Genomic DNA, 56,691 nt, shown 5'->3' on the forward strand with positions numbered 1-56,691 from the left:
CTGCCTCGTCTCGAGCTCGGCGCGCGTCCTGCTGTCCTCGCGCAGGAAAGTGGACAGCGTCCGCAGGAGACGACCCAGGTCGCTGCCGCCCACCTCCCGCGCGATCCGCAGGGACTCGACGAGGCGGTCACCCACCGGGTCGCTCAGCCGCTCCTTGAGGTCGTCGAGGCACTCGTGGAACCTCCCGGTCGCGCGGTAGTCCTCGGCGAACGCCTGGAACGCGGGACGCAGCTCCTCGGGTCCCCGGCGGCCCAGCTGCACCAAGGCCTCGGGCAGCGCCAGCCCGGCGCGGACGGCGGAGGCGATGTTGTCCACCGCGTCCGGCCACAGCTCACGCAGGCTGGCCCGCCGCCTTCGGGCGCGCATGCGGACAAGGGCCACGGGCGCGTACCCGGCCATCGCAGCGAAGCACAGGGCCACCGGGGCGACGCCGGTGGTCGCGTAGACGGTCAGCAGCACCATGGAGAACGCGATAGCACAGGCCGTCAGCAGCGTCCGCGGACCCATCGACGCGTACCCCGCCTGAACGAGCTCGTCGGTCAACCGGTCACCGAACGAGGGACGACGGGAGGCGGGGCGCGAGCCCGTGGGGACCCAGGCCGACCACCAGATGCAGAACACGCCGCAGCCCAGCAGCAACCCGAGGAGGCTGCCCGTCGCGTGGAGCTCGACCACGGGGTTCACGCCAATCACTCCGGCGCCAGCAAGGAGGCCACGTCGTACCCCGCCCTGCGGAAGCGCTCGGGGTGCGGCGGGAACCCGTCGGCACGGCGCAGTACGCCGTCGCGCTGGACGAACAGGTCCGCGGTCTCGACGACGTCACCCTCGACTCGCCCGGGCACCGCGACGACCTCACGCACCCGCCGTACCCCGTCGTGCTCGAGCGCGGCGTGGACCACGATGTCGATCGAGCCCGCCACCGTCGGGACCACGAACCGGCTCCCGACGTTCTCCCCGGCCAGCAACGGCAACGTGCACATCTTCGTGATCGCCTCACGAGCGCTGTTGGCGTGGATGGTGCACATCCCGGGCAAGCCGCTGTTGAGGGCGATGAGCAGGTCGAGGCTCTCGGCCTGCCGCACCTCGCCGACGATGATCCGCGAGGGCCGCATACGGAGCGCCTCCTTCACCAGCCGTCGCAACGGGATCTCCCCGGTGCCCTCGAGGCTGGGCTGGCGACACTGCATGGAGGCGACGTCACGCAGGGGGATCTTGAGCTCGAACACCTCCTCGCACGTGACCACGCGCTCACGCGCGGGGATGGCCGAGCTCAAGCAGTTGAGGAGGGTCGTCTTGCCGGCCTGCGTGCCGCCGGCGACGAGGATGTTCAGGCCCGAGGCGACCGCCGCGCCGAGGAAGGTCGCCGCCTGCGCGGTGAGGGTGCCTAGCTCGACCAGGTCGTCGAGGTGGGAGGCACGCACGACGAACTTGCGGATGTTGACGACCCAGTGGGCACGCGTGATGTCGGGGATGACCACGTGCAGTCGCGACCCGTCGGGGAGCACCGCGTCGACGAACGGGCTCGAGAGGTCGACCCGGCGCCCGCTGCTCTTGAGCATCCGCTCCACGAGGTCGCGCACCCCGTCGGCGGTGAGGAAGGTGGTCGTCAGCTCGGCCACACCGCCGCGCGCCACGAAGACCTTGGTCGGCTCGTTGATCCAGATCTCCTCGACCTCGGGGTCGTCGAAGTACTGCTGCAACGGACCGAAGCCGGCGACCGCGTCGACCACCGACTTCACGGCCTCCTCGATGTCGGGCAGCGTCGGCAGGCCGCCGTGCAGCGACCGCTCGTCGTAGTCCGCCACCGCGTCACGCACGAGCCGGTCGAGCTGGCGCACATCGCGCACCGGGTCGAGACCTGACCTCCTGATCAGCTCCCGCACCTCGGACTCCACGGTCATGACCGCGTCAGTCATCGTCCCTTCCCCCTGTGCCACTGAGCTCCGACGGCGCCTGGCCGTCGTCCCCGAACTCGGATGTCAGCGGCATACTAGGGCGAATCACCCCACTGCGCCCGCGGTGATCCACAGGTGTGGATCACGCCCCGCATGCCGCTCCCGGGCTCCGTACGGTCGCGGCATGCGACTGCACCTGACCGTGGCGTACCGCGTCGGCGCGCCGTCGTGGTCCGCCGACGGTCACGTCGGCGCGGTCCACGAGGTCGAGGCCGAGGTCCCCGAGGGCACCACTGCCGGCGGCCTGGCGCGAGCCCTCGTGGCCCCCGAGGCGCTGCCTGCCGAACCCGTCCTCGCGGTGGCCGGGGTCGTCGTGGACGAGACGGCCCCAGTGGGGCTGCCGCCGCTGGTCGACGGGGCGGCGCTGGTGCTGACGACCGCCGACGACCCGACCCTGAATGCGCCCGGTGGCTCGCCCCTCCCACGACCGCGCACACCCGTCACCGTCGCCGTGACGCACGGGCCCGACGCCGGCCACGTGCGTGAGGTCCCCGCCGGTCGCCACGTCGTGGGCCGCTCCCCCGCTGCAGACCTGTGCCTCGACGACGACGGGTTGTCCCGGCTGCACGTCGAGATCGAGGTCGGGCCCGACGGGGTCACGGTGCGCGACCTCGGCTCCACCAACGGGTCGCTGCTCGACGGCCTCGAGCTCGGCGGGACCCCCACCCCGTTCACCGTCGGCTCGACGCTGCGTGTGGGCGCGAGCGCCCTCGCCCTCGGCCCGCGGTCGAACGTCCCCGCCTCCACCGTGCGGGCAGCTGACGGGACGCGCAGGGTCAACCGGCGCCCCCGGCTCCGGGAGGCGGCGGCCGCGTCCGCCATCGCACTGCCGACCCCGCCGACCCCGCCACGTCGGGCCCGATTGCCCTGGGTCGCCGTGCTGCTGCCCGTCCCGGTGGCCGCCGTCATGGCCGTCTTCCTGGGTCCGCCGATGCTCGCCTTCGCCCTGATGGGACCGGTGGTCATGGTCGGCTCCGCCCTGAGCGACCGCTGGGGTGCGCGGCGGACGTATGCCGCGGACCTGCGGACCCACGAGGCCCTGCTCGCGGAGGCGCAGGCGCGCGTCGACGCCGCGTGCGCCGCCGAGTCCCGGGCAGCGAGCCTGGCCCATCCGGACCCGGCTGCACTCCTCGCCCTCACCTCGTCCCCTGGAGACCGGTTGTGGGAGCGAGGCGCCACCGACGCTGACCTGCTCACGGTGACGGTCGGGCGGTGCACCCGCGCCGCGGCGGTGCGCGTCATCCGGCCGCCGGGAGACACCGGCCCCGAGCACCCCCTGCTCCACGAGGCGCCCTGCACCGTGCCCCTCGACACCGTCGGGGTCCTCGGCGTGGCCGGCGACGCGGCGTCCTGCCGATCCGTCGCCCGGCACCTGGTCGGCCAGCTCGTGTCGCTGGTGTCACCGCACGACCTCGAGGTGGTGGTGGTCGCGGCTGACGATGGAGCCACCGAGGCGTGGGACTGGTTGCTGCGCCTCCCCCACCTGCGGACCGCCGACGGCAGCAGGCGGCCGGGGTCGTCGGGCACGGTGTCCGCCACCCCCGGGCCGCAGGACTCCGCGAGGTCCTGCCTCGCCGCGCTGGCCGACACGGTGCACACGCGGCAGGAGCACCGGGCTGCGGCCGCGGGGCCGTCCCGACCGTGGACGGGGCCGCGCACCCTGCTCGTCGTCGACGGCATCTCGCGGCTCCGCGGGCTCCCGGAGCTCGGGACGGTTCTCGCCGACGGACCTGCGGTCGGGGTGGTGACGGTGGCGCTCGACCGCGACCGCACCAGGCTGCCCTCGGAGACCCGTGCGGTGCTCACGACTGGCACGCATGACCCGACCCTCGACCTGGCCGGTCACGGCCACCGGCACCTCGTCCTCGACGCCGTGGGTTCCTGGTGGAGCGACCGGCTGAGCCGTTCGCTGGCGGGGTTGCGCGACGCCAGCCCTGCCGGGACCGCCGTGTCCCTGCCGTCGTCGACGGGCCTGCTCACCCTGTGCGACCTCGCGGCGGTGCCGCCGGCTCCTCTGGCCGAGCCGAGTACCGCTGCGCCGGGTGCAGGGTGGCTGGACCCGAGCCTCCTCGTGGCGCGGTGGCAGCACAGGCCCCACCGCACGGATGTCCCCGTGGGTGTCGTGGCCGGTGAGACCCTGCGCGTCGACCTCGCCACCGACGGCCCCCACGTGCTCGTCGCAGGCACCACCGGAGCCGGCAAGTCCGAGCTGCTGCGGACCCTCGTCGCCACCCTGGCGCTGCACCACCGACCAGAGCACCTGTCCCTGGTGCTGGTCGACTACAAGGGAGGCGCGGCGTTCCGCGAGTGCGCGGAGCTGCCGCACGTGGCCGGCGTCGTCACGGACCTCGACGGCTCCCTCGCCGACCGCGCCCTGCGGTCGCTCACGGCCGAGCTCACCCGCCGCGAGCGCATCCTCGGCGACGCGGGGGCTTCCGACTTCGTCGAGTACCAGGACAGCGATGCCGGACGGAAGGCGCCGTTGGCAAGGCTCGTGGTGGTGATCGACGAGTTCCGTGCGCTCGCGGAGGAGCTGCCCGCCTTCGTCGACGGGCTGGTCCGGATCGCCGCCCTGGGTCGGTCACTGGGCGTCCACCTCGTCCTCGCCACCCAGCGCCCCGCCGGCGTCGTCACGGCTGACATCAAGGCCAACGTCAACCTCCGCATCGCCCTGCGGGTGCGTGACCGGGCCGACTCCGACGACGTCATCGACGCCCCGGACGCCGCAGCGCTCGACCAGTCCCTCCCGGGGCGCGCTTTCGCCAGGGTGGGCGGCGGCACCCTCGTGCGCTTCCAGGCGGCGCACGTCGGCCGACCCGTGGCGCACCTGTCCCCGGTCGGCCCACGGTGCCGCGAGGTCGCGCTCGGCACCCCACCTGCCGCGTGGCCGGACCGGGACGAGGAGGCACCGACCGAGCTCGCGGCGATCGTCGACGCAGTACGCCGTGCCACCGCCCTGGTCGGTGCGGCGGCCCCACCAGCTGCCTGGCTGCCACCCCTGCCCGACCGGTTGGGACCCGATGACCTGGGACCGGTCGAGCCCGACCTCCGGGAGGGCGGAAGTGGGGTCGGGTGGACCGCACCGCTGGGACTCGTCGACCGGCCCGACACCCAGGCACAGGAGCGGCTCGAGCTGGACCTGCGGCGTCCGGGCCACTGGGCCTTCATCGGGTCGACGGGCAGCGGGCGCACGACCGCGCTGCTCGCCGCTGCGCGAGGCCTGGCCGCGCGACGCAGCCCCACCGCGCTGCACCTGTACGCCGTGAGCGGCGGCAGCCTGTCGGCGCTGTCCTCGTTGCCGCACCTCGGTGCGCACGTCGAGTGGAGCGACACGGCAAGGCTCGAACGGCTCGTGGACCGGCTCACGACCGAGGTCGCGCAGCGCCGAGATGCGCTGGCCGCACAGGGCTTTGGCTCGATGACGGAGTGGTGGGAGGACGGCGACACCACCGGGGCGCCAGCACCACTGGTCCTGCTGGTCGACGACTGGGACCTCCTCGTGCACCACTCGGACTCCACCGTTCTGGGCAGCGGGCTCGCCCCGGGCACGGCGGTGGACCGCCTGCTCGCGGTGCTGCGGGAGGGTGCCGGGGCGGGGCTGACCGCGCTCATCTCGGGCGACCGGTCGCTCCTGCTCGGACGTGTCGCCGCGGCGACAACCCACCGGGTGGTCCTCCGGCTTGCGGACCGTGGGGACGTGGCCCTCGCCGGGCTACCCGACACCGTGACACGCGCGTCCACGCCGCCGGGCCGGGGATGGCTGTCCGACCGGTGCGAGGTCCAGCTGGCGCTCCCCCCGACCGAACCGCCGCTGCGCAAGGCCACGACGGGAGGCCGCCTGCCGTGGCGGGTCGACCCCCTCCCCACCCGGGTCGGTGCCGACGACCTCAGCCGCGACCACCTACGTGGTGACGTCGCCGCCGTCGGCGCGGGCGGGGACGAGAGCCGGACGCTGGCACTGTGCCCGGCGACGGACGGACGCCGGTGGCTGGTCGCCGGCAGCCGGGGCGCAGGGGTGTCGACGAGCCTCCTGCACCTCGCGCAGGAGCTGCTGCGCCGCGAACACCCGATGGCCGTGGTCTCGCCGCGTCCCGGTCCGCTCGACGTCCTGCGCGACGACGACCGCGTCGCCTGGTGCGGCACCGACGCCGACGCCCTCGTCCGGGCCCGTAGGTGCACCCCCGCCCTCGCAGTCGTCGTCGACGCGGGCGACGAGCTGCTCGACCACCCCGTCGAGCAGGTGCTGCGCGAGGTCCTCCACCTGGTCGACCGGGACGAGGGACTGGTGGTGCTCGGCGCGGATGCCGCGGCCCTGTCAGCCATGTACCGGGGCATTGCCGTCGAGGTCGCCCGACACCGGACGGGGATCGTCCTCGGGCCGGCCTCGACGGCGCAGGCCGACCTCCTGGGGGTCCGGGTGCCCGTCGACCGCGGCGCACGACCCGGTCGCGGACACCTCGTCGTGAACGGCGGGGCCACCCCGGTGCAGGTCGCCCTCCCGGCCGTCGGCGCACCAGGGGCGCGCCGCGTCACCTCCGGGTAGCGTCGCCTGCGTGCCCACCGACGTGACCCTGGACGACCTGGCCGACGAGAAGTTCGTGTCGCTGACGACCTTCCGCAAGAACGGGATCGGGGTCCCCACCCCCGTCTGGGTCGGGCGCGACCGCGACGCACTCGTGGTGACGACGCCCGTGGGCAGCGGCAAGGTGAAGCGGCTGCGCAACAACCCAACGGTAGAGCTCCGACCGTGCAGCCGACGGGGCACCGTCGACGACGGCGCCCCCACGGTCACCGCCAGGGCCGAGGTCGTCGAAGGACCCGACGCGATGCGCCGCCTCGACGAGGTGTTCCGGCCGAAGTACTCGCTCGAGTACCGCATCGTCATGGGCATCGAGCGGCTCCTCCGCCGGGGCAGCCCCCAACGGGTCATGCTCCGGATCACTCCGGCCTGAGCGGCTCCTCGCTCGTGTCGGCCCTGACCGCCGCGACGATGCCGACGACCGCGACGCCACCGACGAGCAGCGCCACCAGGGCCCGACCCGCCTGGAAGAGGCTCCACGCCACCGGAAGCAGGAGCAGGTCCCACACGATGGTCGGCGTGTTCGGCCAGTTGGCACCCCGCCACCAGCCGCGCGCGAGCGCCCCGATGCCGACCGCGAAGACGAGGATCAGCAGCGCTGACATGACCACCCGGGTGGGGTCGTCGCCGGCGCCCTGGACCAGCTCCACGAGGTAGAAGACGACGAAGCCCACCAGCGACAGGGCCTGCACCGCACACACCGCGGCGGCGACGTCCCGCGCGGTGTCGCGCCCGCGGCGTACCGAGCGTCCCTCGCCGTGGCCCCCGGAGGAGCCGGAGGGGACGTGGGGCGCGGCGGGCTCGTCGTTCACCTGCGCAAGGCTAGTTGGCCCGTCGGGCGGCCGGACCGCCCACTGGCCGAGATCCGGAGCCAAGGACCTAGGTCCCGGGACATCGGTGACAAACCGGGCAGGGCCCCGACCGGGCAGGGGGCAATCGGGGGCAATGTGACCAAAACCTCACCGTCACGCCATGTTTACTTCCGCCAAGGGGTCCCCAAACGCGTCCGGGTCTGTGAGGGTGGAACAGAAACATGAGACGGGCCGTTGGCAGAACTGTGTCCAGCCCCCCAGAATGACTAGTCACACATGTTTCACCCTGGCGAAAACGGGTCGGCTAGGCTAGCCGGTCGGCCCTGCGCCCACCCGAAGTCCCCTGCACACCCCGCAATGACGCGCCGTGCCCCGAGGCCCGTCATCCCTGGGCCCTGAGCCGGCGCAATCCCCTGCACACCAAGGAGCACGATCCATGGACTGGCGCGACCGCGCTGCCTGCCTCGAAGAGGACCCTGAGCTGTTCTTCCCGATCGGGAACACCGGCCCAGCGATCCTGCAGATCGAGGAGGCCAAGGCTGTTTGCCGACGCTGTGAGGTCGTCGACACGTGCCTGAAGTGGGCCATCGAGTCCGGACAGGACGCCGGTGTCTGGGGCGGCATGTCCGAGGACGAGCGCCGCGCCCTCAAGCGCCGCAACGCCCGCGCCCGCCGCGCCGGCTGAGGCCCAACCAACCCCACACTCTCGAGTGCCCCGGGACGCGGACCCCGCGACCTGGGGCACAGTCCTGCCCGCCCGGCCCCGCTCAGGAGCCGTCGCGCCCCAGGGGTCGTAGCCGCGCCACGAACCGGGCGCGCGTCCCGTGCGGCTCGGCCTTCTCCCAGGCGATCCGCCCACGCAGGTCCTGCACGAGCGACTCCACGATCTGGGTGCCCAGCCCTGAGGTGCCGGGCCGGAAGTCGGCCGGCAGGCCCACCCCGTCGTCGCTGATCGTCACCGAGAGCAGCTCGTCGCCGAGGTCGTCGGCCGAGCGTTGTGCCTCCACGCAGATTGTGCCCTCGGCCGACCCGGTGAAGCCGTGCTCGACGGCGTTCTGAACGAGCTCGGAGAGGATCATCGCCATGGCCGTGGCGTCCTCGGCCCGCAGCTTGCCGAACGAGCCGACCACCTTCGTCGAGATCGGGTGCTCGACCTTGGCCACCTCGGTGATGGCCTGCAGACCGCGCACCGCGATGTCGTCGAACTCCACCACCTCGTCGAAACCCTGGCTCAGCGTCTCGTGCACCAGGGCGATCACCCCGACCCGGCGCACCGCCTCCTCCAGCGCCACCCGGCCGGCCTCGCCCTCGGGCAGCCGCCGGGCCTGCAGCCGCAGCAGCGCGGCCACGGTCTGCAGGTTGTTCTTCACCCGGTGGTGGATCTCGCGGATCGTCGCGTCCTTGGTGATGAGCTCCTGCTCCCGCCGGCGCAGCTCCGACACGTCGCGCAGCAGCAGCAGGGCGCCGACGCGCTGACCACCCTCGGTGAGGGGTATGGCGCGCATCGAGACGCTCGACCCGCGCGAGCTCACCTCGGTGCGCCACGGAGCGCGCCCGGTGACCACGACCGCGAGCGACTCGTCGACCGGCGACTCGTCGCGCAGCAGGTCGGCGATGACCTTGGCCAGCAGCTCGCCGATGACGTCGCCGACGTGGCCCAGGCGGTGGATCGCCGACAGGGCGTTGGGGCTGGCGTAGGAGACGACGCCGTTGACGTCGAGGCGGATGACGCCGTCGCCGACCCGCGGTGCACCCCGCCGCTGCCCGGTGGGGGCGGACACGTTGGGGAACTCCCCCGCCGCGATCATCCGGGCCAGGGCGTCGGCGAGCGCCTGGTAGGTCAGCTCGAGGCGGCTGGGGGTGCGCATGGCGGCGAGGTTGGTGTGCCGGGTGATCACGGCGAGCGCGCGTCCCGCCTTGACCACGGGGATGGCCTCCTCGCGGACCGGCATGTCCTCGCGGAAGATCGGGTCGCGCTCACGCACGATCCGCCGGTCCGCGTACGCCTGGTCGAGCAGCGACTGGCGCCCGCGGTGGGTTCGCCGGCCCACGACGTCCTCGAAGAACACCATCTGGCCGGTGGTCGGGCGCACGTGCGCCACCGCGAGCCAGCCCTCGAGGCCGCCCGGCACCCAGAGCACCAGGTCGGCGAAGGACAGGTCGGAGATGAGCTGCCAGTCGCCGACGAGCAGCTGCAACCACTCCACCTCGCCCGGGGCGAGGTCGGTGGACGCGTGGAGCACCTCGTTCAACGTGGGCACTCCGGAAGCCTAGGTCAGGGCAGCGTCACCGCGTCGCCGAGGGCCACCAGTCCGGGGGTGAGGACCTCGGCGTAGACGCCGGCCAGCAGGTCGTGCTGGTCGGAGACCACGCGCAGCATCCCGTCACGCGGCTCCAGCCCGACCTGCGCGACCCCCACCATGCGGCAGCGCTGGGTCGGCTCGGTGACCCGCAGCCGCACCCCGCCCACGGTGAGCTCGCGTCCTGCCCACGAGTCCTCGGCGTACGGCTCGTCGGTCTCGAGGACGATGTTGGCGCGCAGGTGACGCGGGTCGAGGACGCGGCCGTCACCCTCGTGCCGGCCGAGCTCGGCGAGGGTGGCCGTGCCCACCAGGGAGACCGCGGCCGCGTCCTGGTGGGGTACGCGGTCCTCCCGGCCGAGCCGGACCGGCTCGCCGAAGTGGGCCGACAGGGCGTCGTCCGTGCCCGGTCGGCCGGCCACGTGCTCCGTGCCGTCCGGCAGGGTGAGGACCACGTCCTCCTCGCCCTCGGGGCGGGCCACCAGGTCGAAGACGGGGTCCATGCGGCGGAACCGGCGCGTGTGCTTGCCGCTCGCGAGCTTGCCCGCGGCGTCGTACACGGCCCACTCCCGGTCGCCGACGACGCCGTCCGCAGCCACGTCGAGACGGGTCGCTGCGATGCCGCCCATGGACTTCACGGGGAAGCAGTGCAGCGCCACCACACGAGCCTGCGGGAGGGCGCCCTCAGGTGGCGTCGTCACGACGTGGCGGCTCCCGAGCGGATGACCGAGCGCAGGGTGCGCAGGGCCACCGAGAGCGCGGCGATGTTGGGCTTGTCGAGCCGCTCGATGCCCGAGAGCGCCGTGGTGGCCCGCGTCAGCGACTCGGCGTTGGCACGCGCCCACTCCTGGTAGCGCGCCGTCGGCGCTGCCCCCGACGTCGAGGCGTCCATGACCGAGCGCACCAGGCTCTCGAGCACGGCGTACAGGTCGTCGCGCAGGGCACCGCGCGCGAGGGCGTCCCACCGGTCGTCGCGAGGGAGGTTGGTGACGCGGGTGAGCATGGCATCGATCCCGAACTTCTCCGACAGCACGAAGTACAGCGACGCGATGTCGGAGGGCTCCTCGCCCGTGTCGGTGGCGATGTCGACGATGTCGAGCAGCGAGAACTGGTCGAGCAGGCTCGCCGAGCGCAGCGCCAGCTCGTCGGGGACGCCGCGCTTCTCCAGCTTGGAGGTGTTGCGCTGCAGGCGCTTCAGCTCCGCGCCCTGGAGCAGCTCGGGGATCCTGGGGGCGAACTCGCGCACGACGGAACCGAAGCGCGCGACCTCCCCGGCGACGTCGAGGCGCGACGGCCGCGAGGTGAGGAACCAGCGGATCGAGCGGTCGATGAGACGCCGGAACTCGAGGTAGAGCTGGCTCTGCACGTCAGTGGGGACGACGTTGTCGAGCGCCTCCACCTCGTGCACGAAGCTCGGCAGGTCGAAGATCTCCCGGCAGACGACGAACGCGCGGGCGATCTGCTCCGGCGTCGCCCCCGTCTCCTCCATCGCGCGGAAGGCGAACGTGATCCCGCCGCGGTTGACCATCGAGTTGACCACCGAGTTGGTGATGATCTCGCGGCGCAGCGGGTGGTCGGCCAGCTCCCCGGCGAACTGCTCGCGCAGCGCGGGCGGGAAGTAGTCGGTCAGGGTCTGCTGGAACCACGGGTCGTCGGGCAGCTCGGACGGGAGCAGGTCCTCCTTGAGCGCCAGCTTGGCGTAGGCGACGAGCACGGAGAACTCGGGCGACTTCAGGCCCAGGCCCTCCTGGTGGCGCCGGTCGATCTCGCCGTCGCTCGGCAGGAACTCCAGGGCGCGGTCGAGGTCGCCACGCTCCTCCAGCCAGTGGATGAGCCGGGCGTGCACCGGCAGCATCGGGTGCTCCTGCGCCCGGGCGTTGCCGAGCAGCACGTTCTGCTCGTAGTTGTCGCGCAGCACCTGGGCGGCGACGTCGTCGGTCATCGAGGCGAGGAGCGTGTTGCGCTGCTTGAGCGTCATGTCCCCGCTGCGCACCAGGTCGGTGAGCAGGATCTTGATGTTGACCTCGTGGTCGGAGGTGTCGACACCGGCGGAGTTGTCGATGGCGTCGGTGTTGACCCGCACACCGTGCAGCGACGCCTCGATGCGCCCGAGCTGGGAGAGGCCGAGGTTGCCGCCCTCGCCGACGACCTTGCAGCGCAACGCGTTCCCGTCGACGCGGATGGCGTCGTTGGCGCGGTCACCGATGTCGGCGTTGGACTCGCTGCCGGCCTTGACGTAGGTGCCGATGCCACCGTTCCACAGCAGGTCGACCGGTGCCTGGAGGATCGCCTTCATGAGCTCGGCCGGGGTCATCGACGTCGTGCCGTCGGGCAGGCCCAGGGCCTTGGTCATCTCCGGGGTCACCCGGATCGCCTTGAGCGACCGGTCGAAGACCCCGCCGCCGGCGCTGATGAGGGAGCTGTCGTAGTCGGCCCACGACGACCGGGGCAGGTCGAAGAGCCGCTGCCGCTCCGGGAAGCTCGTCGCCGCAACGGGATCCGGGTCGACGAAGATGTGGCGGTGGTCGAACGCGGCCACGAGGCGGATGTGCTCCGACAGCAGCATGCCGTTGCCGAAGACGTCGCCGCTCATGTCGCCGATGCCCACGGCCGTGAAGTCCTGGGTCTGGGTGTCGACGCCCATCTCGCGGAAGTGGCGCTTCACCGACTCCCACGCGCCGCGGGCGGTGATGCCCATGGCCTTGTGGTCGTAGCCGGCCGAGCCACCCGAGGCGAACGCGTCGTCGAGCCAGAACCCGTAGGACTGGGCGACACCGTTGGCGATGTCGGAGAAGGTGGCGGTGCCCTTGTCGGCCGCGACCACGAGGTAGGAGTCGTCCTCGTCGTGGCGCACTACGGACGGCGGCGGCACGATCTCGCCGCCGACCCGGTTGTCGGTGAGGTCGAGCAGCCCGGAGATGAAGACCTTGTAGGAGCCGATGCCCTCGGCCAGCCAGGCGTCACGGTCCACCGACGGGTCGGGGAGCTGCTTGGCGTAGAAGCCGCCCTTGGAGCCGGTGGGGACGATGACGGCGTTCTTGACCATCTGCGCCTTGACGAGCCCCAGCACCTCGGTGCGGAAGTCCTCGCGGCGGTCGGACCAGCGCAGCCCGCCACGGGCGACGGGGCCGAAGCGCAGGTGCACGCCCTCGACCCGCGGCGAGTAGACGAAGATCTCGAACTGCGGCCGCGGCGCGGGCAGGTCGGGCACCTTCTTGGGGTTGAGCTTGATCGAGACATAGGGCTTGTCCCGGCCCTCGGCATCGGCCTGGAAGAAGTTGGTCCGCAGCGTTGCCGTGATGACCCCGAGGAACGCCCGGATGATCCGGTCGTGGTCGAGCGAGCGCACCTCGTCGAGGTCCTTGGTGATCTCCTCGCACAGCGCCGCCTGCGCGGCCTCGCGCTCGGGACCGGCCTGCGCGCCGTACCGGCTGGGGTCGAAGCGCGCCTCGAAGAGGGCGACCAGGCGTGCGGCGAGCCGGAGGTTCTGCACGAGCGCCGACTCGACGTAGTCCTGGGAGAACGTGGACCCGGTCTGGCGCAGGTACTTGGCGACGGTGCGCAGGATGACGACCTGCCGCCACGTCAGGCCGGCACCGAGGACCAGGGCGTTGAACCCGTCGGACTCGGCGCGACCGTTCCACACGGCGTCGACGGCGTCCTGGAAGAGGTCACGCAGGCGGTCGCGGCCACCCTCCCCCGACCACACCTTGTCGTTGCGCACGCGCAGGCCGAAGTCGTAGACCCACAGGTCGACACCGTCGGAGCGGTGCACCTCGTAGGGGCGCTCGTCGACCACCTCGACACCCATGTGGGTGAACATCGGCAGCACCTGGGTGAGCGACAGCGGGCTGCGGCGGTAGAGCTTGAAGCGGCGCTCGTGGGCGGGAGCCCCCGGCTCCTGGTACATGTTCAGGCCGGTGGCGTCGTCGTCGACGAGCGCATCCATGTGGCGGATGTCGACCACCCCGACGCGCGAGGAGAAGTCCTCCTTGTAGGCCTCGGGGAAGGCGCGGCCGTAGAGGCCGGTGAGCCGGCCGGCCACCTCCTCGCCGTGCTCGGCGCGGGCGGCCTCGCTGAGGTCCTCCTCCCAGGTGCGGGTGGCGTCGACCAGCTGGCGCTCGAGGACCGCCTCGTCGACCTCGGGGATCGACTCGCCGGAGGGCACACGCACCACGAAGTGGAGGCGGGCCAGCACCGACTCGGACACGCGCGTCGTGTAGTCGACGGTCGCGCCGGGGAACGCCCTGCGCAGGATGGCGTCCATCTTCAGGCGGACCGCGGTGTTGTAGCGGTCGCGCGGGATGTAGACGAGGCACGACACGAAGCGGCCGAACCGGTCGCGGCGCAGGAAGAGCTTGGTCTTGCGCCGCTCCTGGAGGTGCAGGACCTCCGTCGCGTTGTCGTAGAGGGACTCCTCGTCGGCCTGGAACAGCTCGTCGCGCGGATAGGTCTCCAGGACCTCGAGCAGGTCCTTGCCGGAGTGCGAGTCGGGCAGGAACCCGGTGCGCCGGAAGACCGCCTCGACCTTGTCGCGCAGGACCGGCACCCGGGTGACCGACTCGGTGTAGGCGCTGGAGGTGAACAGGCCCAGGAAGCGCTTCTCCCCGGTCACCTCGCCCGCGTCGTCGAACAGCTTGACGCTGACGTAGTCGAGGTAGGTGTTGCGGTGCACCGTCGCCCGCGAGTTGGCCTTGGTGATGATGAGCAGCTCCGGCGCGCGGGCCACGCTGCGCGCCTGCTCGCTGAGGCGCACGCCGTCGCCGGTCGGGTCGTAGCGCAGCAGCCCGAGCCCGGTGCCGTGGACGGCCTCGAGGGTGTCGGCCTCGGTTCCCCGGCGCAGGGCGTACTCGCGGTAGCCGAGGAAGGTGAAGTGGTTGTCGTCGAGCCACTCGAGCAGGCCCTTGGCCTGGGCGACCTCGTCGGCCGGGATGCCGTGCGGCGGCTGCGTGGCGAGCTCCGCCGCGACCTGGCCGCACATCGCCTTCATCTTCGGCCAGTCCTCGACGGCCTCGCGGACGTTGGCCAGCACGCCGCGCAGGCCCTCGGCGATCGCCTGGAGGTCCTCCTCGTTGCTGTCGCGGTCGATCTCGAGGTGCATCCACGACTCGCGCACCTCGCCGAAGCCACCGCCGTCACGGAGCTCGCCGTCCCCGCCGAGGAGCACCTCCTCGAGCTCGCCGGTGGCGTCGCGGCGTACGCGCATCGTGGGGTGCACCACGAGGTGGACCGCACGGTCGGTGCGCTGGAGCTCTGCGCTGACGGAGTCGACGAGGAACGGCATGTCGTCGGTGACGACTTGCACCACGGTGTGCCCGCTGGTCCACCCCTGCTCGGCGAGCTCGGGGTTGAAGACGTCGACCTTCGCGGTGCCGATCGGCCTGCTGCGAGCCAGGTCGCGGTGCGCCAGCGCTGCACCGAGGAGGTCTTCCGGCGCGCGGGCCAGGAGGTCCTCGGTGGCGACGTGGCGGTAGTAGGCCTGCAGGAACTGCTCGACCGCCTCACCCCCACCGTGCTCAGCGTGCTCAGCGCGCTCCGCTGCGGAGTGCAGAAGTTGCTGACGGGACTGCTCCAGCGACGCAGACATGCTTGTGGTCTTCATCCTCACGGGGTCGTCGTGCATGCACGGCGCACGACGTTGTGCGCCGGCTCGAGACTATCGCCCGGGGAAGCCGCTCGGGGCAGGGCCGTCCAACACGTCCGCTGTCCGAGTGGCGGGATACATCGGTGCACGTCAAAGTATGTCCTGCACCCGAAGTGTGGTGAAGTGGTGCAGTTCATCTCACGAACAGAAGAAGGAGCTCCTCGTGATCGTCCTCGGCATCATCTTGCTGATTCTTGGCCTACTGGTCGCCAGCCTCAAGGTCCTCGTGACCATCGGTGCCATCCTGATCGTGGTCGGGATCGTGCTTGCCATCCTCGGCGGCACCGGCCGCGCCATCGGCGGCAGGAAGCACTGGTACTGATCCTCCCTCAACGGAGCGCCTCGCGCGGCCCTCGCCGGACCCCATGTGGGTTTCGGCGGGGGCCGTTCGTCGTTCCTCACTAGAGTGGCCGGTATGCCGCCTGCCCAGGACGGTCACGACCGGTCGCCTTCGCCCGGCGTGGCCCTCAGGTCACTGCGCGAGTGCGCGCGCAGCGGCGCCGACGAGGTCCTCTCCCACCTCCCGGAGCTCGGTGACCGCGACGTGCAGTCGGTGCTCGACGGCTACCTCGACCAGGTGGCAGACCTCCTGCGCGAGCTCGACGCGTCCGCCTCCGACCTCGCCGACCGCCTCGACCTCGCGGGTGACCCGGTGCCGACCGCCGACACCACGGCTTCGGAGGCCGTGCCCGCGACCGGCCAGCAGGGCCGGCGGTGACCAGCGTGGCCGGCGACCCGGCCTCCTGCTCACGCGTCGGTGGCTCGCTGCGCCGGCTCGCCGCCTCGCTGCGCACCGAGGCCAGGGCGGTCGACGACCTCGTGGCGCGACGGCGCGACGAGCCCCGCCCGCCGGCCGTGGTGGTGCGGGCCCTGCGTCGGGCGGACGCCCTCGGCGACGCCTCGGGTGCGGCCGCCCAGGAGCTCGACCGCGTCGGCTCGGCCCTGCAGGACCACGCAGCCGACCTCGCCGAGGCAGTGGCGGACGCGCGAGGTCTCCAGGCGCGGGCTCAGGCCGCCGGTCTCCGGGTCGTCGACGGCAAGGTCTCACCGGCGTGGGGCGTCAGCGGCCTCGCCGACGTCGCGGCGACAGCCGACCGCGAGCAGGTCCGCGCGCAGCTGCAGGGCGAGCTCGACCAGCTCCGCCACGTCCTGGCCGCCCGCCGGCAGCGGCTGGCCTCCACGGTGGCGGCATCCACGACCGTGCTGGCCCGCCACGCCGACGGGTTGCGGCGGTGACACCCACCGCGGTGGTCGGCATCGACCTCAACGCCGACCTCGCCGAGTCCTACGGCCGCTGGGAGCTCGGCGACGACCTCGCCATGCTGGAGGTGGTCACCAGCGCCAACGTGGCCTGCGGCTTCCACGCCGGCGACCCGACCACCCTGCTCCGGGTGTGCCGCGCCGCCGCGGCCGCCGGTGTCAGGGTCGGTGCACAGGTCGGCTACCACGACCTCGCCGGCTTCGGGCGACGCTTCATCGACATCGACCCCGACGACCTCACCGCCGAGATCGTCTACCAGGTGGGCGCGCTCGACGCGCTGGCTCGCGCGGCCGGCACGAGTGTCGGCTACGTCAAGCCCCACGGCGCCCTCTACAACGCCGTCGTCAGCCACGAGCGCCAGGCGGCCGCGGTGGTCGAGGCGGTCTGCCTCGTCGACCCCACCCTGCCCCTCGTCGGCCTCCCCCACGCACTCTCGCTGCGCCTGGCCGAGGCCGCCGGCGTGCCCACGGTCACCGAGGCGTTCGCCGACCGGGCCTACCGGCCCGACGGCACGCTGCTGCCACGCTCCGAGCCCGGTGCGGTGCTCCACGACCCGGAGGCGGTGGCGGCGCGGGTGGTCGAGCTTGTCCTCGAGGGCTCGTTGACCGCCGCGGACGGCAGCCGCGTCGAGGTACGGGCGGACTCGGTCTGCGTCCACGGCGACTCCCCCGGCGCGGTGGCCATGGCGACTGCCGTCCGCCGGGCCCTGGAGTCCGCGGGGGTGGACGTCCGGCCCTTCGTGGCGCCGCGCGAGGGCTGATGTCCGGGCGACTGCTTCCGTACGGCGAGCGAGCTGTCGTCGTCGAGCTCGACGACCTCGCGTCGACACTGGCCCTGCACGCGCTGCTCGCCCACGAGGCGCTCGAGGGTCTGGCCGACGCCGTCCCCGGGGCTCGCTCGGTGGTCCTGGTGGCCGAGTCCCCGCAGTCGCTCCCGGCCGTGCGCGAGGCCGCCCAACGTGCCCTCGCCCTGCTCGCCGGGGCCCGGCCGGGCACGTCGGGAGACCGCCGGACGGACGGCGTCACAGCACAGGGTGAGACCGCGGACACCGTTGCCGCACAACATCCTTCGCCCTCCGAGCCCGCGGAGGTCGACGACGGCGGGGTCGTCGAGGTGCCGGTGCACTACGACGGCGACGACCTCGAGGACGTGGCGACCCTCACCGGGCTCACCCCCGACGAGGTCGTGGGTGCGCACACGGGCCGGGCCTGGAGGGTGGGGTTCGTGGGGTTCGCCCCCGGCTTCGCGTACCTCGTCGACGGCGACCCACGGCTGCGCGTACCCCGACGGTCGAGCCCTCGTCCCCGCGTGCCCGCCGGAGCCGTGGGCCTCGCCGACGAGTACAGCGGCGTCTACCCCCGACCCTCCCCCGGTGGCTGGCAGCTCCTCGGGCACACCGACGTGGCGCTCTGGGACCTCGACCGCGACCCACCCGCCCTCCTGCGACCGGGTCTTCGGGTGTGCTTCACCGACGCCGCCCGCACCACCGGCCCCTCGTACGGCGTGGCGGCAGCGGAGCGCTCGCCGGTGCGCCTTCGTGAGGTCCCCCGCTCCGAGGGTGACGCCCCTTGGCTGGAGGTCGTCGACCCGGGCCTGCTGTCCCTCGTGCAGGACGCCGGCCGGCCCGGCCTCGCCGCGCTCGGTGTCGGTCCCTCGGGCGCCGCCGACCGGGCTGCCTTCGCCCTCGGCGCACGGCTGGTCGGGCAGACGCCGGCCGAGGCCGCGGTCGAGGTGCTGGGGGCCGTGGTGGTGCGCGCGCACGGGAGCTTCACCGCCGTCGTGACGGGAGCACCCTGCAGCGTCCTGGTGGACGAGCAGGCGGTGCCCTGCAACGCACCCTTCCTCGTCCGCGACGGCCAGGTGCTGCGGCTCGGTCGCCCCACGGCCGGGCTGCGCTCCTACCTCACCGTCCGCGGCGGCATCGTCACCACTGCCGCCCTCGGTTCGCGCTCCCACGACACGCTCGCGGGCCTCGGACCGCCGCCCCTGCGCGCGGGCGACCGGCTGGGCGTCGGGTCCGGGCGCGGCGACCTGCTCGTCGACGTCGCGCCGGTCGCCCCGCCCATGCCCAGCGCCGTCGAGCTCGAGGCCCTTCCGGGTCCGCACCTGCACTGGCTCGCCGACGCGGGGCACGTCGGGGCGCAGACCTGGACGGTCAGCGCGGACAGCGACCGCGTGGGGCTCCGGCTCGCCGGGGCTGCGCTGGCGCGGGCGACGACCCACCACGAGGCGGAGGTGCCCAGCCAGGGGCTCGTGCGTGGCGCCGTACAGGTCCCGGCCGACGGCACCCCCGTCGTCTTCCTCGCCGATCACCCGGTGACCGGCGGCTACCCCGTGGTCGCCGTCCTCACCGAACGCGCGTCCGACCGCGCCGCGCAGCTCGTGCCCGGCCAGGAGGTGCGGCTGCGGCTCCTCGCCGCGCGGGGCCGTCCCTGACGTCGATACGCTGGCGCGGTCCGCCGCGGAGCCCCTCGGCACCCGCACGACACCGCCCCTTCCCAGGAGAGACGCATGAAGATCGCCACCACGATGGACTACGCCGCCACCCCCGAGGAGGTGTTCGCGGTGCTGTCCGACCAGGCCTTCCAGGAGGCCAAGTGCGCGGCCACCGCAGCCATCAGGTACTCGGCCGCGGTCAAGGCCAACGGGGGCGGGGCGACCATCACCACCGAGCGCATCCTCCCCGCTGACGGCCTGCCCGACTTCGCCCGGAGCATGGTCGGCGAGACCCTCAAGGTCGTCGAGACGCAGACCTGGGGCGCGCCTGCCGCCGACGGGAGCCGCAGCGGCACGGTGGAGATGTCGGTGGCCGGGGTCCCCGTCGCCCTCAACGGCACCCTGGCCCTCGCCCCCGGCGGGGCAGGCACCGTCGAGAAGCTCGACGCCGAGCTCAAGGCGAAGGTCCCGCTCATCGGCGGCAAGATCGAGAAGGCCGCTGCGCCGCCGATCGAGGAGGCCATCGACATCGAGGCGGCCACCGTCAAGGAGTGGCTCGCCCGCTGACGCCCGCTCGCCGCGCTCGACCCGCGCTCGACCCGCGCTCGACCCGCGCTCGACCCGCGTACGCGAAGGGCCCGGGATCACAACGGTCCCGGGCCCTTCGCCGTCCCGGGCAGACCTCACGCAGGAGGCGGCGCTGGCACTCAGCCCATGTGCGGGTAGCCGTGCGACTTCGGCGGGTCGAACGTCTCCTTGATCGAGCGGGCGCTGGTCCAGCGCAGGAGGTTCTGTGCAGCACCGGCCTTGTCGTTGGTGCCCGACGCGCGGCCACCACCGAACGGCTGCTGGCCCACGACGGCACCGGTCGGCTTGTCGTTGACGTAGAAGTTCCCGGCGGCGAACCGCAGCCGCTTGGTGGCGTCGGCGATGGCCACGCGGTCCTGCGCGATGATCGAGCCGGTCAGGCCGAACGGCGCGAACGACTCCATCTGGTCGAGGACCTTGTCGTACTGGCGGTCCGGGTAGACGTGCACCGACAGGATCGGGCCGAAGTACTCGGTGCGGAACGACTCGTCCGTCGGGTCGTCGATCTCGAGGACGGTCGGGCGGACGAACCAGCCCTCGCTGTCGTCGTAGGTGCCACCCGCCACGACGTCGACACCGGCCGATGCGTGGGCCCGGTCGATGGCGTCCTTGTGCTTGGCGAACGCCCGGTCGTCGATGACGGCGCCCATGAAGTTGGACAGGTCGGTCACGTCGCCCTGGGTGAGGCCGTCGGTGATCGAGACGAGGTCGGCCTTGATCTTCTTCCACAGCGAACGCGGGACGTAGGCGCGGGAGGCCGCCGAGCACTTCTGGCCCTGGAACTCGAACGCGCCGCGGATCATGGCGGTGCGGAGCACGTCCGGGTCGGCCGACGGGTGGGCGAGGATGAAGTCCTTGCCACCGGTCTCCCCGACGAGACGGGGGTAGGTGCGGTACCTCGGCAGGTTGGCGCCGACCTCCTGCCACAGGTGCTGGAAGGTCGGGGTCGAGCCGGTGAAGTGGATGCCGGCGAGGTCGGGGTCGGCGAGCGCGACCTTGGAGACGTTGAGGCCGTCGCCGGTGACGAGGTTGATGACGCCCGGCGGCATACCGGCCTCCTCGAGCAGCGCCATGGTGAGGTGCGCGGCGAACTGCTGAGTGGGGCTGGGCTTCCAGACCACCGTGTTGCCCATCAGGGCGGGCGCGGTCGGCAGGTTGCCGGCGATGGCGGTGAAGTTGAACGGCGTGATCGCGTAGACGAAGCCCTCGAGCGGGCGGTGGTCGGTGCGGTTCCAGATGCCCTTGGCGTTGAGCGGGGGCTGCTCGGCGAGGATCTGGCGGGCGAAGTGCACGTTGATGCGCCAGAAGTCGATGAGCTCGCAGGCCGCGTCGATCTCGGCCTGGTAGGCGGTCTTGCTCTGGCCGAGCATGGTGGCAGCGTTGAGGTGGGCGCGCCACGGGCCGGACAGCAGCTCGGCGGCCTTGAGCAGGATCGCGGCGCGGTCGTCGAAGGACAGCTCGCGCCAGCCGGGGGCAGCCGCCTTGGCCGCGTCGACCGCGGCCTGTGCGTCGCCGAGGGTGGCGTTGCGCATGGTGCCGAGGACCTTGCGGCGTGCGTGCGGCTGGCGGACCTCGATCTTGCGGCCGGTGCCCATGACCCGCTTGCCCGCGATGGTGTGCGGCAGGTCGATGCTCGTGCTCCCCAGCTCGGCGAGGGCCACCTCCAGCGACGCGCGCTCGGGGCTGCCGGGTGCGTAGTCGAGGACGGGTTCGTTGACGGGGGTGGGCACCTGGGTGACGGCATCCATGGCGGGGAGCTCCTCGGGTTGCTTCTTCGACGATGGTCGGACGGCGGAAGGGCGCACCTATGGTGTCACGTATGCCGAGCACCCCCCACCACGCCGACGACGCACCGCTCGCCTACCGCTGGGCAGGCCCTGCCGACCCCGCCACGCCCACGCTGGTGCTGCTGCACGGCCTCGGCGACTCCGGCGACTGCTGGCCGGACGCCGTCCGCCGGTGGTCGCCCACGCACCGCGTGGTCGGGGTGGACGCCCTGGGGCACGGCCGGTCGCCGCGGTTCTCGCCGGAGCAGCTCGGCGTACCGGACCCCATGGAGGAGATGTACGCCGCCACGGAGCGCACCGTCGCGGACGTGGTCGCCACGCACGGCGGTCCCGTCGTCCTGGTCGGGCACTCCATGGGCGGCGGCATCGCCGCGGCACTGGCTGCCCGCCGGCCCGACCTCGTGGCCGCCGCCGTCCTCGAGGACCCCGCATGGCGCGACCCCTCCGAACGCGTGCAGCCCGCCGACGTCGTCCGCGAGCGCATCGAGGACTGCCGGGCGTTCGCCACCGACCCGGCCGGCCAGCTGGCGAAGGGGCGCGCCGACAACCCCACCTGGCCCGAGTCCGAGCTCGAGCCCTGGGCACGGTCCAAGACGCAGGTCGACCTCGACTTCCTCGAGCTCGGGATCGCGAACCTGGTCGAGCCCTGGGACGACATCGCGGCGGCCGTCGCGGTCCCCACGCTGGTGCTCCTGGCCGGCCGAGGAGGACCCGTCTCACCGGCGGCACGAGCCCGGGCGGCGCAGCTCGACAACCACCACCTCGACCTGCACGTCGTCGCCGGCACCGGTCACTGCATCCGCCGCGACGACCCGGCCGCCTACCACGCGCTCGTCGACCCGTTTCTCGCCGAGCACGCCCGCTGAGTCGGGCCGCCCGGAGCACGCCCGCTGGGGCGGGTCGCCCCGAGCACGCCGGCTCAGAGCAGGCGCAGGACCTCGTCGAGCTCGGTGACGTCGTACCAGAGCAGGTCGTCCATGCCGTCGTCGCCGGCCGTCTCGTCGACGTGGAAGGAGACCACCCGGGCCAGCGGCAGCGCCTCGGCGACGACCACGCCGGAGAGCTCGTCCCCCGGCCGCGGCGAGACCCAGCTCGGGTCGACGTCGGCGGCGAGGACGACGCGCTTGCGCGCCGGGCCGCTCTGGGCACGCCCCGCTGCCGCGAACGCCTCCCCCATCGCGGCGTACTCCCACTCCTCCTCGTCGCCCGCCGGGTTGGAGCGCTCCAGCCGCTCGGTCACGGCGAAGGCAGCCAGCGGCGCCGAGGGCACCTCGCGGCTGCTCGCCAGCAGGCGGACACCCTCGGCGTCCAGGGGGAGGTAGATCCGGGTCTGGGTCATCCCACGTCCTCATTGGGTCTTCCGACGTCTTCGAAGTCGGAGCGGTCGGGCAGGGGGGCTGGGTCGTGCAGGGCCTCTGCACTCGTGCGCAGGGAGGTCTCGATGACGCGCGGGCGCCGTGTGACGTCCATGAGGTTGGACCCGAACGCCTCCAGGTCCTCCTCGCCGGGCCCGAGGATGGTCACCTCGGCGCCGTCGGCGTGCACCCGTGCCAGCTCGCGCAGCGCGCGCAGGGTGACCCGGTTGCGCCACTGCCGCTCCACGCGCGTGCGCCACTGGGTCGGTGCGTCCTTGACGAAGCTCACCTGGGGGGCGAGGACGTAGACCTCGTCGAGCCCGAGTCCGACCATGAGGTCGAGGTTGGTCGACGACCAGGCGCCGCCGTCGATGTAGCGGTGCTCACCGATGCGGACCGGCTGGTACCAGCCGGGGATCGCGCACGACGCCATCACGGCCGGGGCGAGGTCGACCGTGGGCGCCCCGCTGCGACCGAACGCCACCCGGGTCCCCGTGTCGAAGTCGAGGGCCACCACCGAGATCCCGGAGCGCGGCGCCCACCCCGACGGCACCACGTGGCCGATGAGCGCGCCCACCGCCTCGATGCTGCCCCTCCCCTCGGGAAGGATGGCGGAGAGCACCGCGGTAGGGGGCAGCGAGCGCAGGTGCAACGCGTTGCGGCGCAACAGCGCTCGCGAGCCCAGGGCCATGCGCGGACGGCCGGGGCGGTCACCGCCGGTGTCCCTCTCATAGTTCCAGGAGTATCCGGCGAGGGGCCCGACGTCGATGTCGCCGACCAGCTGGTGGTGGAGCAGGTCCGCCACGGACACGCCGGCACCGAGGAGGCCTGCCAGGACGGAGCCGGCTGACGTGCCGACCACCTGGTCGAACTCACGGACGTCCACGCCCAGCTCGTCCTGCAGGGCCGACAGGGCGCCCACCATCCAGGCCGCGCCGAGCACGCCCCCACCGCCGAGCACCAGGCCTCGGCGAGGGGCGGCGGAGCGACCTGCGTGGCTCATCTCGACGGCGACCGGTGGCTGTCGAGGAGCTCCGCGAGCGAGTCGACGATGCTCTGGCCGAGGACGTCGACGTCGGGCATGGAGTCGCGGTCGCCGTTGAGGCCGTAGTAGACGCCGCCGTCGTAGGACGTCAGCCCGATCGACAGCGCCTGCCCCCGGGCGAGCGGCATGACGGGATAGGTCGACAGCATCCGGGCGTCGCCGGCGTACAGGGTGTGCTGGGGGCCGGGCACGTTGGTGATGACGACGTTGAACAGCCGTCGTGAGACGGCCGAGCCGAGCCGCGCCCCGAGGGAGTGCAGCGTCGGCGGGGCGAAGCCGGCCAGGCCGGCGAGCGACTCCGCGCCGACCGCCTGCCCGCCCTCCATCTGCTGGCGCATCGCGAACGCGATCTGGTGCAGGCGCATCGAGGGCCCCGGCTCCCCCACGGGCAGGTCGACGAAGCAGGCGGTGAGGCGGCTGCCGACGTACCGCGCCTCCGCGTCGTACACGCTCACCGGCACCATGGCGCGCACGGTCGTCCCGGAGTGCACCGCCTCCCCGCGGGTGAGCAGCCACGAGCGGAACGCCCCCGAGATCGTCGCGAGGACCACGTCGTTGATGCTGACGTCGTCGGCGTAGCTGCCCCGGGCCAGCCTGCTGCGGACCTTGCGGTAGTCCTCGAGGTCGGTGCCGATCATGACGTAGCGGCGCGCCTCGCCGACGTGGGCGTTGAGCGGTGAGTGCGGGGCCGGTCGGGCAGCCGTGCGGGCCAGCGTCGACACGACGTCACCGGCGGCCGACAGGGCACGGTTGCCGACAGCCTTCACGTCGACGATGCCGCCGCGGATGTTCTCCACGATCTCGCTGGGACGCCTCACCGCGTCCACGAGGGCCCCGGTGAGCAGCTCGACGTCGCTGGGCTCCCGCGAGGGGCGCCACGTGTCGGTGACGAGCCCCTCGGCCGCGGGGTCGCCGTCGACGATGACGTGGGCGATGTCGACGGCGTTGATCCCGTCGACGAGCGCCTGGTGCGACTTGGTGACGATCGCGAACCGGCCCTGCTCGAGGCCCTCGACGAGGTAGACCTCCCACAGCGGGCGGTTGCGGTCGAGGGCGCGCGGCTGGATCCGCGCGACGAACTCCTGCAGCTGCTCGTCGGTCCCCGGCCTCGGCAGCGCCGAGCGGCGCACGTGGTAGGTGACGTCGAAGTTCTCGTCGTCGACCCACACCGGGTTGGCCAGCCGGCCGGGGATCTGCCGGATCCGCTGCCGGTAGCGCGGCACGAACGCGATCCGGGTCGAGATGAGCTGCACCAGCCGGTCGTAGTCGAAGCCCTCCGCCGGGGGGTCGAACACCATCACGGAGCCGACGTGCATCGGCGTGGTCGCCTCCTCGAGGTAGAGGAACGACGCGTCGAGGGAGCTCAGGCGGTCCGGCACCCCCACATCGTGGCAGAACCCGCTGTCTAGACTTCGATTCGTGACGAAGATGACGCCGCGCACGACGATTCCGTATGCCGCCGGGCTGGTGCTCGCCCTCGGCCTGACCGCCTGCGGTGGCGACGACCCCGCGGTCTCGGGGTCCACCACGTCGAGCTCGTCCTTGTCTCCGTCGCCTGCCTCCTCGTCGTCGTCCGGATCGTCGTCGTCGTCCAGCTCCACCAGCCCGGCACCGCAGGGTCGCACCCTCCGCATCACCATCACGGGCAAGAAGGTCTCCCCGGCGCCCAGCACCGTCGACCTCGCCGTCGGCGAGAAGCTCACGCTCGTCGTCACCAGCGACCACGACGACGAGCTGCACCTGCACGGCTTCGACGTCGAGGACAAGCTCAAGGCGGGTGCGCCGACGACCGTGACCGTGACCGGGAAGGACCCGGGCGTCTTCGAGGTCGAGACCCACGAACCGCCCCTGCGGCTGCTCAAGATCGCCGTCCGGTGAGCGTCGCGGTCGCCGGCCCCCTCGCGATGGTGCCGACGCACGGTGTGGGCTCCCGTGAGGACCTGCCCCTGCCGTTCAACCTGTTGCTCATCGGGGCCGGCCTGGCCCTCGTCGTGTCGTTCGTCGCCCTCGGCGCCCTGTGGAAGCAACCGCGGCTGCACCGTGAGGACGGCCGCCTCCTGCCGATCATGCTGTCGCTGGCCCTCGACTCGGCCCCGGTGCGAGCCGTCTTCGTCGTCCTCTCGCTGGTCATCACGGGCTGGACCCTGGCCGCCCTCGTCGCGGGTGCGGACACGGCGAACAACCCGGTGCCGAGCGTCGTCTACGTCTGGCTCTGGGTGGGCCTCGCCTTCTCCTCCATGCTGTTCGGCGGCTACTGGAGGCTCGTCAACCCCGTGCGCTGGCTGCGCCGCGGCCTGCTCGCCGTGGGGAGGATCGAGGAGGACTTCGCGCTCGCCGAGTACCGGCTCGGCTACTGGCCGGCTGCCCTCGGACTGCTCGCGTTCGCCTGGCTCGAGCTCGTCGCGCCCGACAACGCCGACCTGTTCACCATGCGCGTCGCGATCTTCGGCTACCTCCTGGTCAGCCTCGTCCTGGGGCTGGCCTTCGGGCCCGCCTACCTGCGCACCGGCGACCCCTTCACCGCCTGGTCCTCGCTCTACGGCACGCTCAGCCCGCTCGGCCGGCGCGCCGACGGCCGCTGGGTGCTGCGCACACCGCTCCACGGCCCCCTGATGGTCGACGCCCAGCCGGGCCTGCTGGCGGTGACCTCGGTGATGCTCGGGACCACCGCCTACGACGGGTTCTCCGGCGAGACCCGCTGGTACTCGTTCGTGCAGTCCTCCAGCCTCCCGGCCGCCGTCTGGGAGACAGCCGCCCTGGTCACCTTCTGCCTCGTGGTGGCCGGCTCGCTCGCGCTGGCCGCGGTGCTCTCCGCCCGGCTCGCCGGGGTGTCCCCGCGCGGGGTGGCGAGCGCCTTCGCCCCCTCGCTGCTCCCCATCGCGGCCGGGTACCTCATCGCCCACTACTGGTCGCTCTGGGTCTGGGAGGGCACCCACGGGCTGGCGAAGATGTCCGACCCCCTCGGCACCGGGGCGAACCTCCTCGGCACCGCCGGCCTCAACGCCCCCGAGGCGCTCATCGCCCCCGGCTTCGTGGCAGGGGTCCAGGTCGTGTCGATCATCACCGGGCACGTGCTCGGTGTCGTCCTGGCCCACGAGCGTGCGGTCGCGCTCTTCCCACGGCGGGCTGCGGTCCTCGGGCAGCTGCCGCTGCTCGCACTCATGGTCGTCTACACCGTGGGCGGGCTGACGCTCCTGTTCAGCTCCTGACCCCGGACGGGGCTGGTGGCGCCTTCGCCCGCGCCCTCCCGTCGCCCCGGGTCAGCGCCGGCGGCGACGCCGGTAGCGCGGCTCGACCGCGGCATACGCCTCGGTGAGCCCGACGAAGGCTCGTCGCAGCTCGCTCGCCGGGGCGTACTCCGCCAGCGACTTCCCCGCGAACATCGCCGCGTCGAGGGTGGCCTGGTCCCACGGCAGGTAGCTGAGCTCGTCCATCCCCGCGAACCGGCCCAGCGCGTCGGCGATGCGCCGCTCGGGCCGGGAGCCGACGGCCGAGGCGCGGACCTTGTTGACGACGACGCGACGGGACGACGGTGACGGGACGGAGCCGAGGTCCTGCACGGCCCTGACCAGCCGCTGCAGGCCGATGGGGTCACCGGCCCCCACGACGAGCAGGTCGTCCGCGGACTCCAGGGCGACCAGGGTGGCCGCGTTGCGCCGCGGCGCGAGCGTGTCGTAGGAGAGCTCCTCGTCGTCCTCCACGCAGAAGCCGCAGTCGACGACGACGTAGGCGCCGAGCTGCCGCGCGACCTCGAGCACCTGGGCCACGGACGCGGCCCGCAGCTCGGTCCAGCGGTCGGCTCGCGGGATGCCGGTGAGGACCCGCAGGTCGGGGCTGACCTCCGGCGCCAGCCGGGCCAGGGCCAGCAGGTCGAAGGTCCCCTGGTCCGCCGCGCGGCAGGCAGCGGCCATGCCGGGCGCCTCGTCGAGCAGGCCCAGCGCCTGGGCGACGGAGGAGCCGTAGGTGTCGCAGTCGACCAGCAGCGTCGGGCCGTGGACGGCGAGCTCGGCGGCGAGGTTGAGCGCGACGGTGCTGCGCCCCGGGGCCCCGGCCGGGCCCCACACGGCGATCACCCTGCCCGGCGCAGCGGGTGGCGCGGCCAGCACGTCCAGGTCCTCGGGGTCTGCCTCGCTGCCGTGCGCGCCGCCGTCCGCCTGGGCACCGCCCCCCGTCGGCGCGGCCAGCGAACGCCTCTCGCGGACCAGGCCGTCGAGCAGGTCCTCGAGGTCCGGCGCGGGGATGTCGGTGCGGACCACGACGTCAAGGCCCAGCTGCCTCAGCCGACGCTCGCCGAGCTCGTCACCCGGCTCGGTCACGCCACCGACCACCACACCGTGGCTGGCCAGCTCGTGCAGCGCGCTGCGGTCCAGGGAGCGCAGGTCCGGCGAGACGAGCGCCACCTCGCCGAGCCCGGCAGCAGCGGCGGCCAGCAGGTCGGGCAGGTCGGCGCACCGGCGGGCCACCGTGTAGTCGGCCGTCGCCCCGAGGGCGGTGACGAGGTCGGACTCCCCCGGCCCGGTCAGCGCCGTGACGACCGGACGGCTCACTGGTCGCCCTCGCTGGTGCCACCCGGCACCGCCACGAGGGTCACGCGGGCTCCTGCGTCCACCTGCCCGATGATCTCCCGGATCCGGGACGAGGGCGCCATCACCTGCACAGGGCGGTCTCCGCCTGCGCCGCCGGACAGGCCGCCGCTGGTCCTGGGCAGCCCGGCGACCGAGACACCCGTCAGGGCGAGCTCGGGACCGGTGAACTTCGCGGCACCGGTCGCGGACGGGTCGGTGGGGTTGACGTACACGTCGACCCGGCTGCCCACGGTGAGGGCGGCGACCGAGCCGGCGTCGACGGACAGCACCAGTGGCTGCACGCCGACCTGCTCGCGGGTGCCGACAGCGACCCGCGGGACCAGCTCGCCCTCGCCCACCTCCCGGACCACGAAGCGCCCGGGGGCCAGGCCCGTGCCCACGGGGAGGTAGCGGCTCGCCCTCGACCCCAGCTGCACGTCGACGCGCACGAGGTCGTCGTCGGTCAGGGGCTTGCCGGGCACGAGCGGGCCGCGGGCGGCCCACACCGGCGTGCGGTCGTCGGCGGACGACACCACCACGGAGCCGAGGGCCACCGATGCGAGGACGAGCACCAGCCCCACCACCAGCCTCGCGTCCCTCCACCCGGGCTTCTGCAGTCGTCGGGCACTGGGCACCGGCAGGTCACTCACGTCGTCGTCCCCCTACGGCATGGTTTGCCCGGCTTTGCACAGCCGGCCGGGCCATCATGGCGCACGGTGCAGGGTGGACGTCCAGCGAATCCACAGGTTCGGGGTCATCCACAGGTGCCGGACGCCAACTCCCCCGAACGGCTGACAATGAGAGACTTTGGCGATCCACCGGACGCTGACGCACCGTCATGGTAAAAATTTGGTCAAGGAAGACCAAGGTTCCGTCAAGAGCAGTCGATGGTAGGGAAAGACAAGGGGGCCCATCATGGCCAAGCGGTTCATCCAGCTGTCCGAAGTGTCCGAGATCCTCGACATCTCCTCGGCCCAGGCGTACGCCCTGGTCCGCTCAGGGGAGCTGCCTGCCATCAAGGTCGGCGGGCGGGGCCAGTGGCGCGTCGAGGTCGCCGAGCTCGAGAGCTACATCCAGCGGATGTACTCCGAGACCAAGACCTTCGTCGCAGCCCACCCCTTCGGCCAGGGCACCGACTGACCGAGCCCCTCCAGGGGCCCGTCGGCGGGCGCTCGGAGCGCCCCTGCACGGTCAGGCGGCCCCGACCACCACGACGGCGGCGAACGGGACGAGCCGGCGGCCGGTGACGTTCTCGGGGCGACGCGGCAGGTCGGCGGCGTGCTCCGACAGGTCCAACACATCGCGGCCGACACCGTCGATCGTGCCCGTGGCCCTGGCGCCGGAGTGGTCGGTCACCGTCACGACCGCGCGGTCACGGCTCAGGCCCCGAAGGGCGTAGCCGAGACCGAAGGCGCGGCCCATCTGCGAGCCGCCCACCCGGGAGCTCAGGCCCGTGACGGAGGCCATGCCGCCGAACGGCACGAGCGACATCCGCGAGCCGTCCCCGGCCAGGAGCACCCAACCGTCTCCGACGTCGGCGACGCGCCCGGTGAGCGTCGTCCCCGTTCGCAGCACGACGCCGACGGGCATGCCCCCGGAGGCGCACAGCCGCTCGTACAGACCGAGTGCCGCCCGCTCCCGCCGCGTCCGGTCGGCGACCTCGGCGTCGAGCTCGCGACGCACCTCCGCGTCCCACTGCGCCGAGAGGTCCCCGAACAGCTCGTCCCACCGCATCGTCGATCCCCCTTTGTCGCCATGTCACCCCGCTGCCCCGCACCCGCCCCCGCGGTCGCGTCCACCCCGGGCAGCCGACTGCCGACCGACTCTAGCGGCGACCCATTGCCTCCGCGAACAGACCTTGATACGTTCAATCGAACGTAAACGAAGGCAAACGCATACATCGGGGGTTGACGATGAGGGGACAGACCGGCGGACATTACGACCGCCATGAGAACTTCCAGGACTTCCAGGACCTCCAGGGCTTCCAGGACCTCAAGGCTGATCAGGGCCCTTCGCAGCGTCGGGTGGCAGCTGGGGCGCTGGTGGTCGCTGCCGCCACCACGGGCACGCAGGCCGGCCTGCTGGCCGCCGTCCGGTGGGGGTGGGGCGCGGTGTCCGCGCCCGGTCCGGCCACGCTCGACGAGGTGGTCGGGCTCGCCGCAGCGGTCACCGCGTGCGCGCTCGTCCTGTGGTGGGGGCTCGGCATGCTCGTCGCGGTGGGTTCCCACCTGCCGGGACGGGTGGGAGCCCGGTGCCGGGGCCTCGCCCTGCGGGCCGCACCGGCGATGACCCGCCGCGTGGCCGCTGCCCTCGTGGGCGTGGCGGTCGGTGGGGCCCTCGTCCCCGGTGCGGCGATGGCCGAAACCCCACCGCACCCGACGCGCGGCGCGACCTCGTCCGTCGCCGTCACCTCGTCCGTCGGGACGGCCGCCGGACCGCTCGACCACACCGGTCCCGGCTGGGTGCCCACTGCCGCGGCCACGCCCACCACGTCGCCCGCAGCCGCCCCCACGCCGACCACTGCTGTCCCCTCTCCCTCGCCCACTGGAGGTGTCGGGGAGCCGGGGTGGACACCGACCCGGCCGCTGCAGCGCCCACAGGCCCCGCTGGCGGTGCTCGGCCTGCGGCCGGCACCGCGCACTGCTGCCGACGGGGTGGTCGTGCACCGCGGCGACACCTTGTGGAGCATCGTCGCGAGCCGGCTCGGTCCCGACGCCTCCGACGCCGAGGTCGCCGCCGCCTGGCCGGCGTGGCACGAGGCGAACCGTGCGGTCATCGGCGACGACCCGGACCTGTTGGTGCCCGGCCAGCTGCTGCGCGCCCCCGCCCACGCCGTGAGTGTCCGATGAGCTCCGCCGCCCGGCAGGTGCAGCTGCCCCGAGCGGGCACGGGTGCGTCCGCTCCCTCGACCCTGGCACCCCTGCGGATCCTGCCGACCCCGCGCCACCGGCCACCGGTCATCGCCGAGACCGACGACGACTGGCGCACCCCGGCGACCACCGGGCCCCGGTACGTGCAGGACGCCCTCGCCGTCGACTTCAGCCTGCGCACGGATGAGGAGATCTTCGGCGAGCAGCCCACCCGGCGCGACGACCTCCCGGACCCCCGCGAGTGGGCCGGGCACCTCGCCCAGGCACTCGTCGAGGTCATGGGTGGCGTCCGTCCGGCGCCGCAGGTGCTGCGGTGGACCACACCCGAGGTCTACGCCGTCGTGGCGCGTCGCGCCGCGGTCTCGGCCCGGCGGGGGCTGCCGCCCACGCGGCGTACGGTCGTGCGCAGCCTGCGTGTGTGCGAACCGGCCGACGGGGTCGCCGAGGCCAGCGCCGTCGTGGTCGACGGCGGGCGGGTCAGGGCGCTCGCCCTGCGCCTCGTCGGCCTCGACGGCCGGTGGCGGGTCGAGGCCCTGCAGGTGGGCTGACCCGGCCGACGTGTCCGGCCCTGCGGGCCCTGCCGGTCCGGCCCCGCCGCCGGTGCCGGCTGCGCCGACCAGCGAGCACGCACACGACGACGGCGCCGCACCCGAGGGGGTGCGGCGCCGTCGTCACGCGGCCGGGCGTGCGGGCGAGGGGTCGCCCGTCACTCCTTCGCGCCGTGGCACATCTTGAACTTCTTGCCCGACCCGCACGGGCACGGGCCGTTGCGCGACGCGCCCTTGAGCTGCTCGGGGGTGAGCTCGTCGTCGACCGAGCCACCGCGCTGCTCGACCTCACCGGTCTCGCTCGGCGCCGAGTACTGCAGCTCACGGGTGCGGCGCTCCGGCTGCTCGAGGCCCTTGGCGCGGAACGTCGGCGTGCGCTCGCCGGACGGCTGCGCCTGGCCACCCGCGGGGGCGCCGACCTCCGCCGGCACGGGCTCGCCGTGGTCGTGCCCTGCGTGGTCATGGGCAGCGTGGTCGTGACCGGCGTGGTCGTGGTCGTGACCCGCGTGGTCGTCGGCCGCACCGAGGTCGGCGCCGGCGAGCATGTCGGAGACGCTCATCGGCTGGACCGCCGGGGCCTGCTCCTGCGGCTGGTCGACGTCCACCTGCACGTTGAAGAGGTAGCCGACGGACTCCTCCTTGATGGACTCGTTCATCGCCTCGAAGAGCTGGAAGCCCTCGCGCTGGTACTCCACGAGCGGGTCGCGCTGGGCCATGGCCCGCAGGCCGATGCCCTCCTGCAGGTAGTCCATCTCGTAGAGGTGCTCGCGCCACTTGCGGTCGAGCACCGACAGGACCACGCGCCGTTCGACCTCGCGCATGACCTCCTCGCCGAGCTGCTCCTCGCGAGCGTCGTACGCGTGGTGGGCGTCGGAGGTGATCTGCTCGCGCAGGACGTCGGCGGTGAGGGCCTCGCGGCCACCGACCGACTCGATGAGCTGGTCGGGAGTGATGGAGACGGGGTACAGCGTCTTCAGCGCCGTCCACAAGCGGTCGAGGTCCCAGTCGTCGGCGAAGCCCTCGGCCGTCTCGGCGTCGACGTAGCCGCCCACGACGTCGTTGATGAAGTGGCGGATCTGCTCGTGCAGGTCCTCCCCCTCGAGGACGCGGCGGCGCTCGTCGTAGATGACCGTGCGCTGGCGGTTGAGGACGTCGTCGTACTTGAGGACGTTCTTGCGGATCTCGTAGTTGCGACCCTCGACCTGGCCCTGCGCGCTCTGGATCGAGCGGCTGACCATCTTGGACTCGATCGGGACGTCGTCCTCCATCTTGGCCGTGGTCATGAACCGGTCGACCATGGCCGCGTTGAACAGGCGCATGAGGTCGTCCTGCAGCGACAGGTAGAACCGCGACTCGCCCGGGTCGCCCTGGCGCCCGGAGCGTCCGCGGAGCTGGTTGTCGATGCGGCGGGACTCGTGGCGCTCGGTGCCGAGGACGTAGAGGCCGCCGAGCTCGCTGACCTCGTCGTGCTCGGTCTGCACGGCCGCCTCGGCCTTGGCGAGCGCCTCGTCCCAGGCTGCCTCGTACTCCTCCGGGGTCTCCTCGGGGTCCAGGCCCTGCTGCTTGAGGGTGGCGACCGCCATGAACTCGGGGTTGCCGCCGAGCATGATGTCGGTACCGCGCCCTGCCATGTTGGTCGCGACGGTCACCGCGCCCTTGCGGCCGGCCTGGGCCACGATGGCGGCCTCACGCTCGTGCTGCTTGGCGTTGAGGACCTCGTGCGGGACGCCGCGGCGGCGCAGCTGGTCGGAGAGGTACTCGCTCTTCTCGACCGACACCGTGCCGACGAGGACCGGCTGGCCCTGCTCGTAGCGCTCGACGAGGTCGTCGACGACGGCCGTGAACTTCGCCTCCTCGGTCCGGTAGACCAGGTCGGGCTGGTCCTTGCGGATCATCGGGCGGTTCGTCGGGATCGGGACGACACCGAGCTTGTAGATCGAGTTCAGCTCGGCGGCCTCGGTCTGGGCCGTACCCGTCATGCCGGAGAGCTTGTCGTACATGCGGAAGTAGTTCTGCAGGGTGATCGTGGCGAGCGTCTGGTTCTCGTTCTGGATCTCGACGCCCTCCTTCGCCTCGATCGCCTGGTGCATCCCCTCGTTGTAGCGGCGCCCGGCCAGCATGCGTCCGGTGTGCTCGTCGACGATGAGGATCTCGCCATTCATGTTGACGTAGTCCTTGTCCCGCTTGAACAGCTCCTTCGCCTTGATGGCGTTGTTGAGGTAGCCGATGAGCGGGGTGTTGACGGACTCGTAGAGGTTGTCGATGCCGAGGTAGTCCTCGACCTTGGCGATGCCGGCCTCGAGGACGCCGACGGTCTTCTTCTTCTCGTCGACCTCGTAGTCGCCCTCGCCGGACTCGAGCTCACCGCGGGTGAGCCGCTGGGCGATCTTGGCGAACTCGACGTACCACTTGGTGGCGGCGTCGGCCGGGCCGCTGATGATGAGCGGCGTGCGCGCCTCGTCGATGAGGATGGAGTCGACCTCGTCGACGATCGCGAAGTTGTGGCCGCGCTGGACGAGCTCGTCCATGGACCACGCCATGTTGTCGCGCAGGTAGTCGAAGCCGAACTCGTTGTTGGTGCCGTAGGTGATGTCCTTGGCGTACTCGACCCGGCGCTCGGCGGGGGTCATCGACGCGAGGATGACGCCGGTCTCGAGGCCGAGCAGGCGGTGGACACGGCCCATGAGCTCGGACTGGTACTCGGCGAGGTAGTCGTTGACCGTCACGACGTGCACGCCCTTGCCCTCGAGGGCGTTGAGGTAGGACGGCAGCGTGGCGACGAGGGTCTTGCCCTCACCGGTCTTCATCTCCGCGACGTTGCCGAGGTGCAGGGCCGCCCCACCCATGAGCTGGACGTCGAAGTGGCGCTTGCCGAGCGTGCGCTTGGACGCCTCGCGGACCGCCGCGAAGGCCTCGGGCAGGATGTCGTCCAGGGTCTCGCCGTCGGCGAGGCGCTTGCGGAACACATCGGTCTCGGCGCGCAGCTCGGCGTCGGTGAGGCCCGCCAGGTCCTCCTCGATGGCGTTGACCTGGGCGGCGATGCCATGGAGCTTCTTGACGATGCGGCCTTCACCGGCACGCAGCAGTCGTTCGACGATCTTGGACACGCAATATCTCCCTGAAGTTTCTGATCTCCCGCTACGCCCGGACGATCGCAGCCGTCGACCTCCGGGTGGCAACGGCCCGACCTAGGCTAGTCGAGTCGGTGCGCCGCTGTGGACGCCCCGGGGCGGTGAATGGTCCCCTGTCGGCGAACGCGCCGGGGACGCGACCGGTTCCGACGGTCCAAGAGCGGCGGGGAACGGGGACCTTGGACCCTGTGGCCGGACCCGGGCGGCGCCGCATCGTGGGGGGACGGACGGCACGGGACCGCCCCTTGACGAGCCGAGGTCGAGATGGTCCGGGCAGCAGCAGTCATCGCAGCCACACCGCACGTCCTGCACTGGGGATGGTTCAGCATCGAGCTGGCCAACCTGCTGATCATCGTCGCGATGGTCGTCGTGTTCCTGCTGGCCCTCGTGGTGCCGTTCGGGCGGTCCGCCCCGGCACGCGACGACTCCGGGACCCGGAAGTGAGCACCGGCACCGCCCGGCGGGACACCACCGATCGGCCCGCGGACAGCTGGACCCGTGCCCTGCGTGAGCGCATCGAGCACACCGTCCCGCCGGGACAGGCCCTCCCCGACCGCCAGCCGGAGTACGTCTCCTCCTGGATCTACGTCTTCGGGGTGCTGACCATCGCCGCACTGGTCGTCGTCGTGGCGACCGGGTGCGCACTCGCGGTCGGTGGTGTGGGCTGGTGGCACGTGTCGTCGCTCGGGCACTTCGTCAACTCCCTGCACCTGTGGAGCGTCGAGCTCTTCTTCGGCTTCATGGTCATCCACCTGTGGGGCAAGTTCTGGATGGCGGCCTGGCGGGGCAACCGGCTGCTGACGTGGGTGACGGGGGTGGTCGCCTTCGTGACCTCCATCGGCACGGCCTTCACCGGGTACCTGTCGCAGTCCAACTTCGACGCGCAGTGGATCAGCGCCGAGGCCAAGGACGGGATCAACGCGATCGGCGTGGGCGCCTGGTTCAACGTGCTCAACCCCGGACAGATGCTCCTGTGGCACGTGGTGCTGCTCCCCCTCGCGGTCGGGGCCATCACCGTCCTGCACGTCGTGCTCGTGCGTCGGCACGGCGTGGTTCCGCCGATCGACGCGCAGGACGGTGAGTGACGTGGCCACGCACACCCCGACGAGGCCGCGGCAGACCCGCGTGCACGTCCCCGCACCCCGTACCCCGGACTCGCACTCCTTCGCCACCCGGCCCTACGACCTCGTCAAGGAGTTCGTGGTGGCCCTCGCTGTGGTGGCTCTCCTGACCGCCGCGCTCGCCGCCGTGTTCTCGTCCCCCGACGAGCGGTCCATCACGATGGCGGGGTGGGCGCAGGCCGCGCCCGCCGACGTCGTGGCCACCGCCACGTCCGAGCTGGCGGGCACGAGCGTCAGCGCCACCTACGGTCCGCCGTACAACAGCGCGTCCGAGGGCCAGAAGGTCCTCGGGATCCCGCTGCAGAAGTGGGGAGGGGTGCGGATCCCGGTGGACTCCGCGGCCCTGGTGCTCGACCCCCTGACCCGCGCTGCCACCGACGGGCCGACGAAGGCAGCCCTGGCCGCCTGGCAGGGCGCATCGACGGCGACGCGGAGCGGGTGGGCGACGGCGTACGGCGACGCGCTCGCCAAGGCGCCGGACGGCAACCCCGCCGCCGTGGCTCCCGGGAGCTACGGGCCGGTGCCCACGCTCGCCCAGTCGTTCCTCGGCGTGGCGCGCAGCGGCGGCCTGGAGGGCCAGCTCGCGGCCTCGGGCAACTTCTACGGTGGCGACCAGACCCGGACGATCCTGCTGCTCAGCGACGGGGCGTACCTCGAGGACACCGCACGGGCCCAGCAGCTCGGCGGCGACCAGTGGGGGATGATGAACGAGACGGGCAACTACCCCGGCCAGCCGTGGATGTGGCTCTACACGTTCTGGTACCAGGTCGAACCGTTCTCGTCCTCGGACAACGCCGACGCGCAGGTCTGGGGCCTGATGATGGTGCTGACGCTGGGCCTGATGTTCCTGCCGCTCATCCCCGGGTTGCGCGAAATCCCCAGGCTCGTCCCGGTGCACCGCCTCATCTGGCGCGACTACTACCGCAACCACCCGACCGCCCACCGCTGACCCCGGCCACCGTCCGGCCGTCCGGCGACCCCGCGCGGCTCGGCCTCAGGGGGCGACGAGGTCCTGGTAGTCCGGGTGGTCGGCGATCCACGCGGACATGAAGGGGCACAGCGCCACCACGTCGTGCTCGCCACGCGCCCGGATGTCGTCGAGCGCACCGCGGGCCAGCGCTCCCCCGACGCCCCTGCCCTCGTACGCCTCGTCGACCTCGGTGTGGGTGAGCACGAGGTGCCCGCGCGAGATCCGGTACGCCGCGAAGCCGGCGAGCGCGCCGTCCACGTACGCCTCGTAGCGCTGCTCGTCGGGGTTGGGCCGGATCACCACGTCACTCATGCCCCACAGGGAAGCACGCCTGTCAACACCGTCCGTTCGGACGGTATGGGTGCCGGACGACACCCGCGGGGGCCACCGTGACCTAACGTGACCGCCCATGGGTGTGCAGAGCTGGCGGGCCGGGCGCCGGCGCGGAGTGCTCCGGGCAGGACCCGGACGCGTGGGGGTCGCGCTCGTGGTGCTCGCGGTGCTGCTCGCGGTCCTCGGGTGGGGCCAGCTCGCCCTGCTCCTGGCGCTGGTCGCGGGCTCGACCCTGGTGCCTGCCCGAGCTGGCTGGCCGGTGCGCGCGATGCTCGGGCTCGTCGCCGTGTGCACGGTCATGATCACCGTGGCGACGGCCTTCGACCTCCTGGGGACGCAGCTGCGGCCGGCGTGGCTGGCCGGCGGGACGCTCCTCGCTCTGGCCGCCGCGGCAGCGGAGTACGGCGACTGGCGCCATCGACGACGCGAGGGCGACGGGCTGGTCGCGCTGACCGGGCTCCTCGGCGTGGGCCTCACCGTCCCCCGGCTCCTCGGCTCCCCGGCCGACCACATCAGCCGGCTCGTCTACGCCTACGACAACGTCCACCACGTGCGCTCCGCCTTCGCCAGCGGGGTCGTGCACGGCTACACCTACTCCCACCCCACGGTCCCCGGCCTCTACGGACCCACGGCCTACCGCCCCGCCCAGGCCTTCCTCACCGAGTACCTCCCGTGGATCCTGCGCGGCGGCGACACCACGCCCACGCTCGCCCAGACCCTGGTGTCGGCCGAGGCGGTCTACGCGCTGCAGCTGGGGCTGGTGGGGACGGCGGCGGTCGCCCTGCTGCGCGAGGTCGTCGTGGCCGGGGGCCGGCGGCAGCGGTCGGGCCTGTGGGCGGCCGGGCTCGCCGTGGTGCTCCTCGTCCTGCTCGGGGTCGCCCCGGTGATCACGCTGCGTGGCTTCCAGCCCCAGGCCATGGCCACCGCCGCGATGCTGCTGGGCCTGCTCGCCCTCGTCCTGCGCGACCGCGGCCTGGGCGCGACCCGTGCGGTCGTGCTGGCCTCCGGGTGCATCGCGCTCGGCTTCAACTCCTGGCCCATCGCGGCCGGTCCGCTCGTCGTGGCCACCGGGGTGGTCGTGCTGCAGGAGCTGCGACGGCTGCGGTGGCCGGTGTGGCCGGCCATGGCCGTCCTCGCCGCGGTGAGCGCCTTCCCCGTGTACGGCCCCCCGACCTTCTTCACGAGCACCGCCTTCCTGTCCAAGGACTCGGCCGCCGTGCTGCGCTTCCCGGTGACGACGTGGCTGCCGCTGGTCGCGCTGGGGGCGGCCGGGCTGGTCGCCACGGCGCGCCGGTCACCGCGCTCGGCCACCACCACGACCATGGTCGCCGCGGTGGCGGGGTCGCTGCTGACCATGGCCGCCATCATCGCGATCCAGGTGCACAACGGCGGCTCGGTCGGCACCTACTACTTCGTGAAGTCCGTCTATGCCCTGGTCATCCTGGGTGCGGTCCTGTCCGCGGCGCTGCTCGCGCACCTCGTCGCCGGCACCCGCGGACCGGTGCGGGTGGGTGCCCTCACCGCGGTCGGCCTCGTGCTGCTGCTCGCCTGGGCCCCGCTCGGCTCGGTGGCGGTGCAGACCTACTGGTACTCGCCGGCAGCGGACATCTACGACCCCCGGCCGGTGCAGGAGGCGCTCGCGCGCTACCCCGACGGGGCACCCCCGGACGTCGACATGCTCGTGCTCGGCACGTGCCGCACGACGGCGAGCAACTACACCTCGCGCTGGCTCGGCACCGTGCTGCGGTCGTGGACCCCTGCCCGCGACGCGTTCGTCGACGACATCGGGCACCGCGGGGAGAACCTCGAGGCCCTGCGCACGTACGCCGCCGCGGTGCCCGGTCGCAGGCTCGAGGTGTTCACCGGGGCCGGGTGCCCCCTCGGCGACGAGGTGGCCAGGGCCGGTATCCCCACCGTGCACGTCGTCGTGCTCCCCGCGCCGTCCTCCTGACGCCCTGCGTTCGCCGGCCGGCTCAGGCGACGGCCGCGACCTCGGCCTGCTCCCCCTCGGCGTTCCACGCGCCGCGCTCGGGCGACCCCGGGACGGCCAGGCACGCCATGGCCGCGAACAGGCACAGGCCGCCGGCGGTGAGCCAGGCCGTGAAGTAGTCGCCGGTGCCCTGCCGGACCCAGCCGGCATACGACGCGGCGACCCCCGCGCCGACCATGTGGGAGGCGAAGACCCAGCCGAACACGACGCCGGAGCGCGCGACCCCGAAGTGGCGTCGGCACAGGGCGATCGTGGGGGGCACGGTCGCCACCCAGTCGAGGCCGTAGAAGACGATGAAGATGAACAGGTTGGGCGCGATCTCCGGGCCGAGCAGGGCCGGCACGAACAGCAGCGACAGCCCGCGCAGCGCGTAGTAGCCGAACAGCAGCATCCTCGGGTCGACCCGGTCGGTGAGCCAGCCCGAGGCGATGGTGCCGACGAGGTCGAAAACCCCGACGAGCGCCAGCAGCCCGGCCGCGGTGGTCTCGGGCATGCCGTGGTCGTGGGCGGCAGGGATGAAGTGCGTGCCGATCAGCCCGTTGGTGGACCAGCCGCAGATCCAGAACGTCCCGACCAGGATCCAGAACGTCCGCGAGCGGCTGCTCTCGCGCAGGGTCCGCAGGGCCGCTCGGGCAGGACCCTCCCCCGTCCCACGACGCTGGGCCGGCTGCTCGTCGAGGGCCTGACCGGGCTCGGCGCCGTAGGGACGGAGCCCGAGGTCGGCAGGCCGGTCGCGGACCACGAGGGCGACGAGCGGCACGAGGAGCAGTGCCGCCCCGGTGACGACGACTGCGGCCCACCGCCACCCCGGCCCGGTGGCGAGCGCGGCGATGCCGGGCAGGAAGACGAGCTGGCCGGCCGCACCGGCAGCGGAGAAGACGCCGGTGACCAGTCCCCTGCGTGACTCCACGAACCACCGGTTGGCCACGACCGCGCCGAGGACCAGGGCCATCGCGCCGGTGCCGACTCCGACCGCGAGGCCCCAGAGGACCCACAGCTGCCAGGCCGCGGTCATCACCACGGTGAGGCCGCTGCCCAGCGCGACGAGCAGCAGGGCACCGGTGACGACGCGCCGGATGCCGAACCGTTCCATGAGGGCGGCCGCGAACGGTGCGGTGAGTCCGTAGACGACGAGGTTGGCGGTGACGGCGCCCGAAGTCGTGGCCCGCGACCACCCGAACTCGCTCTCGAGCGGCTCGAGCAGCGCCCCCGTGGAGGACCGGAACCCGGCAGCGGCGACCAGCGCGGCGAGGACCACCGCGGTGACCCACCAGGCCCGGTGGACACGCTTCGTACGGGTGGGGGCCGGGGACCGGTCCGTGGCAGGAATTGTCACCCCCGCAGACTATGTGCCAGAGGCGGCCCGGGACAGCGCGATCTGGTCAAGCGCCGCCGGGATCCCGCCAGCCTCAGCCGACCGAGCCCAGGCCCAGCCAGCCGGCGAGCAACCCCAGCTCGGCGTCCAGTGCCGAGCGGGCCTCCGCGGGTGCGCCCGGCTCCCAGTGCACCGCGTGCACGCGCAGCACCCCCGCCGCGCGGTCGGCCTTGAGGTCGCACCGGGCCACCAGCGCGTCGCCGAACAGGAACGGCAGGACGTAGTAGCCGTGGACGCGCAGCGGCGCCGGCACGTAGATCTCGAGCCGGAAGTCGAAGCCGAACAGCGCAGCAGTCCGCTCCCGCTGCCAGACCAGCGAGTCGAACGGGCTGAGCAGCGCCTGGGCGTGCACCCGCCGCGGTCGACGTGCCTCGGGGTGGAGGTAGGCGGGGCGCTTCCACCCCTCGATCGTGACCGGCAGCAGCCGCCCCTCGGCGACGAGGGAGGCGATGGCCGGGCGGGCCTGCTCGGGCTTGAGCCGGAAGTAGTCGCGCAGGCACTGCTCGGTGCCGACACCGTGGGCGCGCGCGGCGATCATCATCAGCTCACGGAACGCCTCCTCGTGGCCCGGCCGCTTGGCGGGGTCGACCGCCTGCTCCGCCACGGCCCGCGGCAGGACACGCTCCAGGGAGGCGTAGCGCCGCTCGAACTGGCTCGTGCGCCCGGCCGAGCTGATCTGCCCCGACCAGAACAGGTGCTCCAGCGCGTTCTTGACCAGCGACCAGTTCCAGCCCCAGTGCTCGCGCTCACGCGGCAGGTCGTGCTCGAGCGCGGCCTCCACCTGGCGGGAGGTCAGCGGACCGCCTGCGACCACCTCGGCCCTGACCGCCGCCACCAGGCCCGGGTGCTCCTGAGCGACCCGCTGCATCCCGCCCCAGGCGTCGGAGAGGGCGCGCTGCATGCGGAAGTCGAGCAGCGGCCACGTCGTCGGCGGCACGAGGCTCGCCTCGTGCGCCCAGTACTCGACGAGGCGGCGCGGGGCACGGTCCCTCGCGCGGTCGAGCAGCGCGGTGTCGTAGGGCCCGAGCCGCGAAAAGAAGGGCAGGTAGTGGCTGCGCGTCACGACGTTGACGCTGTCGATCTGGACCACCTGGACGCGGTCGACCACCCGTTGCAGGTGCCGCATGGTCGCTTCGCCGGGGGCCGGCCTCGGGTCCATGAATCCCTGTGCTGCCAACGCGATCCGGCGCGCCTGGGCCTTGGTCAGGCGCAGTGGCGCCGGCGGCAGGGTGACGCCAGCGGTCATTCGCCGGGTTCGAGCAGGTTCTCCCGCACCGCGTACATCGCCGCCTCCATGCGCGAGTGGAGCTGGAGCTTCTCGAGGATGTTGCGGACGTGGTTCTTCACGGTGTTCTCGGAGATGAAGAGCTGGTGGGCGATCTCCTTGTTGGCCAGGCCACGGGCGACCAGGCGCAGCACCTCGAGCTCGCGGTCGGTGAGCCGCGGCGCCCCGACGGCGCTCGGCCGCTCGCCCTGCCGACGGCTCATCTGCGCGAACTCGGCCAGCAGCTTGGAGGCCATCGACGGGGAGATGAGCGAGTCGCCGTGGTGGACGGCACGCACCCCGGCGGCGATCTCCTCGCCGGGTACGTCCTTGAGGAGGTAGCCGTTGGCCCCGGCCTTGACCGCCTCGTAGAGGTCGGACTCCTCGTCGGACATCGTCAGCATGATGATCTTGGTGGACGGCACGAGCGCCTTGAGCGTCTTGCAGGCCTCGATGCCGGACGTGTGGGGCATGCGCACGTCCATGAGCACCACGTCGGGCAGCAGCTCGACGACGCGGTCCACCGCTTCCTTGCCGTCACCGGCCTCGCCCACGATGTCGATGTCGTCGTCCTGCGAGACGACCATCTGCAGCCCGCGGCGGTAGAGGACGTGGTCATCCGCGATGACGACCCGGATGGGGTCGGTCACCGGGGCATCCCCCACATCTCCGCTGCTCACGGGCCCATCCTGTCAGAACCCGCCCATTGCCGCCGAACCCCGGACACCGCGTCTGGGACGGGCGGCCGGGGTCCGGGGGCGTCGTGGCGACGGAGGGCGCACGGGTCAGGGGGTCAGGAGACCTTCCGGGCCACCTCGTCGTCGTGGCTGACGTCGAGGTGGATCACGCCGTAGGACCAGCCGCGACGGCGGTAGACGACGCTCGGCTGGCCGGTGTCCTCGTCGTGGTAGAGGTAGAAGTCGTGCCCGACCAGCTCCATCTCGGCGACGGCCTGGTCGAGTGCCATCGGCACCGTGGCGTGGACCTTCTCCCGGATCTCCACGGGGCTGTTGCCCTGGGCGCCGAACGGCTCGGCGGCCTCGGCGGCCTGGTCGTGGGAGTGGTCCTCGGACACCGCTGCTGCCTCGAGCCCCTGGATGCGCGCGGTCGCCTCGGCCACCGACTCCGGGGCGTGCCGGCCGCGGTGCACGCGCTTGCGGTCCTGGGCCCGCCTCAGCCTCTCCATCAGCTTGTCCATCGCGACGTCGAGCGCCGCGTACTTGTCGTCGAGGCAGGCCTCTGCCCGCACGATGGGACCCTTCACGTGACAGGTGATCTCGACCCGCTCGCAGGACTTGGCCTGCCGCTTGTTGGGCTCATGGCTCACGACGACGTCGACGCGCTGTACGCGCGGCGCGAGCTGGGGAACCTTCGCCAGCTTCTCGTCGAGGTGGTCACGAAATCGGTCCGAGACCTGCATGTGGCGTCCGGTGACGACAATCTCCACGGTTTCCTCCATGGTTGCGGTGGATGGTGCGAGACGGGGGCGGTACGCCCAGATCAACCGCAGCACCACCCCCGACCCATGGACGAACGGGAAGGTGAGCCCGGCCCCGCTCCCCGCCCCAGGGCGCCCGTCGGACCGCGTCCGAGGCGCCCTGTTCTCGTGTCGTGCACGGGGGCCAGGGGGGCCATGTACCGACGGTAGTCCACCGCCGACCAGAGCGACACCGGGCCTGACCCAACGTTTACCGTGAGTCGGCTGGGAGACGACCGGGAGCGCCGCCGCGCCGGGAGGTGGCGCACATCGTGGCGGCCACGACGGTCCTCGCCCCACCTGCGCGCAACGCCCGCGCGGCCTCCACGAGCGTCGCCCCGGTGGTCAGCACGTCGTCGACCAGCAGGCAGCTCGCCCGTGCGACGACCGGCCACCAGCGCTCCCGCACCTGCATCGCGTGCTCGAGGTTGACCTGCCGCTCCCGCGCCCCGAGGCCCGCCTGGTCGGCGACCCGACGCCGCAGCCGGAGCGCGTCGGCGGTGACCACCTCCCCCGGGCCGAAGCCGTCGCAGGCGAGGGTGGCCAGCCGGGCCAGCGGGAAGTCTCCACGGCGCCGCCGGGCCGACGCCGACGAGGGCACCGGCACGACGAGCACCGGGCCGTTGCCCGCTGCCAGGGCGCGACGCAGCTCCGGGGCGCCGCGTACTGCACCGTCCACGGCACCCGCCATGAGCCCGGCCAGCAGCGGGGCCAGGTCGCGGCGCCCGTCGTCCTTGTAGGCGGCGACGACGCCGGCGAGCGGGCCCTCGAAGGCCGCCGCGGCCCACACGCGAGGGAGCCGGTCCGGGCACGGGCTCGGGCGTACCGGTCGGGGGTACGGCCACACCACCGAGCGGACCGCGGCGAGGCACTCGGGGCACACCGCGGACCCCGGACCGTGGCAGGAGGCACAGGTCAGCGGCAGCGCCAGATCGGCCAGCGCAGCCAACGACGAGCGAGCGGACGTCACGGTGGGAGTGTGCGGCCACGGAGTGTTGGTGCTGTTTCAGCCAACGTAAACCTGAGGACACGACTAGTCTGAGGCTCGGTCTGTGGACAACTGCTGAGGGTTGGGAGAGGGAGGGCTCTATGCGGTGGCTGCCCCGACTTTCCGTCGCCACTCGCCTGCGCCTCGGAATCGCCCTGCTCGCCGCCCTCCTCGCCGCGCTCGACGGCTCGCTCCTGCCGGGCCTTCCCTGGATCCTGCTCGTCGTCACCCTCGACCTCGCCGCCTCGGGTTTCCAGTACCTCAGCCAGAGCGGACGCGCCATCGGCGGGGTCCAGCTGCTGGCGCTGTACTGCGCCGCCGCAGCCGCTGCGGGTGTGGCCATGGGCTACGCGGGAGCCTGGTCCAAGATCCTCATCCTCATCCCGGCCTTCCACGCCGGGATGCGCTTCGCCCGCCGTGGGGCGCTCACGGTGTTCGCGGTCGGTCTGGTCAGCGGCCTGCTCACCTCCGGGTGGATGCACCGGCTCTCCGAGGGCGAGGGCCAGCGGATCGCCCTGGCCGCGCTGCTCGCCCTGGTGTTCGGCCTCCTCGGGGCCTGGTCGCACCGGATGGAGGCCGAGGAGCCGGTCGTCGACCCCAACATCGCCGCCGAGGCCGGCCTGCTGCTGCGCCGCCTCCACGAGCTCGCAGAGACCCTCGACACCGGGTTCGACGCCCCGGGGTCGGCCGAGATGGCCCTGCAGGACCTCGCGGCGCAGATGCGGGCGGCGCGAAGCGCGATCCTCGTCGGGTACGGCGACGACCCGGCGGTCCCACTCGCCATCCGCGGCGCCGACCGCACCCCCTGGCCCGACCCCATGGAGCCCGACTCCATCCTCGCCCGCACGTGGCACGAGGGTGTCCCGATGCTCTGCGAGTGGGCGGACGACCTCGTGGCGCGCTCGGTCATCGTCGTGCCCCTCAACGACGACCACGGCGACCGCCTCGGGCTCCTCGTCGCCGACCGGCCGCTGGTCACGCCGTTCACCGAGGACGACCTCACCGCAGCCTCCGAGGTCGCCTCGCGGCACGCCGCCAACATCGACCTGTCGGTGCTCTTCGCCGGGCTGCGCGAGCGCGCCGGCCTCGAGGAGCGGGAGCGCCTTGCCCGCGAGATGCACGACGGGATCGCGCAGGAGATGGTGGCCCTCGGCTTCGGGATCGACTCGCTGCGCCGGACCGCCCGCGACACCGGCTCCCCCCTCGCCGAGGAGCTCGACGGGCTCCGCGTGGAGGTCTCCCGGGTCCTGGCCGACCTGCGGCTGCACATCGCCGACCTGCGCATCGCGGTGCGCCCCGACACCGGGCTCGGCGCCCTCATCGGCGCGCGGCTGCAGAACTTCGGCTCGACGTCGGGCGTCACCACCCGCATGCACCTCAGCGAGACCGGGTTCCGGCTGCCGGCGCACACCGAGGTCCTGATCTACCGGCTCTTCCTGCAGGTGCTCGCCGACGCGCGGCACTCGCTCAACGCGGACACCGTCGAGGTCCGCCTCAACGTCGCCGCGCCCCGCGTCGAGCTCTGGGTCGCCCACAACGGCACCAGCTCGCTCGGCCCCCGCGACTTCGCCGACCACCCCCTGACGACCCTGGGGGGCGAGATCTCCGTCGAGCCGTATGCCGGTGACGGTGTCGCCGTCCGCATGCGCATGCGCGGCCGAGGGGCCTCGCCGTCTGCCACGCTTTCCAACGAAAGGATCCCCCAGCCGTCATGACCATCAACGTCGTCGTGATCGACGATCACACCCTTGTCCGCGAAGCCGTGTGCCGGATGATCGACAGCGAGCCCGACCTCGCCGTCGTCGGGCAGGCGGGGGGCATCGCCGAGGGGCGCACCGTCCTCGCCCACAGCCTCATCCACGTGCTCGTCGTCGACGTCTCGATGCCCGACGGGTCGGGGCTGGTGCTGGCACGGGCCGCGCGCGAGGCGTCACCGCGGCTGGGCATCGTCGTGCTGACCATGCACAACGACGACGAGACCCTGCTCGAGGCGCTCGACCTCGGGGCGTCGGCGCTCGTGCTGAAGTCGGCCCCGTCGGACGAGGTCATCGCCGCCGTCCGGCGTGCGGCCGTGGCGCCGGACGCCTTCATGGCCACCGGGCTCGCCGAGGCGCTGCGCCGTCGCGACTCCAACGACAAGCCCAAGCTGACGCCCCGCGAGGCGGAGGTCCTCGACCGCCTGGTCGCCGGTGACTCGATCGCCGCGGTGGCCAAGCGCCTGTACATGAGCGAGTCGACCGTCAAGACCCACGTCTCGAAGGTCTACGAGAAGCTCGGCGCCCACAACCGCGCGTCAGCCGTCATGGCCGCCCTGCGCCTGGGCCTCGTCCGCTCCGAGTCGGTCGGCCACACCCGCCGCTGACCCAGGACCCCTGACTCAAGACCCCTGACTCAGACCCTGGCTCGGAACCCCTGCCGCAGACTCAGAGGCCCCCGCCGCTGAACGTGTCGACGATGCGGATGGCACCCGGGCCGATGATGACGATGAACAGGGCCGGGAAGATGCACAGGAGCATCGGGAACAGGATCTTGACCGGCACCTTCTGCGCCTTCTCCTCGGCGCGCTGACGGCGCACGAGGCGCATCTGGTTGGACTGCTCGCGCAGCACGCTGCCGATGGGCAGGCCGAGGCGGTCGGCCTGCACCAGCGCGCTGACGAAGGTCTTGGCCTCGGCGACGGTGGTGCGTGAGGCGAGCGAGCTGAACGCCTCACCGCGCGACTTGCCGATCTGGATCTCGGACAGCACGCGCGCGAACTCCCCCGAGATCGGGCCGGACGTGGCCTTGGCGACCTGCATGAGGGCGGCGTCGAAGCCCTGTCCGGCCTCCACGCAGACGGTCAGCATGTCGAGGGCGTCGGCCAGGCCGAGGCGCAGCTCCTCCTGGCGCTTCTGCCCGGCGTTCATGAGCAGCAGGTCGGGCAGGTAGAACCCGGCGGCCGCGGCGCCGAGGGCGATGAGCAGGCCCTTGGGGCTGAACCCACCGAACACCAGGCCGAGCACCGCACCGATGAGCAGGCCGGCGCCCTTGCCACCCATGATCCGCTCGGCGGTCCAGGTGCCGGGGTTGCCGGCGAGGTCGAGCCGACGGGTCAGGCCCTCCTGGGTGCCGGTGGGCGACAGCTTGGACGCGATCGCGCGGGTGCGGGCGAGCACGGGTGCGACGAGCCGCTCCATGGCGGGCAGGTCGGACTTGCTCACCTCCCGCTGGTTGATGGTCTTCTCGATGAGCTCGAGGGACCGGGCGACACCGGTGGTCTGACCGGCCCCCGAGGAGGCGGCGATGACGATGGTGACGAGCGCCCCGGCAATGGCGACGAGCCCGACGATCAGCAGCATGGTTCCCATCTCAGACCTTCACATCCACGACTTTGCGCATCCAGAAGACACCGATGCCGAGGGAGACGAGGCCGCCCGCCATCATGATCAGGCCCAGGGGACGCGTCCAGAGCAGCTCGACGTAGGCCCGGTTGGTCTGCATCGTGTAGAAGAAGATGCCGATCGGCAGGCCGATCAGGATGTACGCCGAGAGGCGGCCCTCCGCGGACAGTGCCCGCACGTGGCGGCCGAGCTCCTCGCGCTCACGCAGCGTCTTGGCGGTGGTGCGCATCGTCTCAGCCAGGTTGCCACCGACCTCGCGCTGGATACGGATCGCCATGGCGGTCCAGCGCATGTTGCCGCTGTCCATCCGGTCGGCCATGCGCTCGAGGGCGTCGGCGATGTCGGCGCCGATGCGGGTCTCGGCCAGCGCCCGCGAGAACTCCTTCGCCGACGGGTCGGCGGCGTCCTTGGCGACGGCGTCGAGGGCCTGCGGGAGCGAGAAGCCGGTGCTGAGGCTGCTGGCGACGAGGGTGAGCACGTCGGGCAGCTGGTGGTCGAACTTCTTGGCCCGGCGCTTGGCCAGGAACCGCAGGGCGAAGGCGGGGGCGATGAGGCCCAGGACGACGCCGAGCAGCAGCGCGACGAGGGTCATGACCACCCCGCCCCGGATGAGCGTCATCGAGACGGCGACACCGACGACGACGGCGACGATGCGCAGCACCCACCACTCACCGGGTCGCAGGGGCAGGTCGGCGCGCTCGATGAGGGCCATCGTCTTGCCGGTGGACTCGCGCCCCTCCATCACCTTGTCGCCGAAGAAGACGAGGTTCTCCGAGACCGCGCGCTGGCGGTTCTTGCCCTTGGTCGGGGCCGCGTTCGCAGCCACGTAGCGGTCGATGTTCTCGACACGGGTCTGGCGGCCGGACTTGAACGACGAGCTGGACAGCGCGAGGCCGAAGATCAGCAGGGCCAGGAAGACCGCACCGACGGCGAGGAGCACGACGGGCGAGAGGCCGAGGACCTTCGACCCGGACCCGCTGGCCTTGACGACGTCCTCGGTGGGCCCGGTGATCGGGACCTTCGAGACGGCCGTCGAGGTGGGGGTGGAGACGGGGACGCCGTCGCCGAAGTCGACCAGCGCCGTCGTCGCGAACTTCGCACCGCTGGCCTTGCCGGAGACCTTGATGTTCTGGACCGCGGTGACCCCAGGAGGCAGCGGCATGGAGAACGTGAGCTGGGAGGCGAGGGTCTGGGCGGCGCTGGTGAAGGCGCTGGCCACGGCCCCGGCGTTGGCGGCCGAGACGACCGACCCGCCACCGGCCGACGCGAAGCCCTTGAGCACCGCGACGTTGCCCTCGTTGGACTTGAAGGACACCGCCTCGGCGCGCACTCCCCCGGACTTCAGGGCCGCGGTGGCAGCCGCCTGGGTGCTCTTGCTGGCGGTGTCGCCACCGTCGCTGAGGAGCAGGATGCTGCGCTCCCCCTTGGAGCCGAGCGTGCGCACGGCGAGCTGCACGCCGTCGTAGAGGGCGGTCTCACCGTTGGACTTCAGGGCGTTGACCGCCGACTGGACCTTGCCGTGGTCGGCCGTGGGCGCGAGGTCGGTGACGGCCTTGCCGGAGAACGAGACCACGCCCACGCGGACGTCGTCGGGCACGCTCTTGAGGAACGCCGCGACGGCGGTGCGGACGGTGGCCATGCCCGGCTCGCCCATGGAGCCGCTGGTGTCGACGACGATGACCGCCGTGCGGGTGACCGGCGAGCCCTGGCCGGAGGTGATGGCGTCGACGGGGTGGTCCTTGCCGGCCACCGTGACCGTGAGGGCGGGGTCGATGTCGGCACCGCCGCTGGCGGAGATCAGGCCGACGAGGTTGCCGTTCTTGGCCTCGATGGCCGTGATGTTCACGGACGGGGCCTGCGCTGCACCGGCGGAGGAGACCCCCGCGAGCAGCGCCACGGAGGCCAGCGCCACGACGGCGCCGAGCCTGCGCGGGAGGGAGAAGCGCATCAAATCCCCCGGACGAAGATGTCGGGGGCCAGCTCGATCCCCTGGTCGTGCAGCTCAGCGGCGAACTTCGGGCGCAGGCCCGTGCTCTTGAGCGTGCCGCGGAACCGGCCCTGCTCGTCGCGCCCGGCGCTGTAGTCGAAGGTGAACAGGTCCTGCATGGTGATGACGTCACTCTCCATGCCGACGACCTCGCTGATGGCGGTGACGCGGCGCGAGCCGTCCTTGAGGCGGGCCTGCTGGATGACCATGTCGACGGCGCCCGCGACCTGCTCGCGGATGGCGCGGACGGGCAGGTCGACACCGGCCATGAGCACCATGGTCTCCAGACGCGACAGGCTGTCGCGCGGGGTGTTGGCGTGGACCGTGGTCAGCGAGCCGTCGTGACCGGTGTTCATGGCCTGGAGCATGTCGAGTGCGGCGCCGTCACGGCACTCACCGACGACGATGCGGTCGGGCCGCATACGCAGGGAGTTCTTGACCAGCTCGCGGATCGGGATGGAGCCGCGACCCTCGATGTTGGACGGGCGGGACTCCAGTCGCAGGACGTGGTCCTGGTGGAGCTGGAGCTCGGCGGCGTCCTCGATGGTGACGATGCGCTCGTCGTCGGGGATGAACGACGACACCACGTTGAGCAGGGTCGTCTTGCCCGAACCGGTACCACCGGAGATGACGATGTTGCGGCGGCCGCGGACGCACGCGGAGAGGAAGTCACGGACCTGCGGCGTGAAGGTGCCGAAGGCGATGAGGTCCTTGTCGGTGAACGGGTCGGTCGCGAACTTGCGGATGGTGAGCAGGGAGCCGTCGAGGGCGATCGGCGGGATGACCGCGTTGACGCGGGAGCCGTCGGGGAGGCGGGCGTCCACGAGCGGGCTCGCCTCGTCGACGCGGCGGCCGACGCGGCCGACGATCTTGTCGATGGTGCGGCGCAGGTGGGCGTCGGAGCTGAACCGGGCGTCGACGGGGTAGAGCTTGCCCGCGCGCTCGACGTAGATGGAGTCCGGGCCGTTGACCATGATCTCGGAGATCTCCGAGTCACGCAGCAGCGGCTCGAGGGGTCCGTGGCCGAGGATCTCGTCCGCGACCTCCTGGGAGATGCGGGTGCGGTCCGCGAGGGACAGCGGGGTCTCCTCGTGGTCGATGACCTCCTGCAGCGTGTGCCGCACCTTGGTCTCGAGCTCGGACTGGTCGAGGTGGGGGTCGTAGAGCTGCGGGCCGAGGGAGTCGAGCAGCGCCTGGTGGACGCTGGCCTTGACCGCGGCGAACGGGTCGACGACGCGCTGGCGCTCGTGCGGCGACGGCGCGGGCGTGTTGTTGGCGGCGTCGGTCGCGGCCTGCTGGCTGCGACGGACGCTCTCCAGGCGCTCGGCGAGACTCATCGGTTTCCTCCTCGGGAGAGCGACCAGCGGCTCGTGCGACCGCTGCCGGCCTCCGAGGACTTCTGGCCGCCGTCGGCCTGGGTGCCCGGCTCGGGGGCGCGGACGAACTTCTCGGCCAGCTCGCGCAGGGCGACGCTGACGGGATGCTTCGGCTCGTCGAGGATGATCGGCACACCGCGGTTGACCGACGCGGGGACGGCGGCGCTGTTGGGCACCATGACCGCGATGTCCTGCTTGAGGGCGGCGACGACGTCCTCGGCGCGGAGGCCGACCTTGGCGTCGGAACGGTTGAGGACGATGAGGCGGGTGTCCTTGGGGTTGCCGAGCAGGTCGAGCGTGTCGAGGGTGAGGCGCAGGTTCTTGACCGCCGGGATGTCGAGCGTGGCGATGAGGACGAGCAGGTCGCTGTCGTCGAAGCCCGCGAGGACGTGGGAGGTGAAGGCCGGCGGGGTGTCCAGCAGCACGTAGTCGTAGTGGCGCTTGGCCACGCGGATGAGCTCGCCCACGATCGAGCCGGGGATGCGGTCGGCGTCGCTGGGCTCGGCCGGTGCGCTGATGGTGTCGAGGCCGCTGTCGTGCTTGGTGACGACGGACTTGATGGCCTGCTCGTCGATGTGGCCGGCCATGCCGACCAGGTCGATGATCGAGTTCTGCGGCAGCATCTGCAGGCTGATGCCCACGTCGCCGAACGCGAGGTCGAGGTCGATGAGCAGCACCTTGGACCCGGTGGAGGCGAGGTAGGTGCTGAGGTTGGTCGCGAACGTCGTCTTCCCGACGCCACCCTTGGCGGAGAAGATCGTCACGACCCGCGCCGAGCGGGTGCTGCCCGCGGTGTCACCGGCGTGGCCGGCGACGCGCGAGGTCAGCTCGCGGCTGCGGCGCGCGGCGTCGGCGAGGCCGGTGAGGTCGTCGGCCGTGATGACCTCGCGGACACCGGAGCGCAGGGCCTGGCCGAGGACGTTGACGTCCAGGCGCCGGCGCAGCAGCAGCACACCGAGGTTGGGCCGCTCGACCCGGCAGAACTCGCTGAACTGGCAGGCGCCCTCCATGTCGACGTCGGGGCCGATGAGGACGAGCTGCTCGTCGGGTGCCTCCTCGAGGGCCCGGACCATGGCGGCCTGGGTGTCCACCCGGGTCACCTGTCCGACCGCGAAGTCGTAGCGGTCGGTGGCGGCGGGGTCCGCGTCCCACAACAGGGTCATGACGTGCTCCTACTTGCTGAAGAGTGATGCTTCGGAAACAACCTTGCCGAGGTCGATCTTGGCATCCGTGCCGCGGAGGGCGGCGTACAGCGACCCGGTCTGGACACCGTGCACGAGGCGAGCGGCGTCGGCCGGCGAGACCGCGACGGTCATCAGCGCGCCGCGCACCGGGGCCGGTGCTGCCTCGCCGTCAGCCGTGGTGGTCTGGGCGGGTGTCAGGGACGCCTCGCCCATGGCGATGACCAGGACGTCGTCCAGCAGGACCCGGGTGCTCTGGCCGGCCGCGGCCGCTGCGCCACCGATGGTCTTCGCCGTGGCAGAGCTGGCGGCGACGGGGGTGAAGGTGTCGTAGAGGACGACCTTGGAGCCCGGGGTGATGAACGTACCCACGCGGGCGGGGTCGGGCAGGGAGACGGAGATGGCGACCATGCCGGCCGGGACCTCGATGGCCTTCTCCCCCACCGGCTTGGTGCCGAAGCGGGCGGCCAGGACGTACTCGCCGGGCTGGATGTCGGTGGTGGCGTAGAGGCCGCCGTTGCTGCCGTCGACGGAGGACAGGGCTCCCGAGGGCACGCCCTTCGCGGCGACGGAGGTCTTGATGATGAGGCCGTTCTGGACGGCGTCCTTGAGCGTCGTGCCCGCAGGGACCACGGACTGGACCACGTAGACGTTGGTGGGCTGCTGCGACGCCACGGCGCGGGCGTCGGCTCCGCGCGCATACAGCAGCACTGCCGCGACACCCACCAGGGCGACGGCGACAGCGGCGAAGATGGCGACGATTCTGCGTCCCATGAGAGTTAGTCCTCGGTGTTCGAGCGGTTACGGGTGGAAGACGCTGCTGGGCACGTTGAAGAGGGTGATGACGTTCGTCCCGAACAGCGTCACGGAGACGACGATCACCAGCGCGATGAGGCCTGCCATCAGCGCGTACTCCACTGAGGTGGCCCCGCGGTCGCCCCGGCGTGTGCCGGGACGACCGCGGTCCAGCTCGCTGACTGAGGCCGCTGCGAACGCGGTCACCACCTGAGCGCGGCATCGCAAAGATGCCCTTCTGCAAGCCATGAGTGCGTTCACTGTGCCTCCTCGATCAACGGGCTGGGGAGCCCGTTGCTCTAGTTCGATCAGACGCTGCCGGCGACCTTGTTGAAGAGGCCGGAGAGGTTGCCACCGAGGAGGGCGACGGCGACGATGATGACGATGGCGATGAGGGCGACCATGAGGCCGTACTCGACGGCGGTCGCGCCGCGCTCGTTCATCTTCGACTGGAACTTGGCGATGTACTTGGTCATGTTGCTGTGTGTCCTTTCAAGACCAACGGGCTGCCGGGGCGGATATGCCCCAGCACGCAGAAGGTTGTCAGGCGGGGCCACCTTCGCGAATCGGCCATCCCGTCACGATGCCGTGGGCCCTTCGTACCCCGAAGGTCGTCCGAACGGCCTATGGCGGTGTGGCAACCGACATGGGACGGCTGTGGCGGGAGAGACTTGAGGTATGCCGCCCGCCCCCTCCCGCGCGCGCCTGCGCGCCCGGGCGCTCGGCGTGGTGGTACCCCTCGCCCTGGTGGCGCTGCCGGCCCTCGCGGTCCGGCGGGTGAGCGACCCGAGCCCGTGGCTGCACCTCAAGGTCGGCGCCTTCCTGGCCGACGGCGGCCGCTTCACGCTCCCCGACCCGTGGGCACCACTGGCCTCCCACGTCTACGTCCCCACGCAGTGGCTGCCGTCGGTCGTGACCGCCGAGCTCTACCCGCACCTCGGCGCCCCGCTGCTGGCCTGGGAGCGGGCGACGGGGATCGGCGCCCTCGCCCTGGCGCTGCTGCTCTGGGCCCACACCCTGGCGCGGCCGTGGGTGGCCGCCGCCGCCACCGCGGTCGCCGTCTTCGCGGCCTGGCCCTCCCTGACCGAGCGGCCGCAGCTGGCAGGCTTCGTGCTGCTCGTGCCCGTCCTCGCCGCGTGGTGGCGCACCGCGCAGGACCACCGTCCTCGGTGGTGGCTCGTGCCGCTGACCTGGCTCGCCGCCTGCGTGCACGGGATCTGGGCCACCGGCGGCGCGATCGGTGGCCTCGTCGCGCTGTGCGTCATCCTGTCCGGCGGGGTCGGGCGGCGGGTTGCGCTGCGGCTGGTCGGCCTGCTCGCGGCCTGCGCCGCCGCTGCCGCGATCACCCCCGTCGGCCCCCGACTGCTGCTGACGCCGTTCGCCGTGAGCGGCCAGGGGCGCCAGTTCGTCCAGGAGTGGATGCCGTCCTCGGTGCGCTCGCCGCACGTGCTGGCAGCCCTGGGCCTGCTCGCGGTCGCCTGGCTGTGCTGGGTCGCCGTCGGGCGCCGGATGCCCGGGTGGCAGGTCATGCTGGTCGTCGTGGGCTGCGCCCTGGCGCTGAGCATGGAGCGGACCGTGGCGGTGGCCGCCTTCGTGGCGGTGCCGCTGGCCGCGACCGGCCTCGAGGCCGCGCTCCGCGCACGTGAGGGCGCGCCGCGCGACGCCGTCCCCCGCCACGAGCGCCTCTTGGGCAGGACCGCGGCCGTGTGGGTGGGCGCCGCCCTCGTCGGCCTCCTCGCCGCGGCACCCGTGGCCGCGGCCCGCGCCGACACCCCCGCCGGCGTGCCCTCCGCGCTCGCTCCACGCCTGGCCGCGCTGCCGCAGGGGACCCGCGTCCTGGTCGACGGCGACACCAGCGGCTGGCTGATGTTCACCGCCCCGCAGCTGCGCCCCGTCTACGACCTGCGCGTCGAGTCCTACACCGCCCACCAGGTGGAGGACTTCATCCACGCGATGTCGGCCGACCCGGGCTGGGACGCCTACGTTCGCGATCACGGCGTCACGGTCGCGCTCGTGCCCAAGGACTCCCCCGTCCGCGCGGCCCTCGTCGAGCAGGACCGCTGGTCCGAGGTCGGCCGCGACCACGGCCACGTGCTGCTGCAGGCACCGCGGTGAGCCCGGTGACAGCGGCGTCCCCCGACGCCGAGGCCGCCACGGCCGCGCTCCCACGCACGACGCCGGCCCTGCTCAGCCGCACCGCGGTGGGGCTCGTGCTGACCCTGGCCCTCGTCAAGGGCCTGTCGGTCTTCGCCGAGCCTGACGTGTGGTGGCACCTGCGCACCGGCGACCGGCTGCGTGCGACGTTCGACCTCCTGGCTCCGGACCCGTCCGCCGGCTTCGCCGACCGGGACTACACCGCGACGCAGTGGCTGCCCGAGATGGTGGCCTCCGCCGCATACTCCGTCGGCGGCATGGGCGCCGTGCTCTGGCTGCGCGCAGCCTCGGTCCTGGCGCTGGTCGCGCTCGTGTACGTCGTCGGGCGCCGTTACGCGGGCCGCCTGCCCTCGGCCGTGGCCGCCGGACTGGCCCTGGTCGGAGCAGGCGGCGGGCTCAACCCGCGGCCCCAGCTCGTCAGCTTCATCCTGTTCGCGCTCACCCTGCACGCCTGCCTGTCGATGCTGCGCGACCGCCGTCCGCGGTGGTGGCTCGTGCCCGTCTTCTGGGTGTGGGCCTGCTGCCACGGGCTGTGGACCTTCGGCCTAGCCCTCGGCGTCCTGCTCCTGACGGCGGCGCTCGTCGACCCGAGGACCCGCCCCACCCGGCCCGAGGCGGTGCGGCTCGCGGGCCTCTGGCTCGCCTGCCTGGTCGCCGTCGCGCTCACCCCGCTGGGACCGCGCCTGCTGCTGACCCCGTTCCAGGTCGCCGGCAACGCCAGCACCATCGCCGACGAGTGGCGGGCGACGCCGCTCAACAACGTCTTCGCGTGGGCTGCGCTCGTGCAGCTGCTCGTCTGCGTGGTCGCCTGGTCGCGGGGACGCCGGCGCCCGTTGCTGTGGGAGCTGGCCCTGCTCGCGTTCGCCGCCTTCTGCACGCTGTGGATGTGGCGCCTCGTGCCGCTGGGCAGCATCGCCGTCACGCCGCTGGTCGCGGCGGCGTTCCAGTCCGGGCTCACCGCGCGTCGCGAGCCGTGGACCCGCCCCGAGCGGCGCGGTCTCGTCGCGTTCTGCGCCGGCGCCCTCGTCGTGGGGGCGCTCGCGAGCGCCGGGCTGGGCGGCAAGGCGGCTGCGTACCCCTCGGACATGGGCCCCGTCGACCGGGCGCTGGGAGAGCTCCCCCGGCACAGCGTCGTCCTCGACGACTTCGGTATCTCGGGGTGGCTACTGTGGGCGCACCCGGACCTCACGCCGGTCGCCGACCTGCGTGGCGAGATCTACTCGTCCCAGCACCTCGCCGACTACACCGCCACCCTGCGCGTGGAACCGGGCTGGAAGGACTTCGTCGCCCGTGTGCACCCCGACGTGGCCCTCGTGGCGCGCGACTCGGCCCTCGGTGACGCCCTGGTCCACCGGCTCGGCTGGCACCGCGTCGCCGCCACCGCGGACTTCGTCCTCCTCGCGCCGGGTGACCGGTGAGCCGCG

General features: G+C 72.6%; 51 protein-coding genes (2 of these 51 cut by a window edge). 24 read left to right on the top strand and 27 right to left on the bottom strand.

Going from position 1 to position 56,691, the window contains the following annotated elements; translation table 11 throughout:
* Both ABEA42_RS11570 and ABEA42_RS11575 read right to left on the bottom strand, forming a co-directional pair.
* Positions 1-684 carry the 5' portion of a type II secretion system F family protein gene (locus ABEA42_RS11570; RefSeq protein WP_345503455.1) on the bottom strand. Its footprint begins 207 nt before the window's first position, so 684 of the gene's 891 nt are visible here — the first part of the coding sequence; it begins with the start codon at positions 682-684; its stop codon lies beyond the left edge, outside the window.
* 5 nt (positions 685-689) lie between these two features.
* Positions 690-1,916, bottom strand: coding sequence for a CpaF family protein (locus tag ABEA42_RS11575; protein ID WP_345503456.1), 1,227 nt, complete (start codon positions 1,914-1,916; stop codon positions 690-692).
* Positions 1,917-2,079: 163 nt separating this feature from the next.
* On the opposite strand from ABEA42_RS11575, the gene ABEA42_RS11580 reads away from it, so the two are divergent.
* Both ABEA42_RS11580 and ABEA42_RS11585 read left to right on the top strand, forming a co-directional pair.
* Positions 2,080-6,498, top strand: coding sequence for an FtsK/SpoIIIE domain-containing protein (locus tag ABEA42_RS11580; protein ID WP_345503457.1), 4,419 nt, complete (start codon positions 2,080-2,082; stop codon positions 6,496-6,498).
* Between the two features lie 10 nt (positions 6,499-6,508).
* Positions 6,509-6,907, top strand: a complete 399-nt coding sequence (locus ABEA42_RS11585; RefSeq protein WP_345503460.1) for a PPOX class F420-dependent oxidoreductase — start codon at positions 6,509-6,511, stop codon at positions 6,905-6,907.
* Here the strand turns inward: ABEA42_RS11585 and ABEA42_RS11590 are convergent.
* Positions 6,894-7,346: a hypothetical protein gene (locus tag ABEA42_RS11590; RefSeq protein ID WP_345503462.1), complete on the bottom strand. Its 453-nt coding sequence runs from the start codon at positions 7,344-7,346 to the stop codon at positions 6,894-6,896. The genes ABEA42_RS11585 and ABEA42_RS11590 overlap by 14 nt on opposite strands.
* Positions 7,347-7,782: 436 nt before the next feature.
* Between ABEA42_RS11590 and ABEA42_RS11595 the strand changes: the two genes are divergently transcribed.
* On the top strand, positions 7,783-8,031 hold the full coding sequence (locus ABEA42_RS11595; RefSeq protein WP_345503463.1) for a WhiB family transcriptional regulator: 249 nt from the start codon (positions 7,783-7,785) through the stop codon (positions 8,029-8,031).
* 82 nt (positions 8,032-8,113) lie between these two features.
* Here ABEA42_RS11595 and ABEA42_RS11600 read toward each other — a convergent pair whose 3' ends face one another.
* The 3 genes from ABEA42_RS11600 to ABEA42_RS11610 are packed head-to-tail and all read right to left on the bottom strand — an operon-like array spanning position 8,114 to position 15,233.
* Positions 8,114-9,607, bottom strand: a complete 1,494-nt coding sequence (locus ABEA42_RS11600; protein ID WP_345503465.1) for a sensor histidine kinase — start codon at positions 9,605-9,607, stop codon at positions 8,114-8,116.
* A gap of 14 nt (positions 9,608-9,621) precedes the next feature.
* Entirely contained in the window at positions 9,622-10,347 is a 726-nt protein-coding gene (locus ABEA42_RS11605) for an MOSC domain-containing protein (protein ID WP_345503467.1), read from the bottom strand.
* Complete coding sequence (locus tag ABEA42_RS11610) at positions 10,344-15,233, bottom strand: NAD-glutamate dehydrogenase (RefSeq protein WP_345503469.1); 4,890 nt, start codon at positions 15,231-15,233, stop codon at positions 10,344-10,346. The genes ABEA42_RS11605 and ABEA42_RS11610 overlap by 4 nt, the downstream gene beginning before the upstream one ends.
* A 220-nt stretch (positions 15,234-15,453) precedes the next feature.
* Here ABEA42_RS11610 and ABEA42_RS11615 point away from each other — a divergent pair, with 220 nt between their 5' ends.
* The 6 genes from ABEA42_RS11615 to ABEA42_RS11640 all read left to right on the top strand — a co-directional run bounded on the left by ABEA42_RS11615 (position 15,454) and on the right by ABEA42_RS11640 (position 19,554).
* Positions 15,454-15,612, top strand: a complete 159-nt coding sequence (locus ABEA42_RS11615; RefSeq protein ID WP_345503470.1) for a DUF6131 family protein — start codon at positions 15,454-15,456, stop codon at positions 15,610-15,612.
* Between the two features lie 93 nt (positions 15,613-15,705).
* Positions 15,706-16,008, top strand: a complete 303-nt coding sequence (locus tag ABEA42_RS11620) for a hypothetical protein (protein ID WP_345503472.1) — start codon at positions 15,706-15,708, stop codon at positions 16,006-16,008.
* On the top strand, positions 16,005-16,526 hold the full coding sequence (locus tag ABEA42_RS11625) for a hypothetical protein (protein ID WP_345503474.1): 522 nt from the start codon (positions 16,005-16,007) through the stop codon (positions 16,524-16,526). Before ABEA42_RS11620 ends, ABEA42_RS11625 begins: the two co-directional genes overlap by 4 nt.
* Before the next feature lie 11 nt (positions 16,527-16,537).
* Positions 16,538-17,311: a LamB/YcsF family protein gene (locus ABEA42_RS11630; RefSeq protein WP_345504449.1), complete on the top strand. Its 774-nt coding sequence runs from the start codon at positions 16,538-16,540 to the stop codon at positions 17,309-17,311.
* Complete coding sequence (locus ABEA42_RS11635; RefSeq protein ID WP_345503475.1) at positions 17,311-18,987, top strand: 5-oxoprolinase subunit B/C family protein; 1,677 nt, start codon at positions 17,311-17,313, stop codon at positions 18,985-18,987. Before ABEA42_RS11630 ends, ABEA42_RS11635 begins: the two co-directional genes overlap by 1 nt.
* 75 nt (positions 18,988-19,062) lie before the next feature.
* Positions 19,063-19,554, top strand: a complete 492-nt coding sequence (locus tag ABEA42_RS11640) for a DUF2505 domain-containing protein (RefSeq protein WP_345503476.1) — start codon at positions 19,063-19,065, stop codon at positions 19,552-19,554.
* A 140-nt stretch (positions 19,555-19,694) separates the two neighbouring features.
* On the opposite strand, the gene pruA is transcribed toward ABEA42_RS11640, so the two are convergent.
* Entirely contained in the window at positions 19,695-21,323 is a 1,629-nt protein-coding gene (gene pruA / locus ABEA42_RS11645) for an L-glutamate gamma-semialdehyde dehydrogenase (RefSeq protein ID WP_345503477.1), read from the bottom strand.
* Positions 21,324-21,394: 71 nt separating this feature from the next.
* Here pruA and ABEA42_RS11650 point away from each other — a divergent pair, with 71 nt between their 5' ends.
* Positions 21,395-22,228 carry an alpha/beta fold hydrolase gene (locus ABEA42_RS11650; RefSeq protein WP_345503478.1) on the top strand — a complete coding sequence of 278 codons (834 nt, stop codon included), beginning with the start codon at positions 21,395-21,397 and terminating at the stop codon, positions 22,226-22,228.
* A gap of 53 nt (positions 22,229-22,281) precedes the next feature.
* Here the strand turns inward: ABEA42_RS11650 and ABEA42_RS11655 are convergent, their stop codons facing one another.
* Genes ABEA42_RS11655 through ABEA42_RS11665 form a run of 3 tightly spaced genes read right to left on the bottom strand, consistent with a single transcriptional unit; the run spans position 22,282 to position 25,141 of the window.
* Positions 22,282-22,701 carry a DUF6912 family protein gene (locus tag ABEA42_RS11655; RefSeq protein WP_345503479.1) on the bottom strand — a complete coding sequence of 140 codons (420 nt, stop codon included), beginning with the start codon at positions 22,699-22,701 and terminating at the stop codon, positions 22,282-22,284.
* On the bottom strand, positions 22,698-23,720 hold the full coding sequence (locus ABEA42_RS11660; protein ID WP_345503480.1) for a patatin-like phospholipase family protein: 1,023 nt from the start codon (positions 23,718-23,720) through the stop codon (positions 22,698-22,700). The genes ABEA42_RS11655 and ABEA42_RS11660 overlap by 4 nt, the downstream gene beginning before the upstream one ends.
* Positions 23,717-25,141: a WS/DGAT/MGAT family O-acyltransferase gene (locus ABEA42_RS11665; RefSeq protein ID WP_345503481.1), complete on the bottom strand. Its 1,425-nt coding sequence runs from the start codon at positions 25,139-25,141 to the stop codon at positions 23,717-23,719. Before ABEA42_RS11665 ends, ABEA42_RS11660 begins: the two co-directional genes overlap by 4 nt.
* A 49-nt stretch (positions 25,142-25,190) precedes the next feature.
* On the opposite strand from ABEA42_RS11665, the gene ABEA42_RS11670 reads away from it, so the two are divergent.
* Positions 25,191-25,640, top strand: coding sequence for a hypothetical protein (locus ABEA42_RS11670; protein ID WP_345504451.1), 450 nt, complete (start codon positions 25,191-25,193; stop codon positions 25,638-25,640).
* Positions 25,637-26,971, top strand: coding sequence for a hypothetical protein (locus ABEA42_RS11675; RefSeq protein ID WP_345503482.1), 1,335 nt, complete (start codon positions 25,637-25,639; stop codon positions 26,969-26,971). The genes ABEA42_RS11670 and ABEA42_RS11675 overlap by 4 nt, the downstream gene beginning before the upstream one ends.
* A 51-nt stretch (positions 26,972-27,022) precedes the next feature.
* Here ABEA42_RS11675 and ABEA42_RS11680 read toward each other — a convergent pair whose 3' ends face one another.
* Together ABEA42_RS11680 and ABEA42_RS11685 are read right to left on the bottom strand one after the other, a co-directional pair.
* On the bottom strand, positions 27,023-28,309 hold the full coding sequence (locus tag ABEA42_RS11680) for an AAA family ATPase (protein ID WP_345503484.1): 1,287 nt from the start codon (positions 28,307-28,309) through the stop codon (positions 27,023-27,025).
* The gene (locus ABEA42_RS11685) at positions 28,306-28,977 is read right to left on the bottom strand and encodes a CpaB family protein (protein WP_345503485.1); all 672 of its coding nucleotides are present in this window, start codon (positions 28,975-28,977) and stop codon (positions 28,306-28,308) included. Before ABEA42_RS11685 ends, ABEA42_RS11680 begins: the two co-directional genes overlap by 4 nt.
* A 265-nt stretch (positions 28,978-29,242) precedes the next feature.
* Between ABEA42_RS11685 and ABEA42_RS11690 the strand changes: the two genes are divergently transcribed.
* Positions 29,243-29,467, top strand: coding sequence for a helix-turn-helix domain-containing protein (locus ABEA42_RS11690; RefSeq protein WP_345503486.1), 225 nt, complete (start codon positions 29,243-29,245; stop codon positions 29,465-29,467).
* A gap of 51 nt (positions 29,468-29,518) precedes the next feature.
* On the opposite strand, the gene ABEA42_RS11695 is transcribed toward ABEA42_RS11690, so the two are convergent.
* Complete coding sequence (locus ABEA42_RS11695) at positions 29,519-30,061, bottom strand: hypothetical protein (RefSeq protein WP_345503488.1); 543 nt, start codon at positions 30,059-30,061, stop codon at positions 29,519-29,521.
* A gap of 179 nt (positions 30,062-30,240) precedes the next feature.
* On the opposite strand from ABEA42_RS11695, the gene ABEA42_RS11700 reads away from it, so the two are divergent.
* Both ABEA42_RS11700 and ABEA42_RS11705 read left to right on the top strand, forming a co-directional pair.
* Positions 30,241-31,176 carry a LysM peptidoglycan-binding domain-containing protein gene (locus ABEA42_RS11700; RefSeq protein ID WP_345503490.1) on the top strand — a complete coding sequence of 312 codons (936 nt, stop codon included), beginning with the start codon at positions 30,241-30,243 and terminating at the stop codon, positions 31,174-31,176.
* Positions 31,173-31,745: an Rv3235 family protein gene (locus ABEA42_RS11705; protein ID WP_345503492.1), complete on the top strand. Its 573-nt coding sequence runs from the start codon at positions 31,173-31,175 to the stop codon at positions 31,743-31,745. Before ABEA42_RS11700 ends, ABEA42_RS11705 begins: the two co-directional genes overlap by 4 nt.
* A gap of 158 nt (positions 31,746-31,903) precedes the next feature.
* Here ABEA42_RS11705 and secA read toward each other — a convergent pair whose 3' ends face one another.
* The gene (gene secA / locus ABEA42_RS11710) at positions 31,904-34,852 is read right to left on the bottom strand and encodes a preprotein translocase subunit SecA (RefSeq protein ID WP_345503494.1); all 2,949 of its coding nucleotides are present in this window, start codon (positions 34,850-34,852) and stop codon (positions 31,904-31,906) included.
* Positions 34,853-35,140: 288 nt separating this feature from the next.
* On the opposite strand from secA, the gene ABEA42_RS11715 reads away from it, so the two are divergent.
* Genes ABEA42_RS11715 through ABEA42_RS11725 form a run of 3 tightly spaced genes read left to right on the top strand, consistent with a single transcriptional unit; the run spans position 35,141 to position 36,946 of the window.
* Complete coding sequence (locus tag ABEA42_RS11715) at positions 35,141-35,320, top strand: hypothetical protein (protein ID WP_345503496.1); 180 nt, start codon at positions 35,141-35,143, stop codon at positions 35,318-35,320.
* Entirely contained in the window at positions 35,317-35,961 is a 645-nt protein-coding gene (locus ABEA42_RS11720; RefSeq protein ID WP_345503498.1) for a cytochrome b N-terminal domain-containing protein, read from the top strand. The genes ABEA42_RS11715 and ABEA42_RS11720 overlap by 4 nt, the downstream gene beginning before the upstream one ends.
* Position 35,962: 1 nt before the next feature.
* Positions 35,963-36,946, top strand: a complete 984-nt coding sequence (locus ABEA42_RS11725) for a hypothetical protein (RefSeq protein WP_345503500.1) — start codon at positions 35,963-35,965, stop codon at positions 36,944-36,946.
* A gap of 45 nt (positions 36,947-36,991) precedes the next feature.
* Here the strand turns inward: ABEA42_RS11725 and ABEA42_RS11730 are convergent, their stop codons facing one another.
* Positions 36,992-37,279 carry a GNAT family N-acetyltransferase gene (locus tag ABEA42_RS11730; RefSeq protein WP_345503502.1) on the bottom strand — a complete coding sequence of 96 codons (288 nt, stop codon included), beginning with the start codon at positions 37,277-37,279 and terminating at the stop codon, positions 36,992-36,994.
* Positions 37,280-37,439: 160 nt separating this feature from the next.
* On the opposite strand from ABEA42_RS11730, the gene ABEA42_RS11735 reads away from it, so the two are divergent.
* Positions 37,440-39,251: a potassium channel family protein gene (locus ABEA42_RS11735; RefSeq protein WP_345503504.1), complete on the top strand. Its 1,812-nt coding sequence runs from the start codon at positions 37,440-37,442 to the stop codon at positions 39,249-39,251.
* A gap of 22 nt (positions 39,252-39,273) precedes the next feature.
* Here ABEA42_RS11735 and ABEA42_RS11740 read toward each other — a convergent pair whose 3' ends face one another.
* From ABEA42_RS11740 to ABEA42_RS11760, 5 genes are all read right to left on the bottom strand, one after another.
* Positions 39,274-40,626: an MFS transporter gene (locus tag ABEA42_RS11740; RefSeq protein ID WP_345503505.1), complete on the bottom strand. Its 1,353-nt coding sequence runs from the start codon at positions 40,624-40,626 to the stop codon at positions 39,274-39,276.
* Between the two features lie 73 nt (positions 40,627-40,699).
* Complete coding sequence (locus tag ABEA42_RS11745) at positions 40,700-41,911, bottom strand: winged helix-turn-helix domain-containing protein (RefSeq protein ID WP_345503506.1); 1,212 nt, start codon at positions 41,909-41,911, stop codon at positions 40,700-40,702.
* Complete coding sequence (locus tag ABEA42_RS11750; protein WP_345503508.1) at positions 41,908-42,609, bottom strand: response regulator transcription factor; 702 nt, start codon at positions 42,607-42,609, stop codon at positions 41,908-41,910. Before ABEA42_RS11750 ends, ABEA42_RS11745 begins: the two co-directional genes overlap by 4 nt.
* Before the next feature lie 113 nt (positions 42,610-42,722).
* Positions 42,723-43,376, bottom strand: coding sequence for a ribosome hibernation-promoting factor, HPF/YfiA family (gene hpf / locus ABEA42_RS11755; protein ID WP_345503509.1), 654 nt, complete (start codon positions 43,374-43,376; stop codon positions 42,723-42,725).
* Positions 43,377-43,617: 241 nt separating this feature from the next.
* Positions 43,618-44,376 (bottom strand): ComF family protein, encoded by a 759-nt coding sequence (locus ABEA42_RS11760; RefSeq protein ID WP_345503511.1) that lies wholly within the window; start codon positions 44,374-44,376, stop codon positions 43,618-43,620.
* 119 nt (positions 44,377-44,495) lie between these two features.
* Here ABEA42_RS11760 and ABEA42_RS11765 point away from each other — a divergent pair, with 119 nt between their 5' ends.
* Positions 44,496-46,109: a sensor histidine kinase gene (locus ABEA42_RS11765; protein ID WP_345503513.1), complete on the top strand. Its 1,614-nt coding sequence runs from the start codon at positions 44,496-44,498 to the stop codon at positions 46,107-46,109.
* Positions 46,106-46,756, top strand: coding sequence for a response regulator transcription factor (locus ABEA42_RS11770; RefSeq protein WP_156399809.1), 651 nt, complete (start codon positions 46,106-46,108; stop codon positions 46,754-46,756). Before ABEA42_RS11765 ends, ABEA42_RS11770 begins: the two co-directional genes overlap by 4 nt.
* Positions 46,757-46,817: 61 nt before the next feature.
* On the opposite strand, the gene ABEA42_RS11775 is transcribed toward ABEA42_RS11770, so the two are convergent.
* Genes ABEA42_RS11775 through ABEA42_RS11805 form a run of 7 tightly spaced genes read right to left on the bottom strand, consistent with a single transcriptional unit; the run spans position 46,818 to position 53,589 of the window.
* A complete protein-coding gene (locus ABEA42_RS11775) occupies positions 46,818-47,732 on the bottom strand; it encodes a type II secretion system F family protein (protein WP_345503517.1) in 915 nt (304 codons plus the stop codon).
* 10 nt (positions 47,733-47,742) lie between these two features.
* Complete coding sequence (locus ABEA42_RS11780) at positions 47,743-49,722, bottom strand: VWA domain-containing protein (RefSeq protein WP_345503518.1); 1,980 nt, start codon at positions 49,720-49,722, stop codon at positions 47,743-47,745.
* The gene (locus ABEA42_RS11785; protein WP_345503519.1) at positions 49,722-51,098 is read right to left on the bottom strand and encodes a CpaF family protein; all 1,377 of its coding nucleotides are present in this window, start codon (positions 51,096-51,098) and stop codon (positions 49,722-49,724) included. Before ABEA42_RS11785 ends, ABEA42_RS11780 begins: the two co-directional genes overlap by 1 nt.
* A complete protein-coding gene (locus ABEA42_RS11790) occupies positions 51,095-52,300 on the bottom strand; it encodes an AAA family ATPase (protein WP_345503520.1) in 1,206 nt (401 codons plus the stop codon). Before ABEA42_RS11790 ends, ABEA42_RS11785 begins: the two co-directional genes overlap by 4 nt.
* Before the next feature lie 9 nt (positions 52,301-52,309).
* Positions 52,310-53,092, bottom strand: coding sequence for a Flp pilus assembly protein CpaB (gene cpaB / locus ABEA42_RS11795; protein ID WP_345503522.1), 783 nt, complete (start codon positions 53,090-53,092; stop codon positions 52,310-52,312).
* 27 nt (positions 53,093-53,119) lie between these two features.
* A complete protein-coding gene (locus ABEA42_RS11800; protein ID WP_345504452.1) occupies positions 53,120-53,362 on the bottom strand; it encodes a Flp family type IVb pilin in 243 nt (80 codons plus the stop codon).
* Positions 53,363-53,421: 59 nt separating this feature from the next.
* The gene (locus ABEA42_RS11805; RefSeq protein WP_345503524.1) at positions 53,422-53,589 is read right to left on the bottom strand and encodes a Flp family type IVb pilin; all 168 of its coding nucleotides are present in this window, start codon (positions 53,587-53,589) and stop codon (positions 53,422-53,424) included.
* A 202-nt stretch (positions 53,590-53,791) separates the two neighbouring features.
* On the opposite strand from ABEA42_RS11805, the gene ABEA42_RS11810 reads away from it, so the two are divergent.
* The 3 genes in view from ABEA42_RS11810 to ABEA42_RS11820 are tightly spaced (each overlapping or abutting the next) and all read left to right on the top strand, a layout consistent with a single transcriptional unit that may run on beyond the window.
* Entirely contained in the window at positions 53,792-55,228 is a 1,437-nt protein-coding gene (locus ABEA42_RS11810) for a hypothetical protein (RefSeq protein WP_345503526.1), read from the top strand.
* Positions 55,225-56,685 (top strand): hypothetical protein, encoded by a 1,461-nt coding sequence (locus tag ABEA42_RS11815; protein ID WP_345503528.1) that lies wholly within the window; start codon positions 55,225-55,227, stop codon positions 56,683-56,685. The genes ABEA42_RS11810 and ABEA42_RS11815 overlap by 4 nt, the downstream gene beginning before the upstream one ends.
* Positions 56,682-56,691, top strand: partial view of a hypothetical protein gene (locus tag ABEA42_RS11820; protein WP_345503530.1) — the 5' end (the start) only. The gene runs 1,238 nt beyond the window's last position; the window shows 10 of its 1,248 coding nt (coding positions 1-10); it begins with the start codon at positions 56,682-56,684; the stop codon falls past the right edge of the window. Before ABEA42_RS11815 ends, ABEA42_RS11820 begins: the two co-directional genes overlap by 4 nt.

This window comes from Pedococcus ginsenosidimutans (genome assembly GCF_039544395.1).
GTDB classification, from domain to species: Bacteria; Actinomycetota; Actinomycetes; order Actinomycetales; family Dermatophilaceae; genus Pedococcus; species Pedococcus ginsenosidimutans.

What these genes read in the sequence shown, in the direction of transcription:
- ABEA42_RS11580 (WP_345503457.1), top strand. Translation starts at nt 2,080, where the DNA reads ATGCGACTGCACCTGACCGTGGCGTACCGCGTCGGCGCGCCGTCGTGG.
- ABEA42_RS11800 (WP_345504452.1), bottom strand. Translation starts at nt 53,362, where the DNA reads ATGGCTTGCAGAAGGGCATCTTTGCGATGCCGCGCTCAGGTGGTGACC.
- ABEA42_RS11730 (WP_345503502.1), bottom strand. Translation starts at nt 37,279, where the DNA reads ATGAGTGACGTGGTGATCCGGCCCAACCCCGACGAGCAGCGCTACGAG.
- ABEA42_RS11765 (WP_345503513.1), top strand. Translation starts at nt 44,496, where the DNA reads ATGCGGTGGCTGCCCCGACTTTCCGTCGCCACTCGCCTGCGCCTCGGA.
- ABEA42_RS11670 (WP_345504451.1), top strand. Translation starts at nt 25,191, where the DNA reads ATGACGCCGCGCACGACGATTCCGTATGCCGCCGGGCTGGTGCTCGCC.
- ABEA42_RS11650 (WP_345503478.1), top strand. Translation starts at nt 21,395, where the DNA reads ATGCCGAGCACCCCCCACCACGCCGACGACGCACCGCTCGCCTACCGC.
- ABEA42_RS11655 (WP_345503479.1), bottom strand. Translation starts at nt 22,701, where the DNA reads ATGACCCAGACCCGGATCTACCTCCCCCTGGACGCCGAGGGTGTCCGC.
- ABEA42_RS11610 (WP_345503469.1), bottom strand. Translation starts at nt 15,233, where the DNA reads ATGTCTGCGTCGCTGGAGCAGTCCCGTCAGCAACTTCTGCACTCCGCA.
- ABEA42_RS11635 (WP_345503475.1), top strand. Translation starts at nt 17,311, where the DNA reads ATGTCCGGGCGACTGCTTCCGTACGGCGAGCGAGCTGTCGTCGTCGAG.
- ABEA42_RS11700 (WP_345503490.1), top strand. Translation starts at nt 30,241, where the DNA reads ATGAGGGGACAGACCGGCGGACATTACGACCGCCATGAGAACTTCCAG.
- ABEA42_RS11575 (WP_345503456.1), bottom strand. Translation starts at nt 1,916, where the DNA reads ATGACTGACGCGGTCATGACCGTGGAGTCCGAGGTGCGGGAGCTGATC.
- ABEA42_RS11715 (WP_345503496.1), top strand. Translation starts at nt 35,141, where the DNA reads ATGGTCCGGGCAGCAGCAGTCATCGCAGCCACACCGCACGTCCTGCAC.
- ABEA42_RS11690 (WP_345503486.1), top strand. Translation starts at nt 29,243, where the DNA reads ATGGCCAAGCGGTTCATCCAGCTGTCCGAAGTGTCCGAGATCCTCGAC.
- ABEA42_RS11810 (WP_345503526.1), top strand. Translation starts at nt 53,792, where the DNA reads ATGCCGCCCGCCCCCTCCCGCGCGCGCCTGCGCGCCCGGGCGCTCGGC.
- ABEA42_RS11640 (WP_345503476.1), top strand. Translation starts at nt 19,063, where the DNA reads ATGAAGATCGCCACCACGATGGACTACGCCGCCACCCCCGAGGAGGTG.
- ABEA42_RS11595 (WP_345503463.1), top strand. Translation starts at nt 7,783, where the DNA reads ATGGACTGGCGCGACCGCGCTGCCTGCCTCGAAGAGGACCCTGAGCTG.
- ABEA42_RS11705 (WP_345503492.1), top strand. Translation starts at nt 31,173, where the DNA reads ATGAGCTCCGCCGCCCGGCAGGTGCAGCTGCCCCGAGCGGGCACGGGT.
- ABEA42_RS11695 (WP_345503488.1), bottom strand. Translation starts at nt 30,061, where the DNA reads ATGCGGTGGGACGAGCTGTTCGGGGACCTCTCGGCGCAGTGGGACGCG.
- ABEA42_RS11785 (WP_345503519.1), bottom strand. Translation starts at nt 51,098, where the DNA reads ATGAGTCTCGCCGAGCGCCTGGAGAGCGTCCGTCGCAGCCAGCAGGCC.
- ABEA42_RS11805 (WP_345503524.1), bottom strand. Translation starts at nt 53,589, where the DNA reads ATGACCAAGTACATCGCCAAGTTCCAGTCGAAGATGAACGAGCGCGGC.
- cpaB (WP_345503522.1), bottom strand. Translation starts at nt 53,092, where the DNA reads ATGGGACGCAGAATCGTCGCCATCTTCGCCGCTGTCGCCGTCGCCCTG.
- ABEA42_RS11660 (WP_345503480.1), bottom strand. Translation starts at nt 23,720, where the DNA reads ATGAGCCACGCAGGTCGCTCCGCCGCCCCTCGCCGAGGCCTGGTGCTC.
- ABEA42_RS11775 (WP_345503517.1), bottom strand. Translation starts at nt 47,732, where the DNA reads ATGCTGCTGATCGTCGGGCTCGTCGCCATTGCCGGGGCGCTCGTCACC.
- pruA (WP_345503477.1), bottom strand. Translation starts at nt 21,323, where the DNA reads ATGGATGCCGTCACCCAGGTGCCCACCCCCGTCAACGAACCCGTCCTC.
- ABEA42_RS11770 (WP_156399809.1), top strand. Translation starts at nt 46,106, where the DNA reads ATGACCATCAACGTCGTCGTGATCGACGATCACACCCTTGTCCGCGAA.
- ABEA42_RS11620 (WP_345503472.1), top strand. Translation starts at nt 15,706, where the DNA reads ATGCCGCCTGCCCAGGACGGTCACGACCGGTCGCCTTCGCCCGGCGTG.
- ABEA42_RS11790 (WP_345503520.1), bottom strand. Translation starts at nt 52,300, where the DNA reads ATGACCCTGTTGTGGGACGCGGACCCCGCCGCCACCGACCGCTACGAC.
- ABEA42_RS11745 (WP_345503506.1), bottom strand. Translation starts at nt 41,911, where the DNA reads ATGACCGCTGGCGTCACCCTGCCGCCGGCGCCACTGCGCCTGACCAAG.
- ABEA42_RS11780 (WP_345503518.1), bottom strand. Translation starts at nt 49,722, where the DNA reads ATGCGCTTCTCCCTCCCGCGCAGGCTCGGCGCCGTCGTGGCGCTGGCC.